Source organism: Corallococcus terminator, from assembly GCF_003611635.1.
In the GTDB taxonomy this organism is placed as follows: Bacteria; Myxococcota; Myxococcia; order Myxococcales; family Myxococcaceae; genus Corallococcus; species Corallococcus terminator.
In genome coordinates this window covers 1-48,456 of the sequence record NZ_RAVZ01000023.1, presented here as the reverse complement: position 1 = coordinate 48,456, position 48,456 = coordinate 1, and the positions used below count along the sequence as shown (strand labels likewise).

The following is a 48,456-nucleotide window of genomic DNA, read 5'->3' as shown; positions in this document are numbered from 1 at the left end:
GCCGTCCGTCGGGCGGCGGCTCTTCCAGCAGTTGGAGCGGTGGTGGCTCCGGCGTCCACTCGTCCGGCGGTGCGGCTTCCAGCGGCCGTGGCTCGGGTGGCCGCGGCTCCGGTGGTGGCAGCTCCCGCGGCGGCAGCGGGAGCGGTGGTGGCGGCTGGGGCGGTGGCGGTCACCGCTGAGGCTGTCCGGTGGGCCGGGTCAGACCTCGACCTGGCCCATCAACCACGCTTCCAGTTCGCCCAGCTCCCGCTCCTGCGCGGGGTGGCGGGAGCGGGCCTCGGCCACGGCCTGCCGCATCCCATCGCGGCTGTGCGGCTTGCCGACCAGCGCCGCCTGCAGGTCCTGCACGAGGTCCGGGTAGAGCGCATCCGAGAAGACCTGCGCGCGGGTGACATGTCCGTTCTCCGCGTCGACGTGGACCTCGAAGAAGCCCCAGGACAGGTACTCCACCATCTGGTGGCTGAAGCGGGGCGCGTTGCCGAAGCGCCAATCCCACGACGCGTAGTGGTCGAACGTGCGCTTGAGCGACGGCTGGCTTTCGAGGAACGAAGGCTCCAGCAGCTCCGGCTCCGCCGTCGCCCCGTGGAAGTCGCAGAACGCGCCAATCATCGCCTCCACCAGCGCTTCGTGTGAGGCCTCCGGCTGGAGGTCGCGGATGTTCATCACCCGCGAGCGCACCGACGCGCTGCCCTTGGACTCCAGCTTCTTCGGGTGCGGCGTGAGGTAGTTGGACAGCCGCGTGAGGTCCGCGCCGATGAGGAACGTGCCGTGGTGGAAGGCGCGGTCCTTCGTCTCGCGGTACGCGCTGCCGCTGATCTTCCGGGGCCCGTCCTCCAGCGGAATCACCAGGTCGTTGCGTCCGGACGCCTGCGCCTTCACGCCCAGGCGCGACAGCGCGTCCAGGAGGATCGTGATGTTGGCTGTCTTGTTGTAGCCCTCCTTGGCGGACAGGAAGGTGAAGCAGGTGTTGCCCAGGTCGTGGAACACCGCGCCGCCGCCGCTGGTGCGCCGCGCGAGGAAGACCTTGTCCTCCTCCATGCGCGTGAGGTTGCACTCGGACCAGGGATTCTGGTTGCGCCCGATGACGACCGTGTTGTCGTTGCGCCACAGGAAGAGCGTCTGCGCGCTGGGGTCCAGCTCGCGGAAGATCCAGTCCTCGGTCGCGAGGTTGAACCAGGGGTTGTACGTCTCCGACAGGAGGATGCGGACGCGAGGTGCTTGAGACATGGGCCCGGAGCATAACCGTGGGCCCGCCGTCCTCCAGGGGACATCCGCCAGGGCCGGGGGGCGATGGCCTCCCGGGACGCGGCCCCGGACAATGGCCTCCAGTCGGGGTGCGCGGGCGGTGTGCGCACCGGGAGGGCCGACCATGCGCGGAGCGTATTCCCTGTCACGTCCCCGGGTGGACGGGCCGGTGGTGCTGTGGGGTGGAGCACTGCCGTCCGGGAGCCTCAAGTACCTCACCTTCTCGCGCTACCTGGCCGCGCTGCCGCCGGGCTCGCGCGGACTGGTGGAGCTGTCCGGTGGGTCGAGCGCGCTGGCGCTGGACGTCCTGGGCCGCGAACGGGGCGTGCCCACGGTGGCGCTGACGGACGCGGCGGGGGAGGCGTACCTCCGGGCCCACGGCTTCCAGGGACAGGTGCGCCACGCGGACTCCATCGCGAAGCTGTGGGAGCACGCGCTGGCGTATGAGCGCGAAGGCTGGTGCTGGCCCCGGCAGCTCACCAACGCCGCGATGGTGGCGTGCGTGGAGTCCTGGGCGTCGGCCCTGAGGGCGCACGTGCGCGAGCGCTTCCCGAAGGTGCGGCGCGTGGTGTGCGGCTTCGGCACGGGCGCGACGCTGGTGGGCCTGACGCGCGTCTTCTCCACCGGAGGCTTCACCGTCACCGGCCTGCAACCCGCGCCGGGCCGACCGCTGCCGGGCTGGCGCACGTGGGCCCACCAGAACCTGGGCCCGGAGGACCTCTTCTTCGCGCACCACCAGCGCGTCCCATTGGACACGGCGGCCCCCGCGTCCGACGGCTTCACCGCGCTCATGGACTGGGCCCGGCGGCAGGCCCGGCCCGAAGAGGTGCTCGTCATCGCGCACAACGCCCGTGAGCAGGTGCCCGCGTACGTCGCCGCCAGCTCCGCGCAGGCCTGAGCGGCGCGCTATCCGTGCAGGGCGCGCAGCCGGGCCTCCACGGCGGCCACTCCTTCGCGCGGAAAGGCGGGCACGTGGGACAGCTCGCGCGTGGCGAGCTGGAGCAGCGCCCGAGCAAGCCCCGGCGAATCCCCCTCCTGAGCGCGTGCCAGCTCACGCCCCACGTCCGGGTACACGCGCTCCACGCGCCGCAGCGGATCCAACCCATCCAGCACCGAAGCCTCCGGCGCGGGGACGTGGCGGGCCAGCAGCAGGCAGAACAGGCGCACCGCCTCATCGAGCCGAGCCCGTCCGCTGAGCACCTCGCCCCGCGTGTGGCGTCCCAGGCCCACCAGCACCTGTGTGAGCCATTGCCCGAACAACCACGCATCATCCGGCGCCGTCTGTTGAAGCTCCCGCGCGGTGGCCTGCGCACGCTCTTCCATGCGCGCGGCCACGTCGCCCCGGTCCAACAACACGCGGTAGCGGTTGACGCGGGCCCAGGACAATTCCTCCAGGTCGAACACCGCGAACTCCAGCAGGTGTCCGTCGCGGTAGACGACCTTCACGCCGTGCGCTGTCTCACGGAAGGCGTGTGAAACCTCCTCCGCGCGCGGCAACCATCCACGCTCCTGTCTCAATGTTTCAGCGTGTCCGGGCTGCGCGATGACGAAGAAGTCATGATCGCTGAAGTCATCCGGCAGGTAGTCCCGCGCCGCCATCGAACCCAGCGCCACGAGCCCCCGGAAACGACCGTCCGCGTCAGCCCTGCGCGTCAACTCCGTGGTGAAGCCCTGGTAGGCGGCGGCGTCCATCGTGCGCTCCTCGGGAAGGCCCTCGCATGATGCCAGCTCAACGCAGGGCGTTGGAATGATGATGCGATGCGTTGGATTGAGATGGCGCAATGCGTCTCAATTCTCAATGCAATGCGTCGTAGAGTGAAGAGGGACAACCCCCGGCGTCTGGCCTGACCCAGATCTGACACGCTTTGCGGCTAAATCAGGGGCTGGCTTGCTTTTTATCAGTGTCTCGCTTTATGGGCTGATTCGCGGGTCAATCCCTCTGACCGGCCCGCCCTCCCATCAGGAGCCTGTATGCGAAACGCTGTCCGGACCCTCGTTCTGACCGTCGCAGTTCTTGCCCTCTGGGCGCAGCCTGCCCGCGCCGCGGATACGTACACGCAGACGAAGTACCCCATCGTGCTCGCGCACGGCATGGCGGGTTTTGACTCGTTGTTTGGCGTGCTCGATTACTTCTACGGCATCGAATCCAACCTGACGTCGGGCGGCGCGAAGGTCTACATCACGCACGTTCCGCAGTTCAACACGAGCGAGGCGCGCGGTGAGGCGCTGCTCGCGCAGGTGCAGAACGTGCTCGCGCGCTCCGGCGCGAAGAAGGTGAACCTCATCGGCCACAGCCACGGCGGTCTCGACGTGCGCTACGTGGCGGCCGTGCGGCCGGACCTGGTCGCGTCGGTGACGACGGTGGGCACGCCGCACAAGGGCGCGGACCTGGCCACCTACCTGCGCGGGAACCTGAAGGGCGGCTCGTTCACGGAGAGCGTGCTCGCGTACTTCGCCAACAACCTGGGCATGGTGCTGGGCCTGCTGTCCGGCCACACGCAGCCCCAGGACGCGATTGGCGCGCTGGCGGCGCTGTCCTCGTCGGGCGCGGCCACGTACAACGCGAAGTTCCCGGCGGGCCTGCCCACCTCCTCGTGCGGCACCGGCGCGGCGACGGGCACCCAGGGCCAGCGCTACTACTCCTGGTCCGGCACGGATCCCTTCACCAACATCTTCGACGCGTCCGACTACGCGCTGAAGCTGTCGTCGTTCTTCTACAGCGAGTCCAACGACGGCCTCGTGGGCCGCTGCAGCTCGCGCTTCGGCACGGTCATCCGTGACAACTACGACATGAACCACCTGGATGAAGTGAACCAGGTGCTCGGTCTCACGGCGTTCTTCACCGACCCGAAGTCCGTCTTCCGCACCCAGGCGAACCGCCTGAAGACCGCGGGCCTGTAGTCCAGGAGCATCCCGCCATGAAGAGCCGCGCCGTCATGCTCGTGGTCGTGCTGTGCGCCCTCCTGGGTGCCGGCGTCTTCTCATGGTGGAAGGTCCGGGTGGAGGACGCGCCCGGACCCGTGGTACCGCCGTCCGCTGTTCCCGTCGCCCAGGCCCCTGGCCCGCATGCGACGCCTGCTTCAGCGCCCGCTGCCGCTGTCCCGACGGCGCAGTCCCCCGGGGACACCCTGCCGCCGCTGCCGGGCTCGCTCCATGACACCGAGGAGGATGGCTCCGTCTTCGTGGATGCGTCCGGACACCTGGTGCCGAACCCGGACCTGCTGCGCTTCTTCAACTACTACCTGTCCGCGACGGGCGAGGAGTCCCCGGCGGTGATCCGCGAGCGCATCCTCGCGTCGTTGCGCGCGAAGAAGCTGCCCCCCGCCGCCATGGACGAAGCGGTGCAGGTGCTGGACGACTACCTGGCCTACCTCGAAGCGGCCCGGTCGCTGGGACGGACGCCGTCGGCTGGCACGATGGACACCGGCGAGCGCCTGGAGGCCCTGCGCAAGCTGCGCCGCGAGCACCTGGGCGGCAGCGCCGACGGCATGTTCGGCCAGGAGGAGGCGGTGGACGCGGTGGCCGTGGAGCGGCTGAAGCTCCAGAAGGACGCATCGCTGACGGCCGAGGAGCGCGAGAAGCGCATCGCCGCGCTGGAGGAGCGTCTTCCTCCCGCGGTGCGCCAGAGCCGCGAGGAGGCCGCGCGTCCGCTGCGGCAGATGGCCGTGGAGCAGGAACTGGTCGCCGGGGGCGCGACGCCGGAGGACCTGCGCCAGCACCGGCTGTCCACCGTGGGACCGGAGGCCACCGGCCGGCTGGAGGCGTTGGATCAGGAGCGTGCCCAGTGGAAGCAGCGGCTGGCGGACTTCCGCGCGAAGCGCGAGGCGCTGGGCCGCACCCAGACGGATCCGGCCCTGCGTCAGGCCGCCGTGCAGCGGCTGCTCTTTGATTCCTTCACCCCGGAGGAGCGCCTCCGGGTGGAGGCCGCGGACTCCATCGAAGCGGCCTCCGGGGGCGGGTGAGAGGCCCGGCTTTCAGCCAATCTTGAACGGCTTGAGCTCGGAGACCTCTTCGAGCAGCAGCGGCTGCGCGTGCAGGTACGCGGTGGTGCGGCGCTTCTGGTCGATGTCGTCGAACACGCGCTGGATCTGCTGCGGCGTGAGGCCCATCTCCGGGGAGGCCTCCTCGGGCGTGACGCCGTGGTTCTTCGCCCAGAGGATGAGATCCAACTGGGAGTAGTGCACGGAGAAGTAGAAGTCCTCCTGCGACTGCTCCAGGCTGAACGTGTCCGTGGTGGGCTCGCGGTTGAGGATGCCGTCGATGACGCCCAGGTGCCGCGCCAGCTTGTACGTCTGCGTCTTGTAGAGGCTGGCGATGGGCTTCACGTCCGCGGCGCCGTCGCCCAGCTTCACGAAGAAGCCCTGGTCATACTCCAGGCGGTTGGGCGTGCCGGACGCGGCGTAGTTCAGCCGGTCCGCGTGGAAGTACTCCATCATCTTGCGCACGCGCTGCTTGAAATTGGTGGCGGCGACAATCTGGACGTAGGCCTGCGGCGTGAGGCGGAAGCGCTGCTCCTGCCCGTCCACCTGCACCACCACGTAGAAGACGTTGAGGGCGTCCGTGTTGAGCCGGTCGCCGTGCATGACGATCTTCCACTTCATGTCCGGCTGGAAGTCGGGGAACACCGACCGCACCGCCGCGTCGCGCTGCGAGTAGCACCCGGCGGCCTCCAGCACGGGCGCGATGTCATGCAGCGTGTGCTGGATGCCCAGCTTCTCGCAGAGCTCGCGGCCCAGCTTGGAGGACAGCCCGCTGGAGTCGCGCTCCGGCAGCAGGATGCCGAAGACGCGGTCCGGGCCCAGCGCGCGCACGGCGAGCGCGGCGACGCACGCGGAGTCGATGCCGCCGGAGACCGCGACCACGAGCCCGCGCTTGCGCAGCTTCTTGAGCACGGCCTCCTTGAGCCCGTCCGACAGCGACGCGGCCTTGGCTTCCCAGTCCAGTTCCAGCACCTGCTTGTTGAACTTCATCGTCACGACCTCGATTCAGGGGAAGAAAGTGAAGACAGCACGCGCGTGCGCAGGTCGGCCTTGAGCACCTTGCCGGTGGGCCCGCGCGGGAGCGCTTCGGTGAACAGCACGTGGCGAGGCACCTTGTGGGCGGGCAGGGACTCGCGGCAGAAGCGGCGCAGGTCGTCCTCCTTCGGCGTGGCGTCCGGCTTGAGCACCACCGCCGCGCACGCCGCCTCGCCGCCCAGGTCGTCCGGCACGCCCACCACCGCGACCTCCAGCACCGCCGGGTGGCGCGCGAGCACGTGCTCCATCTCCGCGGGGCTCACCCGGTGGCCGCCGACCTTGAGGATCTCCTTCGCGCGGCCCACGAGGAAGAAGAAGCCGTCCGCGTCGCGCCACGCGAGGTCGCCGGTCCACAGCCAGCCGTCGCGGAGGATGGCGGCGGTGTCCTCGGGAGCGTTGAGGTAGCCGGGCGTCACGTTCGCGCCCTTCGCGACCAACTGGCCCACCTCGCCGTCCGCGAGCGGCGCCCCGTCTTCCGCGACCACCGCCAGCGTCACGCCGGGGATGCCCTGGCCGATGGAGCCTGCCTTGTCGGTGGCGCGCGAGGGCGGCAGGTAGCTCAGCCGCGCGGTGGCCTCCGTCTGGCCGTACATCACGAAGAGCTCCGCGGGGTGGAAGGACTCGCGCGTCCAGCGCACCGTGTCCGGGGACATGCCGCCGCCGGCCTGGGTGAGGTAGCGCAGTGGCAGCTTCGACAGGGACTCGGACGCGGCCTGACGGCGCAGCAGTTCGAAGGTGAGGGGTACGCCCGCGAAGCCGGTGCACGCCTCGGTGGCCATGGCCTCCAGCACGACCTGTGGGTACATGAAGCGCGGATCCAGGAACACGGAGCCGCCCGCGAGCAGGTGCGTCTGGAGCACGCTCTTCCCGTAGCAGTAGTGCAGGGGAAGGATGAGCATGGCGCGGTCGCGCGCCGTCAGGCCCAGGTACTCCACGATGGATCGCGTGTTCGCCGCGATGTTGGCGAACGTCTGGACGACGCCCCGGGGCGTGCCGGTGCTGCCGGACGTGAAGACGATGGACGCGGGCGCTTCCGGAGGCAGGGAGGGCAGGGCGGCCAGGGGCGCGGGGACGATGTCCGGATCCACCGCGCCGTCCTCCTGCAACCACGTGGACGTCGCGGGCGTCAGCAGGCCGCGCAGGCGCTCCGGGGGACGGGAGCCGTGCACCACGACGAAGTGGGTGAGGGATGTGCGGCCCGTCCAACGACGAGCGTCCTGGCCGAAGATGACCGCGTGCCGCGCACCCGTCTGCGCGAGGATGCCGTCCAGCGAGTCGGCGCCCGTCTCACGGTCCAGCTCCACCGCGCACGCACCCAGCGCCTGCACCGCGAGCGCCGCGACAGCCGACGCGCAGCCCAGGGGCAGGGCGATGAGGACGCGCGCGCCCGGCTCCACGCCCGCGTCTCGCAGGTGTCCCGCGAGCGCCAGCATGCGTGTTTCGAGCTGGGCATAGGTGAGCCGGGCCCACGGCGAGTCCACCGCAGGGGCATCCGGTGTCGCCTGCGCGTGGGTGCGCACCCAGGTGGGTGCGGTATCCGCGTGGGGATTCATGCAGCCCTCCATCGCAGGCTGTCCGGCACCGATTGTGTGGCGAGCGCCTGGACGAGGACCCACGAACGTGCGGTGTGCATCGGTGTGCTCACGCGGCCTCCAACTGCACCGCGTCCACATCCGCCTGCGGCACCGCGCGCGGGGTGAGGAAGTGATGCGCGAGCAACTGCGTGGACGCCACGGCGAACAGGGCCATGGTGTCCGCTTCGCTCTCCGCGGAGTTCGGCGCGCGCAGCTTCGCCACCAGCCGCTCCACCTTGCGCGCGTCGAAGACGCCCGTGGTGGCCACCGCCTCCGGTGCGAGCAACTCGCGCGCCCAGGCAGGAGCCTCCGGACCCACCAGCGCGCCCGCGATGGGGGCTCGATAGGGGAACTTGCTGCGCTCCAGGATGGACGCGGGCACCCTTCCTTTCGAGTAGCGCTTGAGCAGGTGCTTCTCATCCAGGCCCCGCAGGCGCAGTTGCTCCGGCACGCGCGCGGCGAACTCCATCACGCCCGTGTCCAGGAACGGGAAGCGCCCCTCCACCGCGTTGCCCAACAGCATGCGGTCGCCCTGCGCGGACAGCAGGTAGCCCGACAGCAGCGTGCGCGCCTCCAGGTACTGCGCCCGCGCCAGCGGACGCCACCCGGCCACGGCCTTCGGAACGGACGCGAGCACCGACGCCACCGGATCCTCGTCCGCCACCCGCGCGGCGAACTCCGGCGCGAGGAAGCGCAGGATGCGGCCGCTGTTGCCCCACCGCACCAGATGCGAGAACGCCAGCGCGTCCGGCGTCTCCAGCCCCTGGCCGAAGAACTCACGCAGGAGCTCCACGTTCTGCTGGCTCACCGACAGCGTGGGGTAGAGCTTGCGCAGCAGCAGCGGCCGGTACTTCGAGTCCGGCTGGCGCGCCCAGAACTGGCGCACCTTCGTCTCCTTGAACAGGTCGTAGCCGAGGAACATCTCGTCCGACCCTTCCCCCGTCAGCACCACCTTGATGCCGTGGTCGCGCACCCAGCCACTCAGCCGCAGGAAGGGCGCGGGCGCGGAGCGCATCATCGCCTGCTCCGCGTGGAAGATGACGCCCGGCACCAGCGCGCCAATGTCCCCGTCGCGCATCTCCACCACGCGGTGCTCGGTGCGCAGTTGCTCCGCGACCGTCGCCTGGTGCGTGCGCTCGTCGAACCGCGCGTGCGCGAAGCCCACGGAGAAGGTGCGCAGCGTGCCGCCCAACTGCTCCTGCGCCAGCGCGCACAGCAGGCTCGAATCCAGTCCGCCCGACAGGTACGCCGCCACCGGCACGTCCGCGCGCAGCCGCAGCCGCACCGCGCGATCCAACACCGCGCCCAGCTCCTCCAGCAGGCGGGGCGCGTCCGGCGCATCCGGCGTCACGCCGAAGTCCAGGTCCCAGTAGCGCTGGAGCGTCAGCAGGCCGTCCTGCCACTTCGCGGTGTGCGCGGGCGGCAGCAGCGACACGCCCTCGAACGACGTGCGCGGCGCCACGGGCGCCCAGAGCTGGAAGGTCTGCTTGAGGCCCCGGGCATCCAGCGCGGGGGCGACGAGTCCGCTCGCGAAGAGCGCCTTCGCCTCCGACGCGAAGGCCAACTGGCCCCCCGGCAGCGTCGCGTAGAACAGCGGGCAGATGCCCACCCGGTCGCGCGACATCCACAGCGTGCGGTCGCGCGGATCCCACAGCGCGAAGGCCCACTGGCCCTCGAAGCGTCGCACGCAGTCGATGCCCCACGTGAGGAAGGCCGCGAGGATGACCTCCGTGTCGGAGCGCGTGCGGAAGGCATACGCGCCGGACAACTGCTCGCGCAGCTCCACGTGGTTGAAGATTTCGCCGTTGAAGACGACGGTGAGGCCCGTGGCCTCGTCGCGCATCGGCTGGTGGCCGGAGGCGAGGTCCACGATGGACAACCGCGCGTGCCCCAGCGCGGCGCCGTCCAGCAGCAGGGCCCGCTGCGCGTCCGGGCCCCGGTGCTTGATGCTGGCGGTCATGCGGCGCAGCCGGTCGGCGTGGAGTGCCGGAGCCGTGTCCCCGCCCGCCGCGAAGGTGAAGCCCGCGATGCCGCACATGGTGGGCTCAGCTCGCCTTCGACAGCGCCTGCTTGCGACCCACGAACGCCACCACGCGCGTGAGCGAGTCCAGGTTCTCCGGCACCAGCTCCTTGTCGTCGAGCTTGATGTGGAACTCCGACTCGATGAAGGCCACCAGCTCCATCATGCCGGTGGAGTCGATGAGGCCCTTGCGCAGGAAGGAGTCGTCGTCGCCGAACTCGTCCACGAAGAAGGTGTCGACGATGAAGGTGCGGAGGGTGTCGCGCGTGCTCATGGGGTGGATCCTGTCTGGCGATGGGGTGTGGAAAGGCGGTTATGAGAACAACGCACCCGGCGCGCTTTGCTTGAACACCGGGCGGCGAAGAAGGCCGGGCGCCCTTTAGGTGCCGGTGGCTTCGCGGGCCACCAGGTCCAGGGTCATGCTGCGCGCCGGGTTGCCCATGGCGAGCGAGTCCGGGGGCACGTCCTGCGAAACGATGCTGCCGGCGGACACCACCGACCGCGCGCCAATGCGCACGCCCGGCAGCAGGATGGCGCCGTGGGCCACCCACACGTCGTCCTCGATGATGATGGGTGCGATGCGCTGGCCGTCCCGGTCGCTCACGCGCACGAACGACGCGAACATGCACCGGGCGCCAATCTGCACCGACTCCCACGCTTCCAGGGACACGCCGTAGTTGAACTGGGTCTCCGCGCCCACCAGCAGCCGCGCGCCCGAATAGCAGACCACCGACGTGGGCAGCATGCCGCCCAGGAACGTCAGCTTGTCGCCCAGCTCCGCGTGCCCCTCGTTGCGCGCCGTCACCGGTCCGTACGCCGCCACGCCCTGGCCCAGGCGGAAGGCGCGGAAGAGCCACCGGGCCCGCGCGACGCCCACGGCCCGCTCCGCGCGAGGCAGCACCTCCGTGTGCACCAGCTTGAGGCCCGCGCGCACCACCTGCGCGGCCTCCGCCGTGGAAGGCAGCAGGGGCCTCATCGCGCCACCTCGCGCCGCAGCGCCCGCGCCGGGGAGCCGCCCACCGACACGCCCGCGGGAATGCGGCGGGAGATGACCGTCCCCGACGCCACGCTCGCGCCCTTCTGGAGGTGCGTGCCCGGCAGCAGGATGGCGCGGCTGCCCACCGTGACGCCTTCCTCCACCACCAGCGGCGTCGACTTGGGTCGCTCGTGCCGGTTGCCGCGCAGCGGGTGGTACATGTTGTCCAAGAGCTTGCACCACATGCCCAGGTGGCTGCGCGCGCCCACCACCACGTACGACTGCGCTTCGATGGAGCTGCCTCCTTCGATGGTCACGTCATCTTCAATCACGATGCGAGCCCCCCGCTGCGCATGCAATTCAATGGGCGCCAGCCGCGCGTCGAACACCACGCGGTGGCCCACCTCGACTTCACCCTCGCCGTGAATCCAGACGCGCCCCCAGACGGTGGGAACCGCTCCCACCTTCTTGCAGCGGCGCAATTTCAGACGCGCGACGGTCGGCCCCAGGCCGAGCATCATCATCAAGGGAATGCGCATATGTCAGGGATTGGCCTTCGCGGCGGCCGGGGCCTCACGCGAGGCTTCCGGCAGGGCGCCGAGGAAGGTGATGAACGCGGAGGCCACACGCGCCTGTCCCTGCGCATTGAGGTGGCCGCCGTCGTCCGAGTACGCGGGCACCATCGCCGGGTAGGCGCGGCCATTCACCTCGTACGTCTCCTGTGTGCCGTCGGCCTGGGTCGACTCCAGCGCGGCCAGGTCGAACAGCGGCTCCTTGCCGCCGTACGTCTGGCGCATCAGCGCGTTGAAGGCCTCGCGCGACACGTTCTCCCCGACGCCGAAGACGGACCGGCCACGCAACTCATTGAACCAGGCCTTCGCCCCGCGCTGCACCGTCGTCAGGGGTGCGGTGACGTGCACGAAGGTGACGCCCGGGTGGCGCGTCTTCAGGCCCGCCAGGGTGGCGCGGTACTTCTCGAAGAGGGCCTTCGCGTCGGTGCCCGTGCTGAAGTCGATGTAGCAGAACTTCAGCAGCGCCACGTCCACCTGCTTCGCGAGCCCTCCGTCCAGGAGCTGCGCGAAGTGCGCGAGCTTCGTCTCCGGCTGCTCGTTCTGCCCCACCAGCGCATGCGCGAAGGTGCCGGGCGCGAGCGTCGCCGACGCGTCCTTCACCTCGACGAAGGAGGGCGCTGGCGTGTTCGCCGTGGAGGGCAGGCCGCGCACACCCTCCAGGATGTTGCCGCCCACGGACTGGTGACCGAAGAACACGCGGCGGTGGGACAGCTTCTCCAGGCCCGCGCGCGTCGCGTCTGGCTTTACCTGTGCCGTGGCCGCCGCGCTCTGGGGCAGGACCATGAGCAGCGCGCCAGGCAGGAGCAAGGCACCTAATCGCGCAGGGAAGCCACGGACGGATTGCATATGTGAACGTTTAGACCCTTCCGGCGCCGAGCGTCAAAGGCCCTGGACGCAAGGCTGGATGCATGCCGTCCAGCCCACCACACCGCGCCCTTCCGGAAGGTCCGGCGGGTCGGGATTGCCCCGGAAGTACTCTCGCGGAAAGCCACTATTCGTGCGTCAAGCCAAAGAGCTGACGCAGCCGTCCAAGGATGCGACCTGCCTCGGGGGTGTGGTCCGGTCCGCCGCCGGAGGACAGGGCCACGGCGCGCAACTGGTTGCGGCGCTGGGCCAGTTGCGCGGAGAGCTGGCGGGCCAGTCCGGGGTGGTCGGAGAACAGGCGCGCGAAGGTGGGACGGTCCAGCTCCAGCAGTACGGAGTCCTGGAGGGCCACCACCGTGGCGGCGCGGCGCTCGCCGGTGAGCAGCGACATCTCCCCGATGTAGTGGCCCGGGCCCAGGCGGGTGATCTCCGATTGGAGCGTGCCGGCCCTCACGCTGACCTCGCCCGAGGCCACGACGTAGAAGGTGCCGCCCTCCTCGCCCTCCTGGATGATGCGCTCGCCCTGGCCGAAGCGGCGCACGACGACCTCGCGGTGCAGGCGCTCCAGCTCCTCCGGACCCAGCGGGGCGAACAGGTCCACCTGTCGCAAGAGGTCGCGCACGGTGGTGTCGGCCAGGTCGCGGCGCTTCGTGGTGGCCTCGCGGCGCACGTGCACCGTGCGCTGGGCGTGGGGCAGCTCGATGCCCTCGCGGCGCAGCCGGTACCACAGCCGGGTGTGCAGCTCCTCCTTCACGCTGTCCGACAGCGCGAAGTCGTTGAGGAAGACGCGCACCATGTACTGCACGTTGGAGTCCGTGAAGGACACCGTGCGGGCCATGGGCGGCGGCTGCACGAGGACCTGAGGAATCTCCCGGGCCACGTCCAGCAGCGCCTGCTTCACCTGGTTGGGCGGCGCGTCCAGCGACACGCCCAGTTGCACCTCGATGCCCACGGGCTCGTGGTGCTGGGTGAAGTTCTTCACGTGCTCCTTGCCCACCATGCTGTTGGGCAGCGTGATGACCTCACGCCGGAAGTTGGCGATGCGGATGGAGCGCCACCCGATGTGCATCACGCGCCCGGTGTGCTCGCCGATGCGGATGAAGTCGCCCACCTCGAAGGGGCGGTCCAACTGCAGCGACAGGCCCGCGAAGAGGTTGCCCAGCGTCTCCTGGAGCGCCAGACCGATGACCACCGTCAGCACCGCGGACGTGGCCAGCAGGCCCGCCAGATCCAGGTTGAGCTGGCTCTGGAGGATGGGCACCGTCGCGAGCGCGTACAGCGTGAAGTCGATGACGTCGCGAAGAATCTTCGGCGTCGTCACCGGCGAGCGCATCCGCACGAGCTTCAGCGCGAACGCCACCGCCGCACGGATGACGCCGTAGGCGAACGTGAGCATCCAGCCCACGCTCACGGCCTTGCGCAGCCCGTCCGACGTGCCCGCCTCCGGCAGGAAGCGCGACACCAGCCGCAGCACGAGGAATGCGATGAGCATCCTGACCGCGCCCCGGAGGTCGTCGCGCAGGTCGGGGTCGCGGGTGCTGCCGCGGATGCCCAGCAGGAGCACCGTCAGGATGACCCCCGCCAGCAGGGGGAGATGGCCTTCGAGGAAGTTCAGCACGCCCCTGAATCTGACTGGCCGCGTGCGTGGGGGTCAAGGCGGCGGTTGACGGGTGCTCGCCGAGCGGAGATACACGCCCCCATGACGCTTGCCTCGGTGCAGGGACAGCCCCGCGCGATGGACGCGCTCCAATCCGCCTTGCGGACGGGCTCGGTGCACCACGCCTACCTGTTCGCCGGCCCGGAGGGGGTCGGCAAGGAGCTGGCCGCGGTGGGGCTGGCCCAGGCCCTCACGTGCCCGGAGGCCCCGGAGGTCGGCTGCGGCAAGTGCACAAGCTGCGTGCGCATCGCCAAGGGCCTGCACCCGGACGTCACGTACGTGATGCCGGACGACGAGCGCGTGTCGCGGGGCCTGGCCGGCCGCTCGGACTTCACCGGCACGCCCAGCCGCGAGCTGCGTGTGGAGCAGATACGGCAGCTCCAGGAGCGCCTGGCGCTGCGCGGCCTGGAGTCGAAGCGCAAGGTGGCCATCATCGTCAGCGCCGAACAGATGAACGTCCAGGCGCAGAACGCCTTCCTCAAGACGCTGGAGGAGCCGCCCTCGGAGACGACGCTCATCCTGGTGGCGAGCGCCATGGACCGGCTGCTGCCCACCATCCGCAGCCGGTGCAGCAAGGTGCACTTCGCCCCGCTGCCGGTGGAGCTGGTCGCCGACCACGTGCGGCAGGAGCGCAAGCTGGACGCGGACACCGCCACGCTGGCCGCGGTGATGTCCGGCGGCAGCCTGGGCCGGGCGCTCGCGCTGGACGTGAAGGCGCTGGCGCGGCGCAAGGATGTCATCACCGCGTTCGAGGCCCTCCGGGGCAATGACATCCCGGGCCTCCTGCGCTTCGCGGAAGGCCATGGCGGGTCGCGCGAGGACGCGGACGCGACGCTGGAGCTGCTCTTGTTGTGGACGCGCGACGTGGCGCTCGCGAAGGCGGAGGCGGAGGCGGGGATGGCGAACCGGGACCTGAAGGCGCTGGCGGCGGAGGTGGCGAATCGCACGTCGGAGGCCGCGCTGCACCGGCGCAATGCGCTGCTGGAGTCGGCGCGCGTGGCCATCGGTACGCGCAATGGAGCACCCCGGTTGCAGTTGGAGCGCCTGCTCATCGAGCTGTGCGTGGAGGGCCGTTGAGCGCGGACATGGACGAGGTGCTGGCGGAGGTGAAGGGCGGCAAGGTGTGGCCGCTGTACCTGCTGTGGGGCGAGGAGTTCCTCGTCCGCAAGGGTGCCGACGAGCTGGTGAAGACCCTGGTGCCGGATGCCGCCATGGGGCTGAACCTCGCGGTGCTGGACGCGGCCTCCCCGCGCGAGGTGGCGCAGGAGCTGGCCACGCTGCCGCTGTTCCCCGGGCGCAAGGTGGTGCTCGTCCGGGACCCGGAGTTCATCGCGCCCAAGAAGGGCAAGGGCGACGCGCTGGCCAAGGCGCGCGACGCGTGGAAGGCGGGCAAGCGCAAGGAAGGCGCCCGTCGGCTGCTGGCGCTCGCGGGCCGCGCGGGCTGGGGCGTGGATCAACTGGACCCGCGCGTACCCGGCGCGCCCACGGTGGAGCAGTGGAAGGACGAACTCAACGTGGACCTGGCGGAGGCGGACCTCGCCTTCCTCCAGGAGGCCGCGACCTTCTGCCGCGAGGAGCGCATCAGCGCGCCGGAGGGCGACGCGTCCGCGCTGCTGGAGCTGCTCCAGAAGGGCGTACCCACGGGCCACGCGCTGGTGCTGGCGGCGACGGACGTGGATTCGCGCAGCCCGCTGCTCAAGTTCGCGCAGGACAAGGGCCGCCTCTTCGAGCGCAAGGTGGCCGCGCGGCACAAGGACCTGGACCTCAGTGAGATTGCCCGCGAGTTCCTGGCCCCCCTGAAGAAGAAGCTGGGACCGGGCGCGCTGGAGGGGCTGAAGGAGCGCATTGGCGGCAACATCCGGCTGCTCCAGTCGGAGCTGGAGAAGCTGGCCGTCTACGCCGAAGGGCCCACCATCGAAGCGGCGCACGTGACGCTGCTGGTGCACCACGCGCGCGAGGAGGAGTTCTTCGAATTGACGGAGGCCCTCCAGAAGCGCGACCTGAAGGACGCGCTGTCCTACGCCGAGGACGCGATGGGGCAGGGGACGCACGCGTTGCAGTTGTTGGGCGCGGTGGCCTCCATCGTCCGCTCGCTGCTGGAGAACCACGCCTGGCTGGAGCGCTACGGCGGAGGCCAGCCTCCGAAGAACGGCCGCGACGTGGAGACGCGCATCCTTCCGAAGCTGGAGGCGGAGCTGAAGGCCGCCAGGCGCAAGACGCCCAACGCGTGGGCGCTCGCCTTTGGCATGCAGGCCGCCGCGCGCTACGAGCGCCGCGAGCTGCTCAACGCCCTGGTGGCGTGCGCGGACGCGGACCTGGCGCTGAAGTCCTCCGCCAGCGGGAAGCTCGTCATCGAACGGCTCCTCTGGACGGTCTGCACCCGCCCCTGAGGAGCGGCCAGTCCGGCGGCCGGCATCCGGTGCGTGCGCGCCGGGCCGGGCCTGGGGTAGAGGAGGGCCATGGCGGACAAGCGGCGCTTCGACCTTTTCGCGGACCTCCTCGTCACGCGCTTCCCCCAGGCCACCCGCGTCTATGACGTGGCGGGTGGAATGGGGAAGCTGAACGAGGCGCTCACCCAGCGTGGGCGCACCGTCACCACCTTCGACCTGCGCCACAAGCACCTGCCGGTGCAGTACGCGCAGCGGCCCTTCACCCTGGAAGAGCCGTGCGAAGCGGAGCTGGTGGTGGGCATGCACCCCGACGGGGCCACGCGGATCATCATCGAATACGCCGCGCGCCATGGCCTGGGCTTCGCTGTCGTCCCTTGCTGCTCCGACAATGGGATGCCCTACAAACCGTGGATGCGGCACCTGGCGGAGGTCGCGCGCGACGCGGGCCTCACGGCGGTGGAAGAAGTCGCGCTGCCCATGGACGGACGCGCCCGCGTACTGCTCGGTGCTCCGCGCTGACGCACCCGCCCGGCTGGCTGCATCACGTGCGAGCGACCGCGTGCGGTGTGAAACCCGGCGGTGCTTTGCTCACCAAGAAAAAGCTGTCAGCCATGGATTGCCTGAATAGAGGACACACGCTGCGTGCACTGTCACGGTTGAGGACAGCGCGCGGCGACGTCTGAAATCTCCAGTGGAATCAGCCACCTGGCAATGCCTGCGTAACGGTTGCTTGCACATTTCAGAAGATTTACTGGGCATTCATGTGCCAGCCCGGTTTCGATGCCTTCTCGTGATGCGAGGCATTCCGAGCACTTAAGGCGTTGGCCCGAAGAATGCTCAGTGGAGCGCTGCCACGGCGACACCCCCTTTCGCCTGGCAGGAGGAACCACCTTGGTTCGCACCACTCGTTTCGTTGCCGCGCTGCTGGCCACCCTTCCCCTCGCCGCTTGCGGCGTCGGTGAATCCAATCCCTCGAACGATCAGCAGAAGCCGGATGAAGTCGCGGATGTGCAGAGCGCGCTGAGCGTGATTCCTGGCGCCCAGATTGTCGGAACGAACGCGGACGGAACGCCTCACACCATCCAGGGTCGTCTGGGCCAGGCGGATCGCCCCCTGACGGGCTTCGCCGCGGCGGACGTGCACACGGCCATCGCCGGCTCCATGCCGGGCATCGCGTCGCTGTTCCGCCTGAGCGCGTCGGACCTGCAGGTCCGCCGGGTGTCGGTGGATGAGCAGGGCGTTTCGCACATCCGCTACGCGCAGACGCTGAATGGTCTGCCGGTGGTGGGCGAGGAGCTGGTGGTGCACGTGGATCCGACCGGCGCCATCTTCGGCGCGAACGGTTCGGCCCGCGCCGGTGGCACGCTGTCCGCGCGTCCGCTGGTCGCCGTGGAGGCCGCCCGCACGGCGGCGCTGCGCGACACGCAGGGCACGCTGCTGGCCGTCACGGGCTCGCGCCTGGTGTACGTCCGGTCGCAGGATGACCAGCGCCTGCGCCTGGCGCACGAGGTGACGGTGACGGGCGAGAGCGCCCTGATGCCGCTGCGCAACCGCGTCTATGTGGACGCGCTCAACGGCGCCACGCTGCTGACGGTGCCGGAGATCCACACGGCGCTCAACCGCAAGGTGTACAGCGCGAACAACGGCACCAGCACGCCGGGCACGCTCAAGCGCAGCGAGGGCCAGGCGGCCATCGGTGACTCGCACGTCGACACCAACTACGACATGCTGGGCTACACCTACGACTGCTACAAGGTCCTGTTCAACCGCGACTCGCTCAACAACGCGGGCACGGCGCTCATCAGCACGGTGCACTACAGCCGCAACTACGTGAACGCCTACTGGGACGGCACCCAGATGGTGTACGGCGACGGCGACGGCGTGAACTCCATCGAGCTGGGCAAGGACGCGGACGTCACGGTCCACGAGCTGACCCACGCGGTGACGGAGTACGAGTCCAACCTCACGTACTCCGGCCAGTCCGGCGGCCTCAACGAGGCGATGTCCGACACGTTCGGCGCCGTCTGCGAGAGCCGCGTGAACGGCTGGAGCACCGCGGCGGCCATCTGGATGGTCGGCGAGGACGTCTGGACGCCCGGCACGGCGAACGACGCGCTCCGCTACATGGATGACCCGGCGAAGGACGGCGCGTCCAAGGACTGGGCGGCCAACGTGACGTCCAGCACGGACGTGCACTACAGCTCGGGCGTGCCCAACCTGGCGTTCGCGCTGCTCTCCAAGGGCGGCGTGCACCCGCGCGGTCGCTCCACCATCAACGTGCCGGCCATCGGCGTCGAGAAGGCCGCGCGCATCTGGTACAAGGCCAACACGGACCTCTTCACGGCGGGCACCACGTTCGCCCAGGCGAAGACCTGGACGGTCCAGGCCGCGGTGGCGCTGGGTTACGACGCGGCCACGCAGGCTGCCGTGACGGCGGCGTGGGAAGCGGTGGGCGTGGGCGGCACGGTGACGCCTCCGACCTGCATCGCGCTGACCAACGGCGTCGCGAAGACGGGCCTGTCGGGCGCTTCCGGCTCCGAGACCTCGTACTGCATCGACCTGCCGGCCTCGAAGGCCTCCACCTACGTGCTGAGCGGTGGCACGGGTGACGCGGACATGTACATCAAGTTCGGCTCCGCGCCGACGACGACGTCCTACGACTGCCGTCCGTACCTCTCCGGCAACGCGGAGTCGTGCAGCGCGGCGGCGAAGACGGCGGCGGGCAAGATGTACATCATGCTCCGCGGCTACTCCGCCTACAGCGGCACGTCGCTGAAGGCCACGTACTAAGCATCTCCACGCGCCCGGCGTGACACCACGCCGGGCACCGTGAAGGTCCATCTTCCGCCTCCGGGACGCCATGTCTCGGGGGCGGTCGTGTTTTTGGCGGGCTGCCGGATGCAGGCGCGTCCCGGATGGATCCGCATGCCGCTGAAGGAGGGCGACCGACCCGGCGGGCCGTCCCGAGCCGCGACGCCGGGCGAGCGGGAACGGGGTAGGGTCCCCGGACTTCCCGCAGGAGGATGCATGGGTCGGCGGTTGGGCGTGGTGTTGCTGGCGCTGATGGTGGGCTTCGGGGCCGTGTCGTGCCGGCGCGGCGTGCGTGGGGCGCCTTCGCGCACCTGCGTGGTGCTGTCGGTGGGCGGCACCAAGGGGCTTGCGCACGTGGGCGCGCTGGACGCACTGGTGGCCCGGGGCATCCCCATCGACTGCGTCGTGGGCAACAGCATGGGCGCGGTGGTGGGAGGGCTCTACGCCGCCGAACCTAGGGGCCACCTGCGCGAGCGCTACCGGGCCTTCTTCGCGGACTATGAGCAGGAGACGCGCAAGACGACCGCTGCGCGGGGCGCGGTGGGCGCGGCCGTGGGCCTGCTGGCGGTGCTGGTGTCGGGCGGCGCGCTGGCCCCGGCGGTCGCGGCGGGAGCGCTGGGCGCGGCGGGCGGCGCGGCGACGGTGCCCCGGCTGAGCCATGGGCGTTTCACCCAGGTGCTGGAGCGCTTCTACGCGGGGGCCCAGGTGGAGGACCTGCCCGTGCCGTTCGTCACCTTCCATCAGGCGCCCACGGATCAGGGCCTGCGGCTCATCACCGTGACGCACGGGCCGCTGTCGGAGGCCGTCGCCGCGAGCGCCGCCAACCCCCTGCTGTTCGAGGACGCGACGCTGGAGCGCATCGACCCGGGCGCGGACCGCGTGTCCGCGACCCCCATCCACGACGCCTGCCAGCAGTTCCCCGGCGCCCGGCTCATCGCCATCAACGTCACCGGCGAGCCGGCCTTCTACCGGGGCGACCTGGACTGCGACGTGCGGGAGATCCGCGTGGACGTGCCCGCGCCCCCCGTGGAGGCCTTCACCGGCCGGGGTCCCGCCTTCGAAGCCGCCTACGACGCGGGCCGGGACGCGGTGATGCGGGCCCGGCTGGACTGAGGTCCGGACCGCCGCCGCGAGGACTTCAGGGCGCGGTGAGCAGGCCCTTCACGTCGCGCCAGTCTCCCCGGCAGGGCGAGGTGTCCGTGGCCAGGTAGTGCCCCACGCGGCCGGGCGCCAGCGCGACGATGGCCGCCGAGCGCGTCCCGTACACCTCCGTGTGGATGCAGAGCGCCTGGAGCTGCTGGAGGAAGTCGGCGGGCAGGCCATCTTCCGACAAGGGCCCCGTCGCCGCGTCCCGAGGGGGCAGGGCATGGTCGGCCAGCGCCGCCTGGAGCCCCGTCACCATCTCCGGCCACGGGCGCCCCGCCACGCCCTGTGCGAGTGCATGGGCCCGCGCCACCTTGGGCAGGGCCAGGTTGTCCAGGCTGTCGTTGGGCAGCACATGGACGCCGGGCGGCACGTCCTCGTGGAGCAGGTGCGGATGGCCCGGCCGCGCGTAGGCCACCCGGAGGACGCGCCCGTCGCCGTAGAGGAGGTTGAAGGGCAGGAATTCCGGGGCGGGCAGGGTGCCGAGGTAGCGCTCGATGGCCTCCACCGAACCGGCCTGGAGGGCGCGCAGGACGACCTCGCCCCGGGAGCGGGGGGCCGTGCCCAGGCCGCGGGCGCCCCGCTGGTTCGTCAGGCCGACAAACACCCCTTCGTGGGTTACACCCATCCACGTTCCGCCCCGCTCCACGTCCTGGCCACCCACCACGCGTGGGGATTCGGAGAGGACCTTCGGCCCGTGGGCCGGACGTGCGTAGAACTCATCCCGGTTGGCGGCGAGGACCAGCGGCCACTCGGGATGGACGTCGCGGAGGATGAGGACGGTGCACATGGTGGGCGGTCGATAACATCCACCATCGGGCCATGCACCTCTGGCGGCGCATGTTGGTCGATGACCTCGTTTGCCCGAGCGGCTATGGTCCGCCGCCCTCAGGAGAGTCCATGGCGGAGAGAATCCTCGTCACCAGTGCCCTACCGTACGCGAACGGCGCCATCCACCTCGGCCACGTCGTCGAGTACGTCCAGACGGACATCTACGTCCGCTTCCTCCGCTCGTGCGGTCAGGACGTCGTCTATTTCTGCGCCGACGACACCCACGGCACGCCCATCGAGATCAACGCCGCGAAGCAGGGCATCCCGCCCGAGCAGTTCGTCGCGCGCTTCCACGATGAGCACCAGCGCGACTTCCAGGACTTCGACGTCCGGTTCGACTACTTCCACTCCACCAACTCGCCGGAGAACCGCCAGTACGCGGAGCTCATCTACGGGCGCTTGAAGGACGCGGGCGACATCGACCGCCGCGACATCGAGCAGGCCTACTGCGAGAAGGACAAGCGCTTCCTGCCGGACCGCTTCATCCGCGGCACCTGTCCCAACTGCAAGTCGCCGGATCAGTACGGCGACGCCTGCGAGAAGTGCGGCAAGACGTACAACCCCACGGACCTCATCGACGCGCGTTGTGCCCTGTGCGGCACGCCGCCGGTGCGCCGCAACTCCGTGCACCTGTTCTTCAAGCTGTCGCGCCATGCGGACTTCCTGCAGGAGGTCCTGAAGCGCCCCGGCTTCATCCACCCGGGACTCGCCACCCAGCTCCAGGGCTTCTTCGAGAAGGGCCTGGCGGACTGGGACATCAGCCGTGACGGGCCCTATTTCGGCTTCGCCATTCCGGGGGAGACGGACAAGTTCTTCTACGTCTGGCTGGACGCGCCCATCGGCTACATCGCGACCACGGAGAAGTGGGCGAAGGAGTCTGGCCGCGCGAAGGACGCGCTGGAGTACTGGGACAAGGGCGCACCCACGCGCATCGTCCACTTCATCGGCAAGGACATCGTCTACTTCCACGCCCTGTTCTGGCCCGCCGTGCTGCAGGTCGCGGGGTTCCACATCCCCAATGAGATCAAGGTGCACGGGCACCTGACCGTGAACGGGGAGAAGATGTCGAAGAGCCGCGGCACCATGGTGCCCGCGCGCGACTACCTGGACCTGCTGGATCCCAGCTACCTGCGCTACTTCTACGCGGCCAACCTGGGCGCGGGCGTGGAGGACCTGGACCTCAGCCTGAAGGACTTCCGCCTGCGGGTGAACGGCGAGCTCGTCAACAACGTGGGCAACCTGGCCAACCGCGCGCTGTCGATGCTGGCGGGCCCGCTGGAGAAGAAGCTCGCGCCGGGCCGTCAGGAAGGGGCGGGGCGCACGCTGGTGGAGCAGGCCCTGGCCCGAGTGCCGGAGGTGCGCGAAGCGTTCGAGAAGCTGGAGTACCGCGCCGCCATCAAGATCATCACGGACATTGCTTCCACCGCGAACGCCTTCCTCCAGACCCAGGCACCCTGGGCGCTGGTGAAGAAGGACGCGGAGGCCGCCCGGGCCGACCTGTCGGACGCGGCGGACGTGGCGTACCTGCTGGGCGCGCTGCTGGCCCCGGTGACGCCGCGCGTGTCGGAGCGGCTGTTCGCCCAGTTGAATGCGCCGCCGCTGACGTTCCAGGCGCTGGCCACCGCGAAGTATCCACTGCTGGACCGTTCCCGGCCGCTGGGCACGCCGGAGCCGCTGCTGCCCCGTCTGGAAGAGGACCGGGTCAACGCCATCATCAAGGCCCCTCCGGAATCGGCTGTGGCCGATTCCACCGCCGCCGGGTCTGGGGGCAAGGACAAGAAGAAGGAGAAGAAGTCCGTGGAAGCGAAGTCGCCTGAAGCGCAGCCCGCGGTGCCCACCACGCAGGCGTCCGCCGGCGCCGGTGCGGGCACGGGGACCGCGGAGGCCGGCCCCGCCGCGGACATCGAGTACGCGGACTTCGCGAAGGTGGTGCTGAAGGCGGGACGCATCGTGGCCGCGGAGAAGGTGAAGGGCGCGGACAAGCTGCTCAAGCTGGAGGTGGACCTGGGCGAGGGCACGCCGCGCACCATCGTCTCCGGCATCGCGGAGGCGTACACGGCCGAAGCGGTCGCGGGCCGGCGCGTGGTGGTGGTGGCGAACCTGAAGCCGCGCAAGCTCAAGGGCATCGAGTCGCGCGGCATGCTGCTGACGGCCGGCGCGGGCGGCAAGGACCTGTCCCTGCTGGACCCGGGCGACGTGGCCCCCGGCAGTGACGTGAAGTAGGCGGCTCCGTTCGCGAAAAGGCGTCTGGGGCAGGAAACGCCGGGCGGTGCATCACCGCCCGGCGGCGACGTGAAGGGACTCGGGGCCGGTCCATGCGGCTGCCGGGAAACGGAGTGCCGGGCGATCCATCGGGACCCGGCGGTATCAAGAAATAGCCTGCGGCCGGACGGGTTGTTCCAGGGACACGACACACCGGGCGGTTCACCGCCCCCGGCAGCGAGGTGAGGAGACGTGGTGGACTGGCGTGCCGAACGGGATCGCGCCCTGCTGACCCTGGAGCGCGAAAAGCGTCCAGCGAGCCGGGCCGAGGCGGCGGATCTTCTCTTCCAACTGGCCTCCGAGGAGTCCGCGCACGTCGCGGAGTTCACGGACGCGCTGGTGCGACTGCTCGCGGATTCGCAGCCGGAGGTGCGCCGCTCCGGCGTGAGCCTCGCGTCGGTGGTGCTGCCGCCGGAGCAGCTTCCGGACACGCTGCTGCCCCGCCTGCGCGACGACGACACCCGGGTGCGGCTGGAGGCCACCGGACGGCTGGCGGACCTGGCCCTGCCGCACGCCCGGGGCGCGCTGGCGGGCATGCTGGAGGACCCCACGCCGGAGGTGCGGTTCGAGGCCGCGCGAGGCATTGCCGCCCTCAAGCACCCCGCGGGCCTGGACGTGCTGGTGGCCGCGCTGGACGTGGACACGCTGCGCTTTCGCGCCCTGGGCGCGCTGGCGGAGCTGGAGGACGTGCGGGCCCTGCCGGCGGTGAAGAAGTTGTTCGGCAAGTGGCTCCTGCCCGCGTTCGACAAGACGCAAGCGGCGGGCGTGCTGCTGAAGCTGGGCGCGCCGGAGGGCGCGGACTGGCTGATGCAGCGCACGCGCAAGAAGTGGAGCGCGGACCGGGCGCTCGCGGTGGAGCTGTGCGGCGAGCTGAAGGTGCCGGGTGCGCTGGAGCGCTTGAAGGACATCCTCCAGGACGCGAAGGACCCCTGCCGGGGCGCCGCCGCGCGCGGACTGGGCCGGCTGGGAGATGCGCGGGCCCTGCCCTGGCTGCTCTCCGTCCTGGAGGACCGCGCCGCGCCGGAGGATGATCGGCTGGACGCGGCGGATGGCGTGTGGCGCCTGGGCGTGGCGGAGGGTCAGGAGCGCGTGCGCGCGACCGTGGCCACCTTCGTCTCGGAAGAGGCGCGGCTGGAGCTGGAAGAGCTGTTTCGGGAGGGCTCATGAGACTGGTTGACGCGCATTGCCATCTGGAGCCGAAGGACTACGCGGACGTGGCGGTGGTGCTGGAGCGCGCCCGGGCCGCGGGCCTGGTGCACGCGGTGCTGGTGGGGCAGTTCGAGAACCCCGGGGACTGGGGCAACGCGCTGGAGATCGCCGCCCGTCACCCGGACTTCCTGTCGCCCACGCTGGGCATCCACCCGCACGCCGCCGCCCGCGCCACCGAGGCGGACTTCGAGGAGCTGGAGCGCACCTGCGCCCGTCCGGAGTTGCGCGCGGTGGGGGAGGCCGGGCTGGACTACTACTACGACCACTCGCCCCGCGACGTGCAGGCCACCGTCTTCCGGCGCCAGTGCGCGCTGGCGAAGCGCCTGGGCAAGCCGCTGGTGGTGCACGTGCGTGACGCGCATGAGGACTGCGACGCGGCGCTGGCGGCCGAGGACGTCACCCACGGCGTCATCCACTGCTTCACCGGCGACACGGACGCGGCGCGGCGCTACCTGGACCGGGGCTTCTACCTGTCGCTGTCCGGCGTCATCACCTACAAGAAGACGGAGGCCCTTCAGGACGCGGTGCGCTTCGCGCCGCTGGAGCGCCTGATGGTGGAGACGGACAGTCCCTACCTCGCGCCCGTGCCGCACCGGGGCCGCAAGAACGAGCCCGCGCACGTGCTGGAGACGGCGAAGAAGATGGCGGAGCTGAAGGGCGTGCCGCTGGAGGAGGTGGCTGCCGTCACCACCGCCAACGCGGCTCGCCTCTTCAACCTCACCCTGCGCTGACCGCGCCGGCCAGGACTTCCAGGTCCTGGTCGAGCTGCGGCATGTCCAGCAGCAGCGCGTCCGGATCGTAGAGGAAGTCCGCCTGCTTCAGCTTCAGCAGCGCCTGGAGCGCGGGTTCGCCCGCGTGTCCGCCGAACGAGGCGTAGACGACGCGGCCCCGCTCCAGGTGCAGGTAGCCCTCCAGCGTGTGGTGGCGCAACTGGAGCCTTCCGCTCTTGCGGCCTCCGCCCAGCGTGCGGAGCAGCTCCTTCGGGGGCAATTCGTCAAAGCTGCCACGCACCACCCGGCCCGGGCCGTTGTGCTGCACCCGGTCCTGGAAGAGCGTGTGCACCGTGCGCGCGACCTCCGCCTTGTCGCCCGGCGCGAGCACCGCCGTCGCGCCCGCCATCAGCAGTCGCTCGCGCGCCTGCGCATCCGGCTCGCCCACCACCGCGATGGGCAGGCCCGCGCTCTCCGGCGCGGCGCGCGCGGTCTCCAGCAGGTCCATCACCTCCTGCTGTCCCAGACGCAGGCTCACCACCAGCACGTCGCAGTCCTGCCGCGCCAGGCCGTCCAGCGCGCCGTCCAGCGTGGACAGCGCGTGCGCGACCAACTCCTGCTTGAGCACCGCCTCCAGCAGCTCGCCACGCGTCGTCTCGTCTGGTTCCGCGATGAGGACCTGCCGGCCCTCGCTGGCCAGCCGGTGCACCAGCAGCTCCCCGCTCTGGAGCTGGCCGACGATGTCCGCCACCACCGGGTCGTAGAGGATGCCCGCGTGCTTGCGCAGGTGCTCCAGCGCCTGCTGCTTGGTGAAGACGCGGCCGTGCGCGTTGCCCGGGTTCTTGGTCAGCTCCAGGAAGCTGTCCACCGCGGCCAGGATGCGCGCGCCCAGGGTGATGTCCTCGCCCTTGGCGCCCTGGGGCGTGCCGGAGCCGTCCCAGGCCTCGTAGAGCTGCGCGAGGATGGTGTTCACCTGCGTGGGCAGGTGCACCGTCTCGAAGAGCTTCGTCGGCGCGCGGTAGCTCGCCTTCGCCTGGGCCTTCCACTCCGCGTTCGCCGCGTTGCTCGCCAGCGAGAAGTGCCGCTCCGCGGGCTTGCCCAGGTCGTGCAGGTACGCGGCGATGGAGAGCGCCGCCAGCTCCTTGTGGGGCATGCCCATGCGCTGGCCGACGATGCCCGCCTGCCGCGCAAGCTGCGCCGAGTGTCCCCGGTGCCGGGGCCGGTCCTGCTCCAGCAGGCCCACCATGAGGCTCAGCGTCTCCACGTAGTCGGAGTCGCTGATGAGTCCGCGCGGGCCACCCGGTTCGCGCCGTTGCGTGGCGGCCCGCACCTGGGTGCCGCTGCCCGGCCCGCGCAGCCGCATCCGCGCGTCCGTCTCCAGGCGCATCTGCAGGCTGGTGGTGGTGCTGCGTCCGGGAGAAGTTCCGCTGCGTCCGGAGTCCGAGCTGCCGTTGTTGCTCGCGGGGGCTTCCGGACGCCGGGGCCCACCGCCGTGCGGACCTTCCAACAGCGCGGTGAACGCGGTGGGGTCGCCGTAGTAGTGCTTGCGGATGGCGGCGGAGATGGCGCTGCGCAGGCCGATGTACGCGTAGACCTCCGACATGTTGGTGACGAGTGCGATCTCATCGAGCAGCGACTTGTTCTGCGGCTCGGCGGCCACCACCGACAACAGCTTGCGCTCCGGATCGATGGCCAGCGGAAGCACGTTCTGCGCTTCCGCCAGCCGCACCGGCAGCTTGTCGAGCACCTTCGTGTCGATGCGGACCTTGGCCAGCTTGTCCGCGGTGACGAAGCGGGTCTGGAACTCGTTGGCCAGGAGCCGCAGCAGCGCGGCCTCCTGGAGCAGGCCCAGCTCCACCAGACAGTCCCCCAGCTTGTGGCCGGTGATCTTCTGGTGCTCCAGTCCCTGCTCCACGGCCCCTGGCGTTACGAGGCCGGCCTCAATCAACCGCTCTCCCAGCCGCTTCGCCATGGACTTCAGCCCTCCGAGGAGCCCTCTCCTTCACCACCGGACTTCGCGGGCGCGGACGGTGCCAGCGCGCTGAACGGCTTGAAGGTCAACTCGCCGGGCAGGTTCTTGGCGTCGCGCGGAGGACGATCCTCGCGCGGCGGACGGGCCGGACGCTCCTCGCGGGGCGGACGGTCCTCGCGCGGAGGACGCTCGGCGCGCGGCTCGCGAGGCGGCCGGGGCGGACGCTCCGGACGGGCCTCCTTCGCCTCGGTCGCCGGAGCGGTGGTGCCCTCGGCGCCAGCCGGCGCCTGCGGACCCTTGTCGCCCCGGGCCTTGCGCTTCTCCTCGCGGTGCTTGCGACGGCCGCTGCCGCCCTCCACGGGCGCACGGCCGCGACCGGTGGGCACGGAGCCCTTCCAGAGCGCGCGGTCGTGGGCGCGCAGGTGCTCCGTCCAGCGCTCGTTCGGGTCACGCTGCATCGCCTCCACCCACGAGGAGATGCGGGTGTCGAGCGCGCTGAGCGAGTCGACGATCTGCGCCTCCAGCGTCAGCGGCAGGCGGGCCCCGGTGGCGCCGCCCGTGCCCTGCTGGGAGATCGCCAGGTGCGTCAGGTGCTGCTCCAGGAGGGGAGGGAAGCCGGGGATGCCCAGCGTCTTCTCGCGGATCTTCTGCGCCGCCAGCACCGCGTGGCCCACGAGCCGACCCTCGTCGGTGTTCTCGAAGCCCTTGTCGGACGAACCCTCGCCCGCCTTCATCACGTCGTGCAGGAACGCGCCGGCCAGGAGCAGGTCGCGGTCCGCCATGGGGTAGTGGTCCGACACGCGCAGCGTCAGGCGCATCACTGACAGGACGTGCTCGGCCAGGCCACCGCGCCACGCGTGGTGCACGCCCTTGGCCGCCGGAGCGACGGGCAGTCCCGCAGCCACCTGCGCATCGTCCAGGAACGCCACCAGCAACTGCTTCACGTACGGGTCGTTGACGCGCTCGTTGATGAGCTCGCGGATCTGCCCCACCGCGCGCGGGCCACCGCCGCCCTCGTGACGGGCCTCCGGCTTGCCGTCCACCTTGGGCTCGCGGGGCTCCTTCGCTGCCTCGGGGGCCTTGGCCTCCCTGGGCTCCTTCGCTTCGCGGGGCTCCTTCGCCTCCGCAGCGGGCTTCGCTTCGGCAGGAGGGGCCGGGGGCGGCTCGAACTCCTTGGGGTCGAGCGGCTCCGGATCCAAACGCTCCACGGCTTCCACCACCACCTGGGTGCGGCCGTGGAAGACGATGACGCTGCCCTGCACGAGGACGTAGTCACCGCTCTGGAAGCTGGGCTCGAGCGCGTCCACCTTGTCGAAGACGCGTGCGTCGACGGTGCCGCTCTTGTCGGCCAGGGACAGCGAGAGGAACACCTTGCCGCTGCGCGCGTTCACCTTCTCCTTCTTGGTGACGCGGAAGACGGTGTTGACGCGGTCCTTCTCGCGCAGGTCGACCGCGTACACCTTGCGGACGGTCTCGACGGAAGCCTCCGGGGTGGAAGACGCGGCCTGGGTTTCGTTTTCGGTAGTCATCGCGGCGCGGACACTACCACCGGAGGGGCCCCTCCAGGCGAGACAAGTCGCCATGGGCCCCTCGGGCGTCCGCTCAGCTCACCTCGAGCGCCACCGCCTCCAGGTACTCGGCGCCCGGGGAGCCGACCGGTGTCGGATGGTCCGGAGGCAGGCCCATCCGTACCAGCCGGAAGGCGATGCGCGCCTCCAACTCGCAGGCCGTGGCCACGGCCTCCGTGAACGACCCCAGGCCCAACGGTGGGTGATATCCGACCACCAGGATCCTGCCCCCATGGCGCGTTCGCCGCAGGGCTAGGCGCACCTGTTCGGTGAAGTCCTCCTCGGAGGTCACACCCAGCGTGTCCAGCAGTACCAGGTCGAAGGTGTCCTTGAGGGCCCGCAGCACCGCCAGGGGCTCGCCCTGTTCCACCGTCACCCGGCCGAGCAGGCCGTTGGCCTCCGCGTTCTCGCGTGCCAGGTCCGCGGAGTCCGCGTTGCCGTCGAAGGCGAGGATCTGCCTGGCCCCATGGCGACCCGCGTGGATGAAGAGGCCGCCCACGTTGCAGGCCACATCCAGCACGCGGTCCCCGTTGCCGGTCCGGCTCAGGAAGCGGCGCAGCTCGCGGTGATCGTACCCGTAGCCCGTGCCCCGGCCGTACGTGAGGTCCACGGTGAAGCGCGCGCCCATCTCCAGCAGGCGGCACCAGCGCGGCGGCGTCCCGTACATCACGTGGGGCCGCTGCGCGGGCAGGCCCAGGCCCTGGCGCCTGGGCGTGTCGTTGCGCAGCAGCACGGAGGCCGCCCCCGTCACCTCGCCCAGCGTGCGGGTGATCTCCTCCTGCCGCGCGTCCATGGAGCGCGTGAGCGTCTGCACGACGAAGTGCTGGTCGTACCGGTCCACGATGAGGCCGGGCAGCCCGTCGCCGTCGTCATTGACGATGCGGCAGAAGCGCGGGTCGTCCACCAGCCGCCCGCGGCGCTCGAAGGCGTGGCGCACGTGGCGGGGGATGAGGCCCTCCACGGCCTCGTCTGGCAGGCCCAGGCGGCGCACGGCGTAGGACGCCTCCAGGTCCACGTCTCCCAGGCCCAGGACCTGTCCGTCCTCGTCCTTGAGCTGCATGGGCGTGCCGGGCTCTGGCTCGCCTTCCATGGAGACGATGTCCTCGCGGCGCAGCCAGGGCGCTCCATGGCGAAGCTTCCGGGCGGCTTCTCGGGACAGGTAGGTGCTGAGCAAGGTGCGGTCCTCCTCCAGCGCGATGGAAGGCACCCTGGAGGGCGCCTTCTCTGGAAGATGGGCCGTGTGGGGCCTGCTGTCGGCGGGGGCCCCGCCGCTGCCCTGGAGGGCAGGGGAGGAAGCGTCGTCAGAGGACGGGGGGCGGCCTCTTGTAGGCCTTGAAAGTCACCCGCATGAGCATGGCGCTGACCACCAGGGCCAGCGCGATGCCCATCATGCGGATTTCAGGTTCCTTGCCGGTGATCATCAGCACCAGCGCGAACACGCCCAGGGCCACCGCTCCCACGACCGTGAGCGTCTGGGACCGGGACGCCAGGGTGCCCTGCGGCTTTCGTGCCCTGGCCAGCACGGGCAGCGAGGAGGCCTTGCGCCACTTCTCCGTGCCGTCCTCGCGCACCTCGTCGTCGGGGTCCACCAGCCCCTGCACGTAGGCGCGCTCAATGTCGCCCAGCGAGGGGAACATCAGCTCTCCGTCAGGGGTGCGCACGCGGTACGCCATGGGTGTGTCCCTCCCCGGCCACCCTGCCCGGAAGGGGAGGGGACCTCAAGTCAGCTCGGTGGCAATCTGCTCAGCGATGCGCAGTCCATCAATGGCGGAGGACACGATGCCGCCCGCGTAGCCGCAGCCCTCGCCCGCCGGGTACAGGCCGCGCATGGACACCGACTGCAAATCGTTGCCCCGGGTGATGCGCACCGGAGAGCTGGTGCGGCTCTCGATGCCGATGAGCTTTCCCTCGTCGCTGATGAACCCGCGCATCTTCTTGTCGAAGGTGCGCAGCGCCGCCTTGAGCGACTGCGTCAGCCGCTCCGGGAAGAGCTGGTTCAGGTCCGTGTGCGCAAGGCCCGGGCGGTAGCTGGTGTCCCCGGGGTCCTTCTTCACGCGGCCGGCCAGGTAGTCCGGGATGGTCTGCGCGGGCGCATAGAAGCGGCCTCCACCCAGCTTGTAGGCCTTCTCCTCCCAGTGCCGCTGGAACTCCAGGCCCGCCAGCGGACCGCGGAAGCCCTCGCGCTCGAAGTCGGCCACGGACACGGACACGACGATGCCGGCGTTGGCGAACTTCGCGTTGCGCCGCGAATTGCTCATGCCGTTGGTGCACTGGAGCCCGTCCTGCGTGGGCGTGGGCACCACGATGCCGCCGGGGCACATGCAGAACGAGTAGACGCCTCGCACCTCGCCGTCCACGTCCAGGTTCTCCGCCAGCTTGTAGTCCGCGGGCGGCAGCTTCGAGTGCTTCGCGGCGGCGCCGTACTGGATGCCGTTGATGAGCGACTGCGGGTGTTCGGCGCGGAAGCCCAGCGCGAAGGGCTTGGCCTCCACGCTCACCTGTCCGTCGGCGGCGAAGCGCTCGTACAGCTCGCGCGCGGAGTTGCCCGGCGCCAGGATGACGCGGTCACTCTCCAGGGTGCGCCCGTCCGCCATCTTCACGCCCGCGATGTGGCCGTCGCGGTAGAGCAGATCGTCCACGCGCTGCTCGAAGTGCACCTGGCAGCCGCCGGCGATGAGCTCGTCGCGCAGCTTCGCCACCGCGCCGGGCAGCAGGTCCGAACCGATGTGCGGCTTGCCCTCGATGAGGATGTGGTCCGGCGCGCCGTAGCGGGCGAACGCCTCGATGACCTTGCGCACCATGGGGTGGTTGATGCGCGTGGACAGCTTGCCGTCCGTGTACGCGCCCGCGCCGCCCTCGCCGAAGTTCATGTTGCTCTCCGGATCCAGGGACCCGTCGCGCATGAGCTTCGCCACGTCCTTGCGGCGCGTCACCACCTCGCGGCCACGCTCCAGCAGGATGCTGCGCACGCCGCGCTCCAGCAGGCCCAGCGCGCAGAACAACCCGGCGGGTCCGGTGCCGATGATCAGCGGCAGCTTCTCCGGCTCCTTTACGCGCGGCAGCATCTCCGGCGGCGGCGGCGCTTCGCTGACATCCGGCGGCAGCTTCGGCGCCTTCCTGCCCGGCGCCAGCTCCACCTCCAACGTGTAGATGTAGCGCGGGCTGCCCTTCTTGCGCGCATCCAGCACCGAGCGCACCACGCGCACGGAGGAGAGGTCGCTTCGGGTGACCCCCAGCTTCTCCGCGGCGCGCTGGCCGAGCAGCTCCTCCGGCTCGTCCAGCCACAGCCCGATGTTGTTCACCCGGTACGCCATCTTGGTTTTGCTCCTCGGTGGGGGCGCGTATGTGCTCCAGCCACCCGTGGGAATGCAAGCACTTGAAAAGACGAGCCGCTCGTCCGCAGGCCCCGGGGTGGGTGCGTACCCGCCGATGCACCCGTTTCCCGCCGTGCGGGCGGAAGGCACGTCCGGGTGCGTAACCCCCTTCGCACCTTCCACTTCCCGTGCCGTCCACTTCCAGGCGTCAACCCCTGGTGACTGTTGGAGAATCCGTTTGGAAGAGAACCTCTGGCACGCCGGTTGAACTCAGCAGCCGAGTGATGACGTGGCGCCCGGGGGTCTGGCGCCGATTCCGGAGGCAATTCCCGTGAGCACCGACCAAAAAGGCACCCGTATCCTGGCGCGCACTTTCTTCAATCAACTGCGCGCAGCCGGTTACACGCCGCACCAGGTCATCGGCATCGCGACGGAGCTGCTGGAGCTGGTCACCACCGACCTGCGTGAAGGCGACAAGGCGGGTGCCGCCCAGCCAACACCCGAGTCCGGGCCCGAGTGGCAGCAGCGCGCGTAGGCCGTTAAGATGCGCGACAGACCCTCGCGGGTGAGCGGGCTCCGGACCGGTTCCGGGGTCCCCGCCCGCAAGGTGGTGGGAGCGAACCGGCGACCGCCGGTTTTTTTGTCCCTACCGCTCGCCCGTCTCCAGACATCCTGGACCTCATGACGCGCCGCGCCTGATGTCTGTCCATGTCGGATGATGTGCCGTGGCTTCAGGGCTGGGGATGGCGCCTGCGCTCGCGGGCCGCTGCCCCGGCGATGAAGAGCAGGGCGGCGGTGAGCGCGGTGAAGACGAGGCTGGCGGAGGTGGGCGCCGTCAACGCGAGCAGGCCGCAGCCGGTGAGGAACGCGAGCACGTCGATGGCCGCGGGCCGGGGCTGGGGCAGCACGAGCACCGTGGCGCACCCGGCCAGGGGCAGGCCCAGCGCGACCTGCCGGAAGATGGCGTCGGTGTTGGTGCGCACCGTCTCCCAGTAGTTGATCAGGATGGCGGCGAAGATGACGACGGTGCCGCCCGCCAGCACGAGCACGCCCGCGGCGGCTGCGTCCTTGGTGAGCCGGGCCTTCTCGTCGAACTGCTGCACGGCCAGATCCACCAACTGCTCCAGCGCGCTGTTGAGGATCTCCGCGAAGAAGATGAGCAGCACGCAGAAGATGAGCGTCACCTTCTCCGCGAGCCCCAGGGGGATGCCGCTGCCCACCAGTCCGACGAGCACGCCGGAGATGAGGTGGATGCGCATGTTGCGCTGCCAGGCGACGGTGTGGATGAGGCCCGCCCACGCATGTCCGAACGAGGCGAACAGTCCGTTGCTGCGGCGGGAGGGAAACTGGGGGCGGTGTGGTGCAGGAACGGTCATCGGAGGGTGAAGGGTGCGGCAGGCTAGCACCCACCGGTCCGATTGCCGCTCCTGAGTGAACGGGTAAGGTCGGTCGCGTGATGCGAACGTCCTTCCCGTCCTGGTCGCGCTCCGTGGCGCTGGCCCTGCTGTGCACCGGTGCCGTCGCGCGAGCGCAGGCCGCCGCCCCTCCAAGCTTCGAAGGAGATGACCTGGGCCTGGAGCCGCCGGGTGTTCACTATCTGCCAGCGCCGGAGCCCCGGGCACACGAACAACGTCGTCTGTCCCCCCAGGAACCGCCGGTGGTGCGGCGGGAAGTGCGCGACGCGAAGGGGCGCGTGAAGACGGCCGGTGTGCCGCAGACGCGCCTGGGCGAGGGCTCTCTGTCCGGCAAGGTCATCTACCTGAGCCCGGGGCACGGCTTCTACCGGGACAACGGGCTGAAGCGCTGGGCGACGCAGCGGGGCAACAGTTGGGGCGTGGTGGAGGACTTCATCTCCGCGGAGGTGGTGTCCCAGGAGCTGCTGCCCCTGCTGGTGGGCGCGGGCGCCACGGTGGTGCCGGTGCGTGAGACGGACCTGAACCCGCTGCTCGCCATCGTGGACGATGGACAGACGGGCTACGCGGAAGGCGGCGACACGGCGCGCTTCCACACCTCCGAACAGAAGGGGTGGGCAGCCCCGCCCGTGCCCATGGGCAACGGCGTGGAGCCCTTCACGCTGGGCACCACGCGCACCCTGGACACCGCGGCCACGGTCACCGCGAGCGCGACGTGGACGCCGGACGTGCCGGCGGACGCGGCCTACAACGTCTATGTCTCCTTCGGCGCGGACCCCACGCGCGCGCAGGATGCGCACTACGTCGTGAAGCACGCGGGCGGTGAGAGCCACTTCCGCGTGAACCAGCGCCGCCACGGCGGGACGTGGGTGTTGCTGGGCCGCTTCTTCTTCAAGGCGGGGCAGCACCCGGACTCGGGCGCGGTGGTGCTCCAGAACGACTCGGCGGCCGGTGCGGGCGCGACGCTGTCAGTGGACGCAGTGCGGTTGGGCGGTGGCCGGGGCCTCATGGGCGACGCGGCGCAGGGACCGCTCGCGCGCCCGCGCTTCGAGGAGAGCGCGCGCTACCACGTGCAGTACAGCGGCGCGCCCTTCACCGTGTACGCACCGACGGGGGCGAACGCGCTGTCCAACGAGCGCAACGCGGACGTGACGGCCCGGCCGCGCTTCGCCGCGTGGCTGCACGAGGAGGGCGAGGACGCCGTCTATGTGGCGTGGCACACCAACGCATCCACCACTGGCAACGTGGTGGGCACGGAGGCGTACGTCTACGGGCCGAACCCGGTGGACGGCACCCTCAACTTCACGGGCGTGAAGGACAGCGACGTGATGGCCAGGGCGCTGCTCGCGCAGATTGAGACGGACATGAAGCGCGAGGTGGATCCGGCCTGGCGGGTGCGCACCCTGCGTTCGGCGAACCTGGGCGAGGTGAACCCCACGCACAACCCGGAGATGCCCAGCGTGCTCCTGGAGATGGCGTACCACGACAACACGGCGGACGCGGCGAAGCTCAAGGAGGCCCGCATCCGCCACGTGGCCGCGCGCGCCATCGTGCAGGGGCTCATCAAGTACTTCGCGGCCCGTGACGGCGTGGCGGTGCACCTGCCGCCGGAGGCCCCGGGCGCGGTGGTGGCCCGCAATGCGACGCCGGGCGCGGTGGAGGTGAAGTGGACCGCGCCGCCGCTGGTCGCCTCGGAGCAGGGAATGGACGCGCCGACGGGCTACCGCCTCTACCAGAGCGCGGATGGCCGGGCATGGGACGAGGGCACGGCGGTGACGAACACCGAGGCCACCGTCACGCTGGCCGCGGGCACGGTGCGCTACTTCCGCGTCGCCGCGGTGAACGCGGGCGGTGAATCGTTCCCGTCCGCCACGGTGGCGGTGCGCGTGGGCATGGGCGTCGAGAAAGAACCGCGCGCGCTGCTCGTCAACGCGTACGAGCGGCTGGATGCGACGGTGGCCTGCGGCGAGACGCTGACGCCGTACGACCTGTCCGCCCCGCTGCGCGTCTTCCTGGAGGCGATGAACGACGGCAGCTACCTGCGCCAGCACGGCGCGGCGTTCGCCCAGGCGGCGCTGGCCTTCGACAGCGCGGCGGGCAACGGGGTGGCGGCGGGACTCGTGTCCCCTTCGGGCTATCAACTGGTGGACTGGTCCACCGGGCGCGGTGGCCTGGGGGGCACCGGGCTGACGCGCACCGAACAGGACGCCCTGCGCGCGTTCGTCACCGGAGGCGGACACCTGATGTTGTCGGGCGGTCGCACCGTGTCCACGCTCGCGGCGGGCAGCGCGGAGGATCAGCTCTTCCTCGCGGACATCCTGCGAGCCTCCATCGTCACGGGGACGCCGGTGCTTCGGCTGGAGGGCTCGGCGGGCGGCTTCCTCTCGGACCTGACCGCCACGCCGCTGGACGACGGGACGCTCGGGGCCTATCCGGTGGGCGTCACCGACGTGCTGGCGCCGACGGGCGGAGGCGCGGACGTGCTGCGCTACGCCGGGACGGCGCTGGGCGCGGGGCTGGTGTCCGGCACGACGCCAGCGGGGCAGGTGCTGGTGCTGGGCTTCCCCTTCGAGGGCCTTGCGTCGAACCGGGAGCGGGCGCGGCTGGTGGGGGCGTTCCTGTTCAAGGCGGGACTGCTCGCCCAGGTGCCGCCCCTGCCGGACGCGGACGTGACGCCGGCGGTGAGCCCCCGGCCGCTGACGTCCTGCGTGGCGGTCCAGGAGCGCAACCCGCACCCTCCCGTGGATCCGCCGGTGGATCCTCCCCCTCCCGAACCGAGGGTCGTTCCGTTGCTGCCAAACGAATATTTCGGCAAGGCGGACACCGGCTGTGGGTGCGGGGCGGCGGAGGCGGGAACGGCCTCCGGGCTCTGGGTGTTGGTCGGGGTGATTGTTCAGCTCCGGCGTGCGCGCGCGAAGGCCCACGCGAAGCGTTGACTCGGCGGGGGCGCCTGCCTACGGTCGCCCGCCTTCTTTACGAGACTCATGACGGGTGGGCCGTGAGGGCCCACTCCTGCTGACCAGGAGAACGGACATCATGGCCACCAAGATCGCCATCAACGGCTTTGGACGTATCGGTCGCTGCATCCTTCGCGCCGCGCTCAGCCGCAAGGAAGACCTCGAGATCGTCGCCATCAACGACCTCGACAAGCCGTCGGCGCTGGCCCACCTGTTCAAGTACGACTCCGTGCACCGCACGTGGCCGGGCGAGGTGAAGGCGACGGACAAGGGCATCGTGGTGGACGGGCGGGAGATCGCCGTCACCGCGGAGAAGGACCCCACGGCGCTGCCCTGGAAGTCGATGGACGTGGACGTGGTCCTGGAGTGCACGGGCCGCTTCACCGGCCGCGAGGGCGCTGAGAAGCACCTCAAGGCGGGCGCGAAGAAGGTCATCATCTCCGCGCCGGCCAAGGGCCCGGACCTGACCATCGCGTACGGCATCAACCACGACCAGTACGACCCGAAGAAGCACCACATCGTGTCCAACGCGTCGTGCACGACCAACTGCCTGGCGCCCATCGCCAAGGTGCTGGTGGACAACTTCGGCATCGAGCAGGGCCTGATGACGACGATCCACAGCTACACCAACGACCAGCGCATCCTGGACCTCACCCACGAGGACATGCGCCGCGCCCGCGCCGCCGCGCTCTCCATGATCCCCACCAGCACCGGCGCCGCGAAGGCCATCGGTGAGGTGCTCCCCGTGCTCAAGGGCAAGATGCACGGCCTGTCGGTGCGCGTTCCCACCCCGAACGTGTCGCTGGTGGACCTGACGGTGAACACCACCAAGAAGGTCACCGCGGAAGAGGTCATCGAGGCGTTCCGCAAGGCGGCGGCCACGCAGCTCAAGGGCGTGCTGGAGTTCAGCGACGCGCAGACGGTGTCGGTGGACTACAACGGCAACCCGCACTCGGCCATCTTCGACGCCACCAACTGCTTCGTGATGGGCGACAACCTGCTCAAGGTCATGGCCTGGTACGACAACGAGTGGGGCTTCTCCAACCGCATGGTCGACACGGCGAAGTTCCTCGTGTCCAAGGGCCTGTAGTCGTCAGGCACGGCTTCGCATTCCGGCACCGTTGGGCTGACCGAGACAGGGCAAGGGGCACCAAAAGATGATCCGCTACATCGATGACCTGCAGTTGACCGGCAAGCGCGTCTTCATCCGCGTGGACTTCAACGTCCCCATGGACGGCCGCCGCATCACCGACGACACCCGCATCCGCGAAGCGCTGCCGACCATCAAGCGCGCGCTGGAGATGGGCGGCAAGGTCATCCTGGCGTCCCACCTCGGTCGGCCCAAGGGCCCGGACCCGAAGCTGTCGCTGGAGCCGGTGGCCCAGAAGCTCGTGGAGCTGCTGGGCGGCAAGCACGAGGTCATCCTCACGGATGACAGCGTGGGCGACGGTGTGAAGAAGCAGGTGAAGGAGCTGAAGGAAGGGCAGGTCGTCCTCCTGGAGAACCTGCGCTTCCACAAGGAAGAGGAAGCCAACGACGAGGCCTTCTCGCGCGAACTGGCGGCGCTGGCGGACGTCTACGTCAACGACGCGTTCGGCACGGCGCACCGCGCGCATGCGTCGACGGCGGGCATGGTGCCGTTCGTGAAGGAGAAGGCGGCCGGCTTCCTGATGCGCAAGGAGATCGAGTACCTGGGCGACAAGGTGCTCAAGAACCCGGCGAAGCCCTTCGTGGCCATCCTGGGCGGCTCCAAGGTGAGCGACAAGATCAAGGTCATTGAAAGCCTGCTGCCCAAGGTGGACGCGCTGCTCGTGGGCGGCGCGATGGCGTACACCTTCCTCAAGGCGCAGGGCATTGAAGTGGGCAAGAGCCGGGTGGAGGAGGGCGACAAGCTGGCGCTGGCGGCGAAGCTGCTGGACACGGCGAAGCGGCTGAAGACGCCGCTGGTGCTGCCCATCGACCACATCGTCGGCACGGGGCCCACGGCGGACAGCGTGGCCAAGGAGACGCCCGACCAGGTCATCCCCGCGGACATGATGGGCCTGGACATCGGGCCCAAGACGCGCGCGATGTTCACGCAGCGCATCCGCGACGCGAAGACCGTGGTGTGGAACGGGCCCATGGGCGTCTTCGAAGTGGCGAAGTTCGCGGAAGGCACGAAGTCGGTGGCGGTGGCCATGTCCATCAACACGCAGGCCACGACGGTCATCGGCGGTGGCGACAGCGCGGCGGCGGTGGAGCAGATGGGCTACGCGGACAAGATGAGCCACGTGTCCACGGGCGGCGGGGCGTCGCTGGAGTTCCTGGAGGGCAAGGAGCTGCCGGGCATCAAGGCGCTGGAGACGAAGTAGGCGGCAACGCACCCGCAGTTCCTCAAACGCGCGGTACCGGGGGAGACACCATGACGGCCCAGGCTCGTCGGAAGATCGTCGCTGGCAACTGGAAGATGAACAAGACGGTGCCCGAAGCGCTCGCGTTGGTGCGGGAGCTTCGCGGCGCGGTGGCGGCGCTGGGTGACACGGTGGAGGTGGTGATCGCGCCTCCGTTCGTGGCGTTGCAGCCCCTGCACATCGCGCTGGAGGGCGCGCCCATCCAGTTGGCGGCGCAGAACTGCCACTGGGAGGCGTCCGGCGCGTTCACCGGGGAAATCTCCGCGGGGATGCTGGTGGAGCTGGGGTGTGCCTACGTCATCGTGGGGCACTCGGAGCGCCGGCAGTTCTTCGGGGAGACGGACGCCACGGTGAACAAGCGGGCGAAGGCCGTGAAGGCCGCGGGCATGACGCCCATCGTCTGCGTGGGTGAGACGCTGGCCGAGCGCGAGGCGAACCAGACGCTCCAGGTGGTGGAGCGTCAGGTGCGCGGGGCGCTGGAGGGCTTCACGGCGGCGGACGTGGCGACGTTCGTGATGGCGTACGAGCCGGTGTGGGCCATTGGAACGGGCCGGACGGCGACGACGGCGCAGGCGCAGGAGGTCCACGCGGCGATCCGGGGCCTGCTGGGCCGGCTGTACGACGAGGGGACGGCCCGCCAGGTGCGCATCCAGTACGGCGGCAGCGTGAAGCCGGACAACGCGGCGGAGCTTCTGGGCCAGCCGGACGTGGACGGGGCGCTGGTGGGGGGAGCGAGCCTCAAGGCGGCCGACTTCGTGGCCATCGTGAAGGCGGCGGGCTAAAGGAAGATTCCCTTTTGGAAGTTGTCACCCGTTGACCACATTGTGTAGGGTGCGCCCTCTTTCCACGGAGCGTCTGGAAGCGCCATGCTGACTTTCTTTACGATCGTGCACGTTCTGCTCTGCGTGTTCATGATCTTCGTCATCTTGCTACAGCCGGGGAAGGACGCCGGCATGGGTTCCGCCCTGGGTGGCGGCGCCGCGACGAGCGCCTTTGGTGGGCGCGGAGCGGTGACCTTCCTGAGCAAGCTGACGGGCATCTGCGCCGGCTTGTTCTTCCTGACGTCGCTGGGCCTGTCGTTCGTGGGCCTGCGCGGTTCCGTGGCAGCGGGGGGCTCGGTCGCGGCTCCTCCGGCGGCCTCGGCACCGGCGACGCCGGGTGCGGCACCCACGACGGGTGAAGCACCGGCGACGACGCCAGCGCCCGCGGTTCCGGGCAGTGTCGAGCAGGAGCGCACGGCGACCCCGCCGGCCGAGGGCCAGCCGGCTCCCGCGCCGATGACGCCCGCGCCGTAGTCGTCAGTCCGTTTCAGGCTCGCGCGTCGGTGATTTTGTCGTTGCGCGAGTCAGCGGGGTTCGGTACATGAGCCCCGCGAGCAGGCCCAGGTGGTGGAATTGGTAGACACACCATCTTGAGGTGGTGGCGCCGTGAGGCGTGCGGGTTCGAGTCCCGCCCTGGGCACTCCGAAGAGAAGCCTCCGAATCGAAAGATTCGGGGGCTTTTTTCGTTTCAGGGGGCGGCCTTCGCCCATTGAAGGTCAATGCTGTCAGGAGGCAGCGCGGTGGGAGGAGCGACGCCGCTAGAGTGAGCGTGTCCCATGCGCCGACCGCTCCAGATCATCTGTGATCCCAACCCGTTCTGTTACGGAGCCATCTCCGCGCTCCGGACGTTGGCGGCGCACCTGCCGGAAGCCTCGTTCACGGTGCTGGCCACAGGGCCGGTGCGGGAGCAATGCGATCCTGCGACGTTCGACCGGATTCTTCCTTGCGATGTGAAGGATCCGGCCTCGGTGCGCCAACACGCTTCCGTCCTGGCCACTGCCGACCTGTACCTCGCCGTGTCAAACAACACGAACATTGGCCTCGTGCAGGAACTGAAGCTCCCCCTGGTCTTCGTCGACATCCTGTTTTGGATGAAGCGACAGATGACCCCCGCCATGCGCCATGCCAGTGGCTACGTCATCGAGAACTTCCCGGGGGTGGATGAGATCCTCGAACGGTATGGCCGGGACATGGTCCCACCGAAGGTCGTGGGCCCTCTCATCGCTCCACCACCTCTCCGACAGTACCGGCGTGCCCCACCCCATCTCCTGGTGAACTACGGTGGCGCTCACTCTCCGGACATCGTTCCGGGGCGGAACACCTGCTACCCGTCCTCGATGACGCGCCTGCTGCGGGAGGTCCTTTCCTCCACGGATCTGGGCTTCGAGGCGGTGACCATCGCGACTGGAGCGAAGGCCGTCGCGCGCATCCGGGAAGAAGGCGCCGATGGTGACCTGCGGGTGGAGACCCTGCCCCAGGAGCGGTATCTGGATGTGCTGGCCTCTTCCAGCCAGTTGCTGACCTCGCCGGGATTGAATGCGCCCTTCGAGGGCTTCGCGCTGGGCATTCCCACCAGCTTTCTCCCTCCCCAGAATCTCACGCAGGTGTGTCAGCTCGCCGTCTATCAGGAGCACGACCTGGCGCCTCGGGGCCTGAACCTCACGGAGCTGTACCCGGATCATCCCGTTGATCCACGGGCTCCAGAGGCAGAGGGAACGGCCCGGTTGCTTGAGTTGGTGGCCCGTTTCGATGCCGACGTCCATGGCCGGGCCGCGGTGCGCGAACGGGTGGTGGCGCAACTCAACCGAGGCCCCGCGGAGCTTGTGCGCCAGGTCTCGGCCCAGGAGGCCTTCATGCGGAAACTCGGTCCTCCGGGCGGAGCAACCGCCGCCGAGGAGATTCGGAAGGTCCTGGCCGCTCGGCCCGCCCGACAAAGAGGTCCGCGGTGAGTGCTTGCACGCTCACGGTCATCATCCCGACACGCCATCGTCCGGGTCTCCTGCGGCGAGCCTTGACCTGCGTCGCGGACCAGACCCGTCGTCCCGACGAGGTGATTGTCATTGACGATGGAGACGTACCCCAGCCTTTCGCTTCCGGCCCTGGGGTGCGTTGGGTTCGTCACGAGGCGCCTCACGGGGCGGCGCGTGCCCGCAACCTGGGCGCTTCGCTGGCACGGGGACGGTTCCTCGCCTTCCTTGACGATGACGACACCTGGGACCCGGCCTACCTATTCGAGGCGGAACACCTGGCGCTCACCAGCCGGCTGGAGCTCGTGCTTACCGCCTTCCTCAAGGTCCGACAGCAAGAGGGGGCGCGGGAGGTGGTGCCGGAGAAGGTTCCACCGGCAAATCTTCATCCGGACGACTTCCTGGTCCGCAATCCCGGTCTCCGGGGGTCGAACCTGTTCATCACCCGCGCTGCGTTTCTTGAGTCGGGAGGCTTTGATCCGTCGCTGCCTTCCTTCCACGACATGGATCTCGGCGTCCGGCTGGCCCGCCTTCCGGGGCTCCGGTACGGACGCAACACGCAACCTCGGGTGTATTTCCACGTCCATCCGGAGCTTCGCTTGTCCACCGCAGGTTCGCCCACCAACGTGGCTGGGATGAGGGCCTTTCTCGCCAAGCACTCCGCGCTCATGGGGCCTGAACGGGTGTCTGCCTTCAGGGAGCGTGCGCGGCGGTTGTTCGGGGTGGATCCATGAAACAACTGTCCTGGCTGGTGGGACCTCCCGCCGCGGGGAAGACGACCTGGGCTCTGGACTTCCAGGCCCTTTCGCCCGCGCCACGTGTCCTGGAACTCGCACAGATGCTTCACCCGTTGGTCGACCCCGCGAAGCCGCGCCAGGGAATGATGCAGGCCAAGGCCCTGCTGATCCAGGCCATCCGACGGGTGGAGCTGGATCCCGCCAATGACGGACTGCCTCCCCTGGTTGTCATCATGGCGATGGTGGAGGAGAAAGCGCTGTTCCCGCTTTCCGAAGGGGAGGAGGTCTTGCTGCTACTGCCCCCGAAAGACGTCTGGGAACGCCAGTTCCTGGGCCGCCTTCCCCACCACGAGCCCGGCAGCCGCCCCATGGGGCTGGAAGAGGCCCTTCGCTGGTATGAAGAACATGTCCGGTGGAAGGCGTTGGGATTGCCAGTCACGCTGCTGACGGGGGCGCTTAGATAGCCAGGTCCGCGCTCATTCGTTGTGCCACCAGGACTCTTCGCGCTCGGCATACCAGGCCACCGTTCTCCGAATCCCCTGTTCGAAGGATACGTTCGGGGTCCACCCCATGTCCCGCGCCGCCGCCGTGCCATCCGCCTGACTGTGCCGCGTGTCGCCACGACGCCAGGGTTCGTAACGCGGAGGCTGCTCGCGCCGGAGGAGGGTGGCGATCTCCTCGTGGAGCATCCGAATGGAGATCCGTCCCCCTGCGGCGATGTTGTACACGTTCCCGAAGCAGGTCTCCCCCGCGACCAATGCCCGCAGGTTCGCGGTGACCACGTTCTCAACGTAGCTGAAGTCGCGCGTCTGCTCCCCATCGCCATGGATGATGCATTCGCCTCCGCGCAGGCAGGCTTCGATGAAGAGGGGAACGACCGCCGCATAGGGAGAGTGGGGCCTCTGTCTGGGGCCAAAGACATTGAAGAAGCGCAGGCCGACGGTCGGCAGTCCGAACCCGCGCGTCCAGGCCTGCGCGAGTTGCTCCAGGGCCGCCTTGGTTGCCGCGTAGGGGCTGCCGGCGGCCATCGGTTGGTCCTCCCGCTTCGGAAGCGTCAGGGACGCCCCGTAGACGGAGCTGCTGCTCGCGTAGACGACCCGTGACACGCCGGCGGCCCGTGCAGCCTCCAGCACGTTGAGCGAGCCCATCACGTTGACGTCGACCACCGACCTGGGGTCGTGCAGCGAGCGCTGCACGGAGTTGAGGGCCGCCAGGTGCACCACGGCCTCGCAGTGACGCATCCCCCGGGCGCACAACTCCGGATCGAGGATCGAACCGACGAGGACCTCCAGGCGAGGCTCGCGCGCTGGGAGGTTGTCCATCCGCCCCGCCGACAGGTCATCGAGGACGACGACCTCGCGTCCTTCCCCGAGCAGGGCCTCCACCACATGCGAGCCGATGAACCCGGCGCCACCAGTCACGAGGATGCTCTTACTCATGTTCGCCTCACCTGGGCCCCCTCTGGGCGGGCCCAGGCTCCGCGAGCATTGCTCACGTGACTCCATGCCGCGGGGCTCAAGCGGCACCCCCACTCGGAGGAGATGGGGACGCAACCCGAGGATGCCAGGGAGTTACGAACTCCCGAGGCAGTCGGAAGAGAGCGGACTCGCGCGTGACGGCTCCCGGAACGCAGGTCAGGGCGCATGTGGCTCCTGCCTGCGCGACGTGACGCTCGGTGGCCGGATCAAAGGCACCATCTGGATATGCGAACGGCGCGGGGGGACCCCCCGACAGCCTCGCGATCCAATCCAGAGAGCTGGAGATCTCCACGGAGGCCTCGGTCTCACTCAAGGCTGGCAAGTGCTGATGGCTCACCCCATGCCCGCCCAGCCGATGTCCGGCCGACGCCAGGCCCGCCAGGTCGCGCTCCGACGGATAGAGCGCTTCTGCCAATCCGTCAGGGACGTCGATGCGCAGTGCCTGGGCCAGCCGCCTGAGAACCTCGCGAACCTGGGCGCGCTCGCCCCGCACCACGAAGCGCTTCAGGGCGCCCATCACCAATGCACCCTTGTCCTCGCGGGTCTCTAGTGAGCCCTGCGCCCGGGTGCCATCGGGCAACTGGAAATCGAAGCGTGGGCACTCCGCATGGTCGAGCAGCCAATAGAAGACATCCACTGGATGGGCTTCCTTCGCCTCAGACAGGAACGCCGGACAGAGAAAGAAGGTCGCGGGAAGTCCCCGCTCCTTGAGCCGGGGTGCGACGAACTCCGCCCATTCGCGGTAGCCGTCATCGAAGGTGAGCACCTGTCCCGGAGGAGGTGGCGCCCCGCGACCAAGTGCGTCCACCACCTCATCGAGCGTTAGGAATGAACCTGCCTCCAGCACCCGGTCAAACTCCTCCGGCGTGAGTGCCGTTCCACGCAGCCGGTAACAGGACGGCAGATCGAAAGCCGTCGACTGGTTCGGTATCACTCGATGCAGCATGAGCACGTCAGTCACTGGTCCTGCCCCGGCATGACGTCAGGCCTCCGTGTGTGGGCCAATCCTGGCAATGCCTTGGTGCCGTTCACCCACCCCTTGGCATCGCGTGAGGCCCCCGCAGTCTCGGTATCCTGTTTCCGATGCGCGCTCATCTCAGGTTTCCCATGGCAGGATGCTATAGATCTTGGAGTGCCGTTCGCGGTCGGTGAGTTCCACCCGTGCGAGCAGACGCCCCTCGGAGAGCTCGAACAACAGCACGGAGGTCTCCGTGCCTTCCGGCTCCCGGTCCGCCCAGCGATAGCGAGGCATTCGATTTCGTCGGAGTTCAGTGAGTCCCACGACGAGCAGGTGGCCATCCGTCCACAATCCGCGGCACCAGCCCGCATGGCCCGTTTCGAAGACGCGGCATCGCACCTTTGTTTCTCCCGCGACCCGGCCATCCCGCATGGGGGCGGCATGTACCCGCCCATCGATGGTCGTCAGCCAGAATGTGTCGGCCGCGAGAAAGCCGTCGTGTGGATTCATTCCGGTCAAGGTCAGCACGGTCTCGAAGGTGCGGAGATCGCGCACCGTGCCATCGTCAAGGCAGGTCACCAGGGTTTGTTTCGAGGTGGGGGAGACATGGTTCGGATGAAGGTGGTCTGGAACCTTGAGTCGGGCAAAAGGCATGTCCCCGCGTCGGGGCCCGAGATCATGGTACCCATCCCCTGTTTGTCGCGGGGGCCATGGCGCCGGTATCTCACCACTCCATCCAGGGTTCAGCACCTCATCCCACCGGGCCGGATCCTGACCGGACATCCTTCGGTGGTTTGCCCAGGCAGGCAGAAGTGCATGCGAGCCGATGAATCGGCCCTCCAGGTCGAGGAGGTCCACTGCATCCAGACCGGTATTGGCGATGTACAGGCGTCCTGACGATTCGGCGACATGATGGATGTCATTGAAGCTCGGCTGATGCAGTACCCCCGAGACTTCAGCGCGTGACGGATCGATGCGGACGACGGCACAGTGCGCGGCGACGTAGAGGTGACCGTCGCTTGCCCTGCAACCGCCCGCGAAGCCCTTGCGTGGCACATTGAGGTGCTCAGGAGGGAGCCAGCGGATGAAGGACTCCGCTTGCTCGCGCTCCAGGTCGACATGCCAGACAACCCCTTCGCCAGAGGAGTCGAAGTATCCGCCAGTGACGAGGAACTTCAGCCCCATGTTGCCCTCCAGGTCGGTAGGATCGCGACCACCTGTCGCGCGAAGTCCGCCAGTCGCTCGGGCAGCGACGGGTCCACGAGAGCATCCACGGCGCACGCCAGCACTTCCACCTGCTCCAGCGCGACCAGACAGGCTCTGGCTGTCGCGGCATGTTCTTCGTCGCGCCACCACCAGGCCTTGGGATGGCTCAGCGCGCTTCGGGCCTGCTCCGCCTCCTGCCGCACGGCCTCTCGTCCGCGGGCGAGCAGGACGCGCCGCGAAAGCACTTCGCGCTCGGCGGTGGATGACGTCACGGGGGACGTGTGCTCCAGAAGTCTTGCGAGCACCACCCCTCGTTCCTGGCCTTCCACGAACGCGCGAAGCGCGACAACGTCCGGCTTGTCTGTGGCGAGCGGCGAGTTGCCATCCCCGTCGCGGCGTCCGTGGAGCAGATCCAGTTCCGCCTGCACGAGGCGGAGCAGGGGTTCTCGCGCGAGGAGGTGGGCCCAGAGCGTGTCGGCACGTCGGGTCATTACCCCCTCCTCGCCACGGAGTAAGGGGTAGGGCACCGCCACCAGTGCGTCCAGGTCGAGGAAAAGTGCGTTGCCCCCCCGGTGACGGCTCGGCGTCAAGGTGTCCACCGGCTGGTAGAGCAGGGGGCGGGTGACCTGCTGACCGTGAGGCACCCGGGTGAATGCCGCGCAGAGCGTTCGAAAGGCATCACGCACCTGCCAGGGGGCTCGTCCCGGCGGCGTCCAGGGGAAAACCGTCCGGAGGTGATCCACCGAGCCTCGGGCATGGTCATAGTAGTAGTCGGGCAGGTGACGAGGACCCGGTGGGGGAGACCAGTTGGAGCCGGGCTCTCGTTCCGCCAGCGCTTGGATGTTTCCGGCCAGGTCGCGCACCTGGACGCCGAGGGTGGCATAGCCTGGAATGGGCGGAGCCCCCGTGCAGGTGCCGAGCGCGACGGACACTTCGGGATGTTCCGCCCAGAGTGCTTCGATTCGGTCGAACAGGTCCTTGATGGGTTCCTCCACGAACCCTTCGGAGGTGTCACGAAGCCTCCGGAAGGACAGGTCGTCGTCCAGCATCCAGACGGCCACCGGCCCTCCGCCATCCCCTGGGTGCGGCAGTCCGAGAAAACCTGTGCGCAGGTGTTCGTGGAGGAGTGCTGTCTGGAGGGCGCGGGAGGCCCCAATGGGGAGCGGAACATCGAGGTTCCCGGGGAGCAGACCGCACCGCTGGGATGGGGCGAGGCGCTCGAGTTCGTCCCGCGCTGTCTGTCGGGTGATTTGAAGTCCCTGCTCACGGGAGTGTTCAAGAACCCCTTCAAGCGCCGTTTCGCGCTCCTGTGCATGCCCCTTTCCGTTGTCGAGGATGAGCACTCCGACCGAGTCCTGCGCACGAACACCAAGGTTTTCGATAAGGGATTGGAGCAACTCCCCGGCGCTTTCAGCCCGGTCGGTGACCGCCAGTGACACGATGACGCGCAGGGAGCGCCGAGGGGGGCGGACGCCCTCCAGGAGGGCGGGGACCCGCTGGCGCAAGGTGTGGAGCGCTCGTTGGATCAATGTCTCGGGCAACCCGAAGGTGAGGTGCAGCAGTTCGGCCATGGCCTCCCAGCCAGGTACCGGGCGCGTGTTCGCGAGACCGCCCGCGAGACGTTGGTAGCGGCCATCCCGGACCGAAGCCCAGGCCCAATCGCTCATGCGGACTGCTTGGAGGGAGGGACTGGCTTCGGGTTGGAAGAACGAGTCATGCGAGCGAGGCTCCGGCGTGAGGCGATAGACGGTCTCCCATGGAAGCTGGGGCAGGGCGCGTCGCAGCCGGTGTCCTTCGTGGCCGTTCCGCTCGAAGCGGAAGGCTGTTCCGTGCGTCTTGAATTCCAATTCCGATTCGTCGAGCGGGAGCGGATGCAGGCAGGGATGCCCGCTTCCGACATCGACGATGAATCTTCCTTCTGGCAGGCGGACTATCCCCACGGCGTGGTCGCCGGGCTCGCGAAGGGTGGCCTCCGCGAGCCACGCCTCGAAGCCCAGGGCGCGAAGAAGCGCGACGAAAGGAGCCGTCAGCACAAGGCAGGTTCCGCCAAGACCGGCGAGGTTGCCCTCCACCGCCGCCTCGACCGAAAGAATCCCAGGCGCAGAGGGCTCCCCGGCCAGCACCGTGAGGTTGTGGAAAGGCAACGCCTGGAGGTAGGCCCGCAGCAGGCACGACAGCCCAGTGGCATCCAGTGAGACGTCCGGGTCGCCAAGTCGTGCGAGGTAGGCGCGTACTGTTTCGGGGCCGAGTCGGGGCAGCATCAGGCCCTTCTAGAGCGCCGATCAGGTTTCCGCCCGAGGAAAGTCGAATACTTACGAGCGCGATCGACGTGGGCTGTCGCCGCGTGATCAGGTCGCCACCTCTCGGAGGTGGCTCATGGAGCGCTGGAAGCCGACT

The 48,456-nt window shown here is 69.5% G+C and carries 42 protein-coding genes, 1 tRNA gene and 1 pseudogene; 22 read left to right on the top strand and 22 right to left on the bottom strand.

The window, feature by feature from the left end:
- Window positions 1-198: 198 nt before the first annotated feature.
- Window positions 199-1,227 carry a lipoate--protein ligase gene (lplA, locus tag D7V88_RS05795; RefSeq protein WP_120539599.1) on the bottom strand — a complete coding sequence of 343 codons (1,029 nt, stop codon included), beginning with the start codon at window positions 1,225-1,227 and terminating at the stop codon, window positions 199-201.
- A gap of 142 nt (window positions 1,228-1,369) precedes the next feature.
- Between lplA and D7V88_RS05790 the strand changes: the two genes are divergently transcribed.
- Window positions 1,370-2,143, top strand: coding sequence for a pyridoxal-phosphate dependent enzyme (locus D7V88_RS05790; protein ID WP_120539598.1), 774 nt, complete (start codon window positions 1,370-1,372; stop codon window positions 2,141-2,143).
- Between the two features lie 8 nt (window positions 2,144-2,151).
- On the opposite strand, the gene D7V88_RS05785 is transcribed toward D7V88_RS05790, so the two are convergent.
- Window positions 2,152-2,937 carry a hypothetical protein gene (locus tag D7V88_RS05785; RefSeq protein WP_120539597.1) on the bottom strand — a complete coding sequence of 262 codons (786 nt, stop codon included), beginning with the start codon at window positions 2,935-2,937 and terminating at the stop codon, window positions 2,152-2,154.
- A gap of 279 nt (window positions 2,938-3,216) precedes the next feature.
- Between D7V88_RS05785 and D7V88_RS05780 the strand changes: the two genes are divergently transcribed.
- Both D7V88_RS05780 and D7V88_RS05775 read left to right on the top strand, forming a co-directional pair.
- Window positions 3,217-4,146 (top strand): esterase/lipase family protein, encoded by a 930-nt coding sequence (locus D7V88_RS05780; protein WP_120539596.1) that lies wholly within the window; start codon window positions 3,217-3,219, stop codon window positions 4,144-4,146.
- A 17-nt stretch (window positions 4,147-4,163) separates the two neighbouring features.
- Window positions 4,164-5,207 (top strand): lipase secretion chaperone, encoded by a 1,044-nt coding sequence (locus D7V88_RS05775; protein ID WP_120539595.1) that lies wholly within the window; start codon window positions 4,164-4,166, stop codon window positions 5,205-5,207.
- Between the two features lie 12 nt (window positions 5,208-5,219).
- Here D7V88_RS05775 and nadE read toward each other — a convergent pair whose 3' ends face one another.
- The 8 genes from nadE to D7V88_RS05735 all read right to left on the bottom strand — a co-directional run bounded on the left by nadE (window position 5,220) and on the right by D7V88_RS05735 (window position 13,884).
- A complete protein-coding gene (nadE, locus tag D7V88_RS05770; protein WP_120539594.1) occupies window positions 5,220-6,215 on the bottom strand; it encodes an NAD(+) synthase in 996 nt (331 codons plus the stop codon).
- A 2-nt stretch (window positions 6,216-6,217) separates the two neighbouring features.
- Entirely contained in the window at window positions 6,218-7,813 is a 1,596-nt protein-coding gene (locus D7V88_RS05765; RefSeq protein ID WP_120539593.1) for a class I adenylate-forming enzyme family protein, read from the bottom strand.
- A gap of 88 nt (window positions 7,814-7,901) precedes the next feature.
- The gene (gene asnB / locus D7V88_RS05760; protein WP_120539592.1) at window positions 7,902-9,872 is read right to left on the bottom strand and encodes an asparagine synthase (glutamine-hydrolyzing); all 1,971 of its coding nucleotides are present in this window, start codon (window positions 9,870-9,872) and stop codon (window positions 7,902-7,904) included.
- A 7-nt stretch (window positions 9,873-9,879) separates the two neighbouring features.
- Entirely contained in the window at window positions 9,880-10,128 is a 249-nt protein-coding gene (locus tag D7V88_RS05755) for an acyl carrier protein (protein WP_120539591.1), read from the bottom strand.
- A 105-nt stretch (window positions 10,129-10,233) separates the two neighbouring features.
- Window positions 10,234-10,830 (bottom strand): acyltransferase, encoded by a 597-nt coding sequence (locus D7V88_RS05750; protein ID WP_120539590.1) that lies wholly within the window; start codon window positions 10,828-10,830, stop codon window positions 10,234-10,236.
- Entirely contained in the window at window positions 10,827-11,369 is a 543-nt protein-coding gene (locus tag D7V88_RS05745) for an acyltransferase (RefSeq protein ID WP_120539589.1), read from the bottom strand. The genes D7V88_RS05750 and D7V88_RS05745 overlap by 4 nt, the downstream gene beginning before the upstream one ends.
- A 3-nt stretch (window positions 11,370-11,372) precedes the next feature.
- Window positions 11,373-12,209 carry a hypothetical protein gene (locus D7V88_RS05740; RefSeq protein WP_244238002.1) on the bottom strand — a complete coding sequence of 279 codons (837 nt, stop codon included), beginning with the start codon at window positions 12,207-12,209 and terminating at the stop codon, window positions 11,373-11,375.
- A 184-nt stretch (window positions 12,210-12,393) separates the two neighbouring features.
- A complete protein-coding gene (locus D7V88_RS05735) occupies window positions 12,394-13,884 on the bottom strand; it encodes a mechanosensitive ion channel family protein (RefSeq protein WP_120539587.1) in 1,491 nt (496 codons plus the stop codon).
- Between the two features lie 81 nt (window positions 13,885-13,965).
- On the opposite strand from D7V88_RS05735, the gene holB reads away from it, so the two are divergent.
- From holB to D7V88_RS05710, 5 genes are all read left to right on the top strand, one after another.
- Window positions 13,966-15,000 carry a DNA polymerase III subunit delta' gene (gene holB / locus D7V88_RS05730; RefSeq protein WP_120539586.1) on the top strand — a complete coding sequence of 345 codons (1,035 nt, stop codon included), beginning with the start codon at window positions 13,966-13,968 and terminating at the stop codon, window positions 14,998-15,000.
- Window positions 15,001-15,008: 8 nt separating this feature from the next.
- A complete protein-coding gene (holA, locus tag D7V88_RS05725; protein WP_372241068.1) occupies window positions 15,009-16,313 on the top strand; it encodes a DNA polymerase III subunit delta in 1,305 nt (434 codons plus the stop codon).
- A 69-nt stretch (window positions 16,314-16,382) separates the two neighbouring features.
- Complete coding sequence (locus D7V88_RS05720; protein ID WP_120539584.1) at window positions 16,383-16,832, top strand: hypothetical protein; 450 nt, start codon at window positions 16,383-16,385, stop codon at window positions 16,830-16,832.
- Between the two features lie 372 nt (window positions 16,833-17,204).
- Window positions 17,205-19,103, top strand: a complete 1,899-nt coding sequence (locus D7V88_RS05715) for a M4 family metallopeptidase (RefSeq protein ID WP_120539583.1) — start codon at window positions 17,205-17,207, stop codon at window positions 19,101-19,103.
- 237 nt (window positions 19,104-19,340) lie between these two features.
- Window positions 19,341-20,237 (top strand): patatin-like phospholipase family protein, encoded by an 897-nt coding sequence (locus tag D7V88_RS05710; protein ID WP_158625008.1) that lies wholly within the window; start codon window positions 19,341-19,343, stop codon window positions 20,235-20,237.
- A 25-nt stretch (window positions 20,238-20,262) separates the two neighbouring features.
- On the opposite strand, the gene D7V88_RS05705 is transcribed toward D7V88_RS05710, so the two are convergent.
- Window positions 20,263-21,057: an NRDE family protein gene (locus D7V88_RS05705; RefSeq protein WP_120539581.1), complete on the bottom strand. Its 795-nt coding sequence runs from the start codon at window positions 21,055-21,057 to the stop codon at window positions 20,263-20,265.
- 110 nt (window positions 21,058-21,167) lie between these two features.
- Between D7V88_RS05705 and metG the strand changes: the two genes are divergently transcribed.
- From metG to D7V88_RS05690, 3 genes are all read left to right on the top strand, one after another.
- The gene (gene metG / locus D7V88_RS05700; RefSeq protein WP_120539580.1) at window positions 21,168-23,321 is read left to right on the top strand and encodes a methionine--tRNA ligase; all 2,154 of its coding nucleotides are present in this window, start codon (window positions 21,168-21,170) and stop codon (window positions 23,319-23,321) included.
- Between the two features lie 231 nt (window positions 23,322-23,552).
- Entirely contained in the window at window positions 23,553-24,527 is a 975-nt protein-coding gene (locus tag D7V88_RS05695) for a HEAT repeat domain-containing protein (protein ID WP_208726134.1), read from the top strand.
- The gene (locus tag D7V88_RS05690; protein ID WP_120539579.1) at window positions 24,524-25,300 is read left to right on the top strand and encodes a TatD family hydrolase; all 777 of its coding nucleotides are present in this window, start codon (window positions 24,524-24,526) and stop codon (window positions 25,298-25,300) included. The genes D7V88_RS05695 and D7V88_RS05690 overlap by 4 nt, the downstream gene beginning before the upstream one ends.
- On the opposite strand, the gene D7V88_RS05685 is transcribed toward D7V88_RS05690, so the two are convergent.
- From D7V88_RS05685 to D7V88_RS05665, 5 genes are all read right to left on the bottom strand, one after another.
- Complete coding sequence (locus D7V88_RS05685) at window positions 25,287-27,251, bottom strand: HD domain-containing phosphohydrolase (protein ID WP_120539578.1); 1,965 nt, start codon at window positions 27,249-27,251, stop codon at window positions 25,287-25,289. The two genes, D7V88_RS05690 and D7V88_RS05685, sit on opposite strands and share 14 nt — an antisense overlap.
- Before the next feature lie 5 nt (window positions 27,252-27,256).
- Window positions 27,257-28,780: an OB-fold nucleic acid binding domain-containing protein gene (locus D7V88_RS05680; protein WP_120539577.1), complete on the bottom strand. Its 1,524-nt coding sequence runs from the start codon at window positions 28,778-28,780 to the stop codon at window positions 27,257-27,259.
- Between the two features lie 73 nt (window positions 28,781-28,853).
- Window positions 28,854-29,993, bottom strand: a complete 1,140-nt coding sequence (locus D7V88_RS05675; RefSeq protein ID WP_120539600.1) for a class I SAM-dependent rRNA methyltransferase — start codon at window positions 29,991-29,993, stop codon at window positions 28,854-28,856.
- A gap of 127 nt (window positions 29,994-30,120) precedes the next feature.
- On the bottom strand, window positions 30,121-30,492 hold the full coding sequence (locus tag D7V88_RS05670) for a hypothetical protein (protein WP_120539576.1): 372 nt from the start codon (window positions 30,490-30,492) through the stop codon (window positions 30,121-30,123).
- A gap of 45 nt (window positions 30,493-30,537) precedes the next feature.
- Window positions 30,538-32,133 carry an NAD(P)/FAD-dependent oxidoreductase gene (locus D7V88_RS05665; RefSeq protein ID WP_120539575.1) on the bottom strand — a complete coding sequence of 532 codons (1,596 nt, stop codon included), beginning with the start codon at window positions 32,131-32,133 and terminating at the stop codon, window positions 30,538-30,540.
- A gap of 331 nt (window positions 32,134-32,464) precedes the next feature.
- On the opposite strand from D7V88_RS05665, the gene D7V88_RS05660 reads away from it, so the two are divergent.
- Window positions 32,465-32,668, top strand: a complete 204-nt coding sequence (locus D7V88_RS05660; RefSeq protein ID WP_244238001.1) for a hypothetical protein — start codon at window positions 32,465-32,467, stop codon at window positions 32,666-32,668.
- A gap of 196 nt (window positions 32,669-32,864) precedes the next feature.
- Here D7V88_RS05660 and D7V88_RS05655 read toward each other — a convergent pair whose 3' ends face one another.
- A complete protein-coding gene (locus tag D7V88_RS05655) occupies window positions 32,865-33,509 on the bottom strand; it encodes a diacylglycerol kinase (RefSeq protein ID WP_120539573.1) in 645 nt (214 codons plus the stop codon).
- Window positions 33,510-33,589: 80 nt separating this feature from the next.
- On the opposite strand from D7V88_RS05655, the gene D7V88_RS05650 reads away from it, so the two are divergent.
- The 9 genes from D7V88_RS05650 to D7V88_RS05610 all read left to right on the top strand — a co-directional run bounded on the left by D7V88_RS05650 (window position 33,590) and on the right by D7V88_RS05610 (window position 42,881).
- Window positions 33,590-36,481, top strand: a complete 2,892-nt coding sequence (locus D7V88_RS05650) for a golvesin C-terminal-like domain-containing protein (protein ID WP_120539572.1) — start codon at window positions 33,590-33,592, stop codon at window positions 36,479-36,481.
- Window positions 36,482-36,581: 100 nt separating this feature from the next.
- A complete protein-coding gene (gap, locus tag D7V88_RS05645; protein ID WP_120539571.1) occupies window positions 36,582-37,592 on the top strand; it encodes a type I glyceraldehyde-3-phosphate dehydrogenase in 1,011 nt (336 codons plus the stop codon).
- 67 nt (window positions 37,593-37,659) lie between these two features.
- Window positions 37,660-38,853, top strand: coding sequence for a phosphoglycerate kinase (locus tag D7V88_RS05640; RefSeq protein WP_120539570.1), 1,194 nt, complete (start codon window positions 37,660-37,662; stop codon window positions 38,851-38,853).
- A 50-nt stretch (window positions 38,854-38,903) separates the two neighbouring features.
- Window positions 38,904-39,674 (top strand): triose-phosphate isomerase, encoded by a 771-nt coding sequence (tpiA, locus tag D7V88_RS05635; RefSeq protein WP_120539569.1) that lies wholly within the window; start codon window positions 38,904-38,906, stop codon window positions 39,672-39,674.
- Window positions 39,675-39,758: 84 nt separating this feature from the next.
- Entirely contained in the window at window positions 39,759-40,187 is a 429-nt protein-coding gene (secG, locus tag D7V88_RS05630; RefSeq protein ID WP_120539568.1) for a preprotein translocase subunit SecG, read from the top strand.
- An 84-nt stretch (window positions 40,188-40,271) separates the two neighbouring features.
- A tRNA-Leu gene (locus tag D7V88_RS05625) sits at window positions 40,272-40,353 on the top strand.
- A gap of 136 nt (window positions 40,354-40,489) precedes the next feature.
- Entirely contained in the window at window positions 40,490-41,662 is a 1,173-nt protein-coding gene (locus D7V88_RS05620) for a hypothetical protein (RefSeq protein WP_120539567.1), read from the top strand.
- On the top strand, window positions 41,659-42,414 hold the full coding sequence (locus D7V88_RS05615; protein ID WP_120539566.1) for a glycosyltransferase family 2 protein: 756 nt from the start codon (window positions 41,659-41,661) through the stop codon (window positions 42,412-42,414). The genes D7V88_RS05620 and D7V88_RS05615 overlap by 4 nt, the downstream gene beginning before the upstream one ends.
- 146 nt (window positions 42,415-42,560) lie before the next feature.
- The gene (locus tag D7V88_RS05610; protein WP_147448630.1) at window positions 42,561-42,881 is read left to right on the top strand and encodes a hypothetical protein; all 321 of its coding nucleotides are present in this window, start codon (window positions 42,561-42,563) and stop codon (window positions 42,879-42,881) included.
- 12 nt (window positions 42,882-42,893) lie between these two features.
- Here D7V88_RS05610 and D7V88_RS05605 read toward each other — a convergent pair whose 3' ends face one another.
- The 4 genes from D7V88_RS05605 to D7V88_RS44260 all read right to left on the bottom strand — a co-directional run bounded on the left by D7V88_RS05605 (window position 42,894) and on the right by D7V88_RS44260 (window position 47,120).
- On the bottom strand, window positions 42,894-43,856 hold the full coding sequence (locus tag D7V88_RS05605) for an NAD-dependent epimerase/dehydratase family protein (protein ID WP_120539564.1): 963 nt from the start codon (window positions 43,854-43,856) through the stop codon (window positions 42,894-42,896).
- 76 nt (window positions 43,857-43,932) lie between these two features.
- Complete coding sequence (locus D7V88_RS05600) at window positions 43,933-44,841, bottom strand: polysaccharide deacetylase family protein (RefSeq protein WP_244238003.1); 909 nt, start codon at window positions 44,839-44,841, stop codon at window positions 43,933-43,935.
- Window positions 44,842-44,991: 150 nt separating this feature from the next.
- Window positions 44,992-46,038 carry an NHL repeat-containing protein gene (locus D7V88_RS42535; RefSeq protein WP_147448628.1) on the bottom strand — a complete coding sequence of 349 codons (1,047 nt, stop codon included), beginning with the start codon at window positions 46,036-46,038 and terminating at the stop codon, window positions 44,992-44,994.
- Window positions 46,029-47,120: a hypothetical protein gene (locus D7V88_RS44260; RefSeq protein WP_244237999.1), complete on the bottom strand. Its 1,092-nt coding sequence runs from the start codon at window positions 47,118-47,120 to the stop codon at window positions 46,029-46,031. Before D7V88_RS44260 ends, D7V88_RS42535 begins: the two co-directional genes overlap by 10 nt.
- A gap of 51 nt (window positions 47,121-47,171) precedes the next feature.
- On the opposite strand from D7V88_RS44260, the gene D7V88_RS44255 reads away from it, so the two are divergent.
- Window positions 47,172-47,495 (top strand): hypothetical protein, encoded by a 324-nt coding sequence (locus D7V88_RS44255; protein ID WP_244237998.1) that lies wholly within the window; start codon window positions 47,172-47,174, stop codon window positions 47,493-47,495.
- Window positions 47,496-47,822: 327 nt separating this feature from the next.
- Here the strand turns inward: D7V88_RS44255 and D7V88_RS45455 are convergent.
- A pseudogene (locus tag D7V88_RS45455) lies at window positions 47,823-48,320 on the bottom strand (arylamine N-acetyltransferase); the annotation flags it as partial.
- Window positions 48,321-48,456 lie beyond the last annotated feature (136 nt).

Excerpts from the sequence above, each read along its gene's own strand:
- lplA (WP_120539599.1), bottom strand. The coding sequence starts at position 1,227 with ATGTCTCAAGCACCTCGCGTCCGCATCCTCCTGTCGGAGACGTACAAC.
- D7V88_RS05790 (WP_120539598.1), top strand. The coding sequence starts at position 1,370 with ATGCGCGGAGCGTATTCCCTGTCACGTCCCCGGGTGGACGGGCCGGTG.
- D7V88_RS05785 (WP_120539597.1), bottom strand. The coding sequence starts at position 2,937 with ATGGACGCCGCCGCCTACCAGGGCTTCACCACGGAGTTGACGCGCAGG.
- D7V88_RS05780 (WP_120539596.1), top strand. The coding sequence starts at position 3,217 with ATGCGAAACGCTGTCCGGACCCTCGTTCTGACCGTCGCAGTTCTTGCC.
- D7V88_RS05775 (WP_120539595.1), top strand. The coding sequence starts at position 4,164 with ATGAAGAGCCGCGCCGTCATGCTCGTGGTCGTGCTGTGCGCCCTCCTG.
- nadE (WP_120539594.1), bottom strand. The coding sequence starts at position 6,215 with ATGAAGTTCAACAAGCAGGTGCTGGAACTGGACTGGGAAGCCAAGGCC.
- D7V88_RS05765 (WP_120539593.1), bottom strand. The coding sequence starts at position 7,813 with ATGAATCCCCACGCGGATACCGCACCCACCTGGGTGCGCACCCACGCG.
- asnB (WP_120539592.1), bottom strand. The coding sequence starts at position 9,872 with ATGTGCGGCATCGCGGGCTTCACCTTCGCGGCGGGCGGGGACACGGCT.
- D7V88_RS05755 (WP_120539591.1), bottom strand. The coding sequence starts at position 10,128 with ATGAGCACGCGCGACACCCTCCGCACCTTCATCGTCGACACCTTCTTC.
- D7V88_RS05750 (WP_120539590.1), bottom strand. The coding sequence starts at position 10,830 with ATGAGGCCCCTGCTGCCTTCCACGGCGGAGGCCGCGCAGGTGGTGCGC.
- D7V88_RS05745 (WP_120539589.1), bottom strand. The coding sequence starts at position 11,369 with ATGCGCATTCCCTTGATGATGATGCTCGGCCTGGGGCCGACCGTCGCG.
- holB (WP_120539586.1), top strand. The coding sequence starts at position 13,966 with ATGACGCTTGCCTCGGTGCAGGGACAGCCCCGCGCGATGGACGCGCTC.
- holA (WP_372241068.1), top strand. The coding sequence starts at position 15,009 with ATGGACGAGGTGCTGGCGGAGGTGAAGGGCGGCAAGGTGTGGCCGCTG.
- D7V88_RS05720 (WP_120539584.1), top strand. The coding sequence starts at position 16,383 with ATGGCGGACAAGCGGCGCTTCGACCTTTTCGCGGACCTCCTCGTCACG.
- D7V88_RS05710 (WP_158625008.1), top strand. The coding sequence starts at position 19,341 with ATGGGTCGGCGGTTGGGCGTGGTGTTGCTGGCGCTGATGGTGGGCTTC.
- D7V88_RS05705 (WP_120539581.1), bottom strand. The coding sequence starts at position 21,057 with ATGTGCACCGTCCTCATCCTCCGCGACGTCCATCCCGAGTGGCCGCTG.
- metG (WP_120539580.1), top strand. The coding sequence starts at position 21,168 with ATGGCGGAGAGAATCCTCGTCACCAGTGCCCTACCGTACGCGAACGGC.
- D7V88_RS05690 (WP_120539579.1), top strand. The coding sequence starts at position 24,524 with ATGAGACTGGTTGACGCGCATTGCCATCTGGAGCCGAAGGACTACGCG.
- D7V88_RS05685 (WP_120539578.1), bottom strand. The coding sequence starts at position 27,251 with ATGGCGAAGCGGCTGGGAGAGCGGTTGATTGAGGCCGGCCTCGTAACG.
- D7V88_RS05680 (WP_120539577.1), bottom strand. The coding sequence starts at position 28,780 with ATGACTACCGAAAACGAAACCCAGGCCGCGTCTTCCACCCCGGAGGCT.
- D7V88_RS05670 (WP_120539576.1), bottom strand. The coding sequence starts at position 30,492 with ATGGCGTACCGCGTGCGCACCCCTGACGGAGAGCTGATGTTCCCCTCG.
- D7V88_RS05665 (WP_120539575.1), bottom strand. The coding sequence starts at position 32,133 with ATGGCGTACCGGGTGAACAACATCGGGCTGTGGCTGGACGAGCCGGAG.
- D7V88_RS05655 (WP_120539573.1), bottom strand. The coding sequence starts at position 33,509 with ATGACCGTTCCTGCACCACACCGCCCCCAGTTTCCCTCCCGCCGCAGC.
- D7V88_RS05650 (WP_120539572.1), top strand. The coding sequence starts at position 33,590 with ATGCGAACGTCCTTCCCGTCCTGGTCGCGCTCCGTGGCGCTGGCCCTG.
- gap (WP_120539571.1), top strand. The coding sequence starts at position 36,582 with ATGGCCACCAAGATCGCCATCAACGGCTTTGGACGTATCGGTCGCTGC.
- D7V88_RS05640 (WP_120539570.1), top strand. The coding sequence starts at position 37,660 with ATGATCCGCTACATCGATGACCTGCAGTTGACCGGCAAGCGCGTCTTC.
- tpiA (WP_120539569.1), top strand. The coding sequence starts at position 38,904 with ATGACGGCCCAGGCTCGTCGGAAGATCGTCGCTGGCAACTGGAAGATG.
- secG (WP_120539568.1), top strand. The coding sequence starts at position 39,759 with ATGCTGACTTTCTTTACGATCGTGCACGTTCTGCTCTGCGTGTTCATG.
- D7V88_RS05620 (WP_120539567.1), top strand. The coding sequence starts at position 40,490 with ATGCGCCGACCGCTCCAGATCATCTGTGATCCCAACCCGTTCTGTTAC.
- D7V88_RS05610 (WP_147448630.1), top strand. The coding sequence starts at position 42,561 with ATGATGCAGGCCAAGGCCCTGCTGATCCAGGCCATCCGACGGGTGGAG.
- D7V88_RS05605 (WP_120539564.1), bottom strand. The coding sequence starts at position 43,856 with ATGAGTAAGAGCATCCTCGTGACTGGTGGCGCCGGGTTCATCGGCTCG.
- D7V88_RS05600 (WP_244238003.1), bottom strand. The coding sequence starts at position 44,841 with ATGCTGCATCGAGTGATACCGAACCAGTCGACGGCTTTCGATCTGCCG.
- D7V88_RS42535 (WP_147448628.1), bottom strand. The coding sequence starts at position 46,038 with ATGGGGCTGAAGTTCCTCGTCACTGGCGGATACTTCGACTCCTCTGGC.